This is a genomic window from Acidimicrobiales bacterium (assembly GCA_040219515.1).
Classification (GTDB): Bacteria; Actinomycetota; Acidimicrobiia; order Acidimicrobiales; family Aldehydirespiratoraceae; genus JAJRXC01.
This window is the reverse complement of the sequence record JAVJSI010000016.1, coordinates 169,834-227,504: the sequence shown is the minus strand read 5'-3', so window position 1 is coordinate 227,504 and position 57,671 is coordinate 169,834. Positions and strand designations below refer to the sequence as shown.

At 67.7% G+C, this 57,671-nt stretch carries 50 protein-coding genes and 1 tRNA gene (2 of these 51 only partly in view); 12 read left to right on the top strand and 39 right to left on the bottom strand.

What is annotated here, in order from left to right; genetic code table 11:
- The 3 genes from RIB98_17055 to RIB98_17045 all read left to right on the top strand — a co-directional run.
- A protein-coding gene (locus RIB98_17055) for a PAS domain-containing protein (GenBank protein MEQ8842693.1) crosses the window boundary here: on the top strand, nucleotides 1–1,410 show its 3' portion. The gene continues 873 nt to the left of window position 1, outside the view; the window shows 1,410 of its 2,283 coding nt (coding positions 874–2,283); its start codon lies off the left edge, out of view; its stop codon occupies nucleotides 1,408–1,410.
- A gap of 54 nt (nucleotides 1,411–1,464) precedes the next feature.
- Nucleotides 1,465–2,541, top strand: coding sequence for an ATP-binding protein (locus RIB98_17050; protein ID MEQ8842692.1), 1,077 nt, complete (start codon nucleotides 1,465–1,467; stop codon nucleotides 2,539–2,541).
- A gap of 142 nt (nucleotides 2,542–2,683) precedes the next feature.
- Nucleotides 2,684–4,885 carry a response regulator gene (locus RIB98_17045; protein ID MEQ8842691.1) on the top strand — a complete coding sequence of 734 codons (2,202 nt, stop codon included), beginning with the start codon at nucleotides 2,684–2,686 and terminating at the stop codon, nucleotides 4,883–4,885.
- On the opposite strand, the gene RIB98_17040 is transcribed toward RIB98_17045, so the two are convergent.
- Nucleotides 4,886–5,302: a response regulator transcription factor gene (locus RIB98_17040; protein MEQ8842690.1), complete on the bottom strand. Its 417-nt coding sequence runs from the start codon at nucleotides 5,300–5,302 to the stop codon at nucleotides 4,886–4,888. It abuts the gene before it with no gap.
- Between the two features lie 108 nt (nucleotides 5,303–5,410).
- On the opposite strand from RIB98_17040, the gene RIB98_17035 reads away from it, so the two are divergent.
- Both RIB98_17035 and RIB98_17030 read left to right on the top strand, forming a co-directional pair.
- A complete protein-coding gene (locus RIB98_17035) occupies nucleotides 5,411–6,454 on the top strand; it encodes a PAS domain-containing protein (GenBank protein ID MEQ8842689.1) in 1,044 nt (347 codons plus the stop codon).
- Nucleotides 6,451–7,509, top strand: a complete 1,059-nt coding sequence (locus tag RIB98_17030) for a PAS domain-containing protein (GenBank protein MEQ8842688.1) — start codon at nucleotides 6,451–6,453, stop codon at nucleotides 7,507–7,509. The genes RIB98_17035 and RIB98_17030 overlap by 4 nt, the downstream gene beginning before the upstream one ends.
- 26 nt (nucleotides 7,510–7,535) lie before the next feature.
- On the opposite strand, the gene RIB98_17025 is transcribed toward RIB98_17030, so the two are convergent.
- A complete protein-coding gene (locus RIB98_17025) occupies nucleotides 7,536–8,222 on the bottom strand; it encodes a response regulator transcription factor (GenBank protein ID MEQ8842687.1) in 687 nt (228 codons plus the stop codon).
- 35 nt (nucleotides 8,223–8,257) lie between these two features.
- Here RIB98_17025 and RIB98_17020 point away from each other — a divergent pair, with 35 nt between their 5' ends.
- Nucleotides 8,258–9,415: a GAF domain-containing protein gene (locus RIB98_17020; GenBank protein MEQ8842686.1), complete on the top strand. Its 1,158-nt coding sequence runs from the start codon at nucleotides 8,258–8,260 to the stop codon at nucleotides 9,413–9,415.
- Here the strand turns inward: RIB98_17020 and RIB98_17015 are convergent.
- On the bottom strand, nucleotides 9,412–11,835 hold the full coding sequence (locus RIB98_17015) for an EAL domain-containing protein (protein MEQ8842685.1): 2,424 nt from the start codon (nucleotides 11,833–11,835) through the stop codon (nucleotides 9,412–9,414). The two genes, RIB98_17020 and RIB98_17015, sit on opposite strands and share 4 nt — an antisense overlap.
- 88 nt (nucleotides 11,836–11,923) lie before the next feature.
- Here RIB98_17015 and RIB98_17010 point away from each other — a divergent pair, with 88 nt between their 5' ends.
- Nucleotides 11,924–12,187: a hypothetical protein gene (locus RIB98_17010; GenBank protein MEQ8842684.1), complete on the top strand. Its 264-nt coding sequence runs from the start codon at nucleotides 11,924–11,926 to the stop codon at nucleotides 12,185–12,187.
- 45 nt (nucleotides 12,188–12,232) lie between these two features.
- Here the strand turns inward: RIB98_17010 and RIB98_17005 are convergent, their stop codons facing one another.
- The 3 genes from RIB98_17005 to RIB98_16995 form a co-directional block, all read right to left on the bottom strand.
- Nucleotides 12,233–12,613, bottom strand: a complete 381-nt coding sequence (locus RIB98_17005; protein MEQ8842683.1) for a type II toxin-antitoxin system VapC family toxin — start codon at nucleotides 12,611–12,613, stop codon at nucleotides 12,233–12,235.
- A 247-nt stretch (nucleotides 12,614–12,860) separates the two neighbouring features.
- A complete protein-coding gene (locus tag RIB98_17000; GenBank protein ID MEQ8842682.1) occupies nucleotides 12,861–13,682 on the bottom strand; it encodes a ribonuclease Z in 822 nt (273 codons plus the stop codon).
- A 54-nt stretch (nucleotides 13,683–13,736) separates the two neighbouring features.
- Complete coding sequence (locus RIB98_16995) at nucleotides 13,737–14,729, bottom strand: AraC family transcriptional regulator (GenBank protein ID MEQ8842681.1); 993 nt, start codon at nucleotides 14,727–14,729, stop codon at nucleotides 13,737–13,739.
- 203 nt (nucleotides 14,730–14,932) lie between these two features.
- On the opposite strand from RIB98_16995, the gene RIB98_16990 reads away from it, so the two are divergent.
- From RIB98_16990 to RIB98_16975, 4 genes are all read left to right on the top strand, one after another.
- Nucleotides 14,933–15,973 carry a hypothetical protein gene (locus tag RIB98_16990; protein ID MEQ8842680.1) on the top strand — a complete coding sequence of 347 codons (1,041 nt, stop codon included), beginning with the start codon at nucleotides 14,933–14,935 and terminating at the stop codon, nucleotides 15,971–15,973.
- A 148-nt stretch (nucleotides 15,974–16,121) separates the two neighbouring features.
- Nucleotides 16,122–16,568, top strand: a complete 447-nt coding sequence (locus RIB98_16985; protein ID MEQ8842679.1) for a glycine/sarcosine/betaine reductase selenoprotein B family protein — start codon at nucleotides 16,122–16,124, stop codon at nucleotides 16,566–16,568.
- A 99-nt stretch (nucleotides 16,569–16,667) separates the two neighbouring features.
- Complete coding sequence (locus tag RIB98_16980; protein MEQ8842678.1) at nucleotides 16,668–17,309, top strand: hypothetical protein; 642 nt, start codon at nucleotides 16,668–16,670, stop codon at nucleotides 17,307–17,309.
- 135 nt (nucleotides 17,310–17,444) lie between these two features.
- The gene (locus tag RIB98_16975; protein ID MEQ8842677.1) at nucleotides 17,445–18,014 is read left to right on the top strand and encodes a hypothetical protein; all 570 of its coding nucleotides are present in this window, start codon (nucleotides 17,445–17,447) and stop codon (nucleotides 18,012–18,014) included.
- 137 nt (nucleotides 18,015–18,151) lie between these two features.
- On the opposite strand, the gene RIB98_16970 is transcribed toward RIB98_16975, so the two are convergent.
- From RIB98_16970 to RIB98_16960, 3 genes are all read right to left on the bottom strand, one after another.
- Nucleotides 18,152–18,550: a hypothetical protein gene (locus RIB98_16970; protein MEQ8842676.1), complete on the bottom strand. Its 399-nt coding sequence runs from the start codon at nucleotides 18,548–18,550 to the stop codon at nucleotides 18,152–18,154.
- 45 nt (nucleotides 18,551–18,595) lie between these two features.
- Nucleotides 18,596–18,775, bottom strand: a complete 180-nt coding sequence (locus RIB98_16965; protein ID MEQ8842675.1) for an MBL fold metallo-hydrolase — start codon at nucleotides 18,773–18,775, stop codon at nucleotides 18,596–18,598.
- 180 nt (nucleotides 18,776–18,955) lie between these two features.
- The gene (locus RIB98_16960; GenBank protein MEQ8842674.1) at nucleotides 18,956–19,738 is read right to left on the bottom strand and encodes a PIG-L family deacetylase; all 783 of its coding nucleotides are present in this window, start codon (nucleotides 19,736–19,738) and stop codon (nucleotides 18,956–18,958) included.
- A 105-nt stretch (nucleotides 19,739–19,843) separates the two neighbouring features.
- On the opposite strand from RIB98_16960, the gene RIB98_16955 reads away from it, so the two are divergent.
- Nucleotides 19,844–20,440 (top strand): PadR family transcriptional regulator, encoded by a 597-nt coding sequence (locus RIB98_16955; GenBank protein ID MEQ8842673.1) that lies wholly within the window; start codon nucleotides 19,844–19,846, stop codon nucleotides 20,438–20,440.
- A 37-nt stretch (nucleotides 20,441–20,477) separates the two neighbouring features.
- Here RIB98_16955 and RIB98_16950 read toward each other — a convergent pair.
- The 30 genes from RIB98_16950 to RIB98_16805 form a co-directional block, all read right to left on the bottom strand.
- Nucleotides 20,478–20,561: transfer RNA gene (locus RIB98_16950), tRNA-Leu, on the bottom strand.
- A 68-nt stretch (nucleotides 20,562–20,629) separates the two neighbouring features.
- Nucleotides 20,630–22,096, bottom strand: coding sequence for an ABC transporter substrate-binding protein (locus RIB98_16945; protein MEQ8842672.1), 1,467 nt, complete (start codon nucleotides 22,094–22,096; stop codon nucleotides 20,630–20,632).
- A 151-nt stretch (nucleotides 22,097–22,247) separates the two neighbouring features.
- A complete protein-coding gene (secG, locus tag RIB98_16940) occupies nucleotides 22,248–22,472 on the bottom strand; it encodes a preprotein translocase subunit SecG (GenBank protein MEQ8842671.1) in 225 nt (74 codons plus the stop codon).
- Between the two features lie 35 nt (nucleotides 22,473–22,507).
- Nucleotides 22,508–23,293 (bottom strand): triose-phosphate isomerase, encoded by a 786-nt coding sequence (tpiA, locus tag RIB98_16935; GenBank protein ID MEQ8842670.1) that lies wholly within the window; start codon nucleotides 23,291–23,293, stop codon nucleotides 22,508–22,510.
- Nucleotides 23,286–24,419, bottom strand: coding sequence for a phosphoglycerate kinase (locus RIB98_16930; protein ID MEQ8842669.1), 1,134 nt, complete (start codon nucleotides 24,417–24,419; stop codon nucleotides 23,286–23,288). Before RIB98_16930 ends, tpiA begins: the two co-directional genes overlap by 8 nt.
- Nucleotides 24,420–24,421: 2 nt before the next feature.
- Nucleotides 24,422–25,552 (bottom strand): type I glyceraldehyde-3-phosphate dehydrogenase, encoded by a 1,131-nt coding sequence (gene gap / locus RIB98_16925; GenBank protein ID MEQ8842668.1) that lies wholly within the window; start codon nucleotides 25,550–25,552, stop codon nucleotides 24,422–24,424.
- A 104-nt stretch (nucleotides 25,553–25,656) separates the two neighbouring features.
- Complete coding sequence (locus RIB98_16920; protein ID MEQ8842667.1) at nucleotides 25,657–26,526, bottom strand: YvcK family protein; 870 nt, start codon at nucleotides 26,524–26,526, stop codon at nucleotides 25,657–25,659.
- A complete protein-coding gene (rapZ, locus tag RIB98_16915) occupies nucleotides 26,523–27,380 on the bottom strand; it encodes an RNase adapter RapZ (GenBank protein MEQ8842666.1) in 858 nt (285 codons plus the stop codon). The genes RIB98_16920 and rapZ overlap by 4 nt, the downstream gene beginning before the upstream one ends.
- Nucleotides 27,377–28,135 (bottom strand): class I SAM-dependent methyltransferase, encoded by a 759-nt coding sequence (locus RIB98_16910; GenBank protein ID MEQ8842665.1) that lies wholly within the window; start codon nucleotides 28,133–28,135, stop codon nucleotides 27,377–27,379. Before RIB98_16910 ends, rapZ begins: the two co-directional genes overlap by 4 nt.
- Before the next feature lie 36 nt (nucleotides 28,136–28,171).
- Nucleotides 28,172–29,734 (bottom strand): YncE family protein, encoded by a 1,563-nt coding sequence (locus tag RIB98_16905; GenBank protein ID MEQ8842664.1) that lies wholly within the window; start codon nucleotides 29,732–29,734, stop codon nucleotides 28,172–28,174.
- Between the two features lie 34 nt (nucleotides 29,735–29,768).
- Nucleotides 29,769–31,670 carry an excinuclease ABC subunit UvrC gene (gene uvrC, locus RIB98_16900; GenBank protein MEQ8842663.1) on the bottom strand — a complete coding sequence of 634 codons (1,902 nt, stop codon included), beginning with the start codon at nucleotides 31,668–31,670 and terminating at the stop codon, nucleotides 29,769–29,771.
- Between the two features lie 39 nt (nucleotides 31,671–31,709).
- Complete coding sequence (locus RIB98_16895; protein ID MEQ8842662.1) at nucleotides 31,710–33,347, bottom strand: glycosyltransferase; 1,638 nt, start codon at nucleotides 33,345–33,347, stop codon at nucleotides 31,710–31,712.
- Nucleotides 33,344–34,756 carry a hypothetical protein gene (locus tag RIB98_16890; protein ID MEQ8842661.1) on the bottom strand — a complete coding sequence of 471 codons (1,413 nt, stop codon included), beginning with the start codon at nucleotides 34,754–34,756 and terminating at the stop codon, nucleotides 33,344–33,346. Before RIB98_16890 ends, RIB98_16895 begins: the two co-directional genes overlap by 4 nt.
- Nucleotides 34,753–35,364 carry an acyltransferase gene (locus RIB98_16885; GenBank protein MEQ8842660.1) on the bottom strand — a complete coding sequence of 204 codons (612 nt, stop codon included), beginning with the start codon at nucleotides 35,362–35,364 and terminating at the stop codon, nucleotides 34,753–34,755. The genes RIB98_16890 and RIB98_16885 overlap by 4 nt, the downstream gene beginning before the upstream one ends.
- Entirely contained in the window at nucleotides 35,361–36,461 is a 1,101-nt protein-coding gene (locus tag RIB98_16880) for a DegT/DnrJ/EryC1/StrS family aminotransferase (GenBank protein MEQ8842659.1), read from the bottom strand. The genes RIB98_16885 and RIB98_16880 overlap by 4 nt, the downstream gene beginning before the upstream one ends.
- Nucleotides 36,458–37,483, bottom strand: coding sequence for a Gfo/Idh/MocA family oxidoreductase (locus tag RIB98_16875; protein ID MEQ8842658.1), 1,026 nt, complete (start codon nucleotides 37,481–37,483; stop codon nucleotides 36,458–36,460). Before RIB98_16875 ends, RIB98_16880 begins: the two co-directional genes overlap by 4 nt.
- Nucleotides 37,480–38,526: a glycosyltransferase family 2 protein gene (locus tag RIB98_16870; GenBank protein MEQ8842657.1), complete on the bottom strand. Its 1,047-nt coding sequence runs from the start codon at nucleotides 38,524–38,526 to the stop codon at nucleotides 37,480–37,482. The genes RIB98_16875 and RIB98_16870 overlap by 4 nt, the downstream gene beginning before the upstream one ends.
- Nucleotides 38,526–39,866: a sugar transferase gene (locus tag RIB98_16865; GenBank protein MEQ8842656.1), complete on the bottom strand. Its 1,341-nt coding sequence runs from the start codon at nucleotides 39,864–39,866 to the stop codon at nucleotides 38,526–38,528. Before RIB98_16865 ends, RIB98_16870 begins: the two co-directional genes overlap by 1 nt.
- 107 nt (nucleotides 39,867–39,973) lie before the next feature.
- Nucleotides 39,974–42,820 carry an excinuclease ABC subunit UvrA gene (gene uvrA / locus RIB98_16860; GenBank protein MEQ8842655.1) on the bottom strand — a complete coding sequence of 949 codons (2,847 nt, stop codon included), beginning with the start codon at nucleotides 42,818–42,820 and terminating at the stop codon, nucleotides 39,974–39,976.
- A 58-nt stretch (nucleotides 42,821–42,878) separates the two neighbouring features.
- Nucleotides 42,879–44,591 carry a hypothetical protein gene (locus tag RIB98_16855; GenBank protein ID MEQ8842654.1) on the bottom strand — a complete coding sequence of 571 codons (1,713 nt, stop codon included), beginning with the start codon at nucleotides 44,589–44,591 and terminating at the stop codon, nucleotides 42,879–42,881.
- A 39-nt stretch (nucleotides 44,592–44,630) separates the two neighbouring features.
- On the bottom strand, nucleotides 44,631–46,676 hold the full coding sequence (uvrB, locus tag RIB98_16850) for an excinuclease ABC subunit UvrB (GenBank protein MEQ8842653.1): 2,046 nt from the start codon (nucleotides 46,674–46,676) through the stop codon (nucleotides 44,631–44,633).
- A 123-nt stretch (nucleotides 46,677–46,799) separates the two neighbouring features.
- Nucleotides 46,800–47,435 (bottom strand): dephospho-CoA kinase, encoded by a 636-nt coding sequence (coaE, locus tag RIB98_16845; GenBank protein MEQ8842652.1) that lies wholly within the window; start codon nucleotides 47,433–47,435, stop codon nucleotides 46,800–46,802.
- 131 nt (nucleotides 47,436–47,566) lie between these two features.
- Nucleotides 47,567–47,770 (bottom strand): hypothetical protein, encoded by a 204-nt coding sequence (locus RIB98_16840; GenBank protein MEQ8842651.1) that lies wholly within the window; start codon nucleotides 47,768–47,770, stop codon nucleotides 47,567–47,569.
- A gap of 117 nt (nucleotides 47,771–47,887) precedes the next feature.
- A complete protein-coding gene (locus RIB98_16835; protein MEQ8842650.1) occupies nucleotides 47,888–48,532 on the bottom strand; it encodes a response regulator transcription factor in 645 nt (214 codons plus the stop codon).
- Between the two features lie 160 nt (nucleotides 48,533–48,692).
- Complete coding sequence (locus RIB98_16830) at nucleotides 48,693–50,507, bottom strand: GAF domain-containing sensor histidine kinase (protein ID MEQ8842649.1); 1,815 nt, start codon at nucleotides 50,505–50,507, stop codon at nucleotides 48,693–48,695.
- Nucleotides 50,508–50,573: 66 nt separating this feature from the next.
- Nucleotides 50,574–52,046 (bottom strand): hypothetical protein, encoded by a 1,473-nt coding sequence (locus tag RIB98_16825; protein MEQ8842648.1) that lies wholly within the window; start codon nucleotides 52,044–52,046, stop codon nucleotides 50,574–50,576.
- Between the two features lie 31 nt (nucleotides 52,047–52,077).
- Nucleotides 52,078–53,007, bottom strand: a complete 930-nt coding sequence (locus RIB98_16820; protein ID MEQ8842647.1) for a type II secretion system F family protein — start codon at nucleotides 53,005–53,007, stop codon at nucleotides 52,078–52,080.
- A 7-nt stretch (nucleotides 53,008–53,014) separates the two neighbouring features.
- Nucleotides 53,015–54,982: a type II secretion system F family protein gene (locus RIB98_16815; GenBank protein ID MEQ8842646.1), complete on the bottom strand. Its 1,968-nt coding sequence runs from the start codon at nucleotides 54,980–54,982 to the stop codon at nucleotides 53,015–53,017.
- Nucleotides 54,979–56,418: a CpaF family protein gene (locus RIB98_16810; GenBank protein MEQ8842645.1), complete on the bottom strand. Its 1,440-nt coding sequence runs from the start codon at nucleotides 56,416–56,418 to the stop codon at nucleotides 54,979–54,981. Before RIB98_16810 ends, RIB98_16815 begins: the two co-directional genes overlap by 4 nt.
- Nucleotides 56,419–56,524: 106 nt before the next feature.
- Nucleotides 56,525–57,671: the 3' portion of a P-loop NTPase gene (locus RIB98_16805; protein MEQ8842644.1), read on the bottom strand. 137 nt of this gene lie beyond the right edge of the window; only the last 1,147 of its 1,284 coding nucleotides appear in the window; its start codon lies off the right edge, out of view — the gene reads right to left on this strand; it ends in the stop codon at nucleotides 56,525–56,527.

The following is a 57,671-nucleotide window of genomic DNA, read 5'->3' as shown; positions in this document are numbered from 1 at the left end:
GTGACCTACGTCAACCGCCAGCTGCGGCAGCTCTTCGGTCTCGGGTCGGGCCGGATCGACGGTGCCGTGTTGTGGGACCTCCTCCCCGGCACGCAGGGGACCGAATTCGAGGAGCAGTGCCGTGGCGCCGCACAGAGCGGTCGATCCGCCCTGTTCACGGTCGACATCGAGTCGCTCGGTTGCACGATGGAGGTCCGTGCCGACCCGGTTCCCGACGGAATCGCGCTCTACCTGCGCGATGTCACCGAGCGCCGCCGGATGGACGAGTGGGTCAGTCGCGTTCAGCGGCTCGAGTCGGTCGGGCGGTTGACCGCGGGTGTGGCCCACGACTTCAACAATCTCCTGACCGTCATCACCGGCAACATCGAGCTGCTGGCGGAGGTCATGGACGACACTGCCCTGGTCGAGGCATTCGTCGAGCCGATGCGGGCGGCCGTCGGGCGGGGCGCGAACCTCACGAGGTCGCTCGCCGCCTATGCCCGCCAGCAGCCGCTCGAACCGGAGATCACCGATCTCAACACCTGTGTCGACAATGTGCTCCGGCTGCTCCGCTCCGGTCTGAGAGAAGACGTCAGCGTCGAGGTCCGCACCGATCCCGACCTGTGGCCCGTCGATGTCGACACGAGCCAGTTCGAGGTGGCGCTGATGAACCTTGCGGTCAACGCCCGCGACGCGATGGCCGGCGGAGGTCGTCTCGTGGTCGAGACGGCCATGTGCCGCGTCGACGACGACGACCGGGATATGTTCGAGTCGCTCCCGGCGGGCGAGTACGTCGTCGTGGCGGTGAGCGATGAGGGATCGGGCATGAGCGACGAGGTGCGCCGCCGCGCGTTCGAGCCCTTCTTCACGGACAAGGCGCATGGCGTGGGCACCGGCCTGGGGTTGAGCATGGTCCACGGCTTCACCCATCAGTCGGGCGGTGACGTGCGGATCTACTCCGAGCTCGGACAGGGCACGACCGTCCGGATGTACTTCCCTCGGGCCCGGGTCGACGACACCACGCCAGGCGATGACCTCTCCGAGCCGCCGTCGGTTCCGGCGGGCGGTGATGAACACGTCCTGGTGGTCGAGGACGACGACCTCGTGCGGGCCCACGTGGAACGGGTGCTGGGCAGCTACGGCTACCGCGTGAGCACGGCGGGCGATGGTCACGACGCCCTGGCGATGCTCGAGTCGGACGATCGGGTGGATCTGCTCTTCACCGACGTGGTGATGCCGGGAGGGCTCAACGGGCGGGAGTTGGCCGACGAGGCGACGGCCAGGCACCCGCATCTCCGGGTGTTGTTCACGTCGGGCTATACGGCGAACGCGATCGACCGACAGGGCCGCCTCGACGCGGATGCGGAACTGCTGAGCAAGCCCTATCGCCACGAGGATCTGGCGCGTCGCGTGCGAGGCCTGCTCGACTGATTCGCCCGAGATATGTGGCCGCCCCCCTGTGCTATGTTCGAGCGTCAGGGGCGTATGAAGACCCACGTTGACCTCACCAAAGCGACAATCGTCGGGAACGAATTCGGCAATGCGATCGTCGATCGGCTCCCGGTCGGGATCCTACTCCTGAGCCCCGGTGGCGAGGTCGTCGCCCTCAATCGCAGTGCGAAGCGTCTGATCGGACCCGAGGCAGTCGACGGCTGGCTGCGTGATGTCGGCGCGGCGGACGCCGTCGCCGCCTTGTCGGCCGAACACCCGGCTCCCGTGACGCGCGAGGGGTCGCACGAGAGGGCCGGAGGCCCTTCAGCTCTGTTGCGCGTCGTGGTCTCCGCCGAGCGGCTCGACGACTCCGGTCGCTTCGTCGCCGTGATCGAGGACATCACCGAGGAGAATCGACGACGCGTGATGATGACCAGAGAGGCCGACGAACTCAGGCGGAGCAATCTGGAGCTCGAGTCGTTCGCCGCACTCGCGGCCCACGATCTCCAGGAACCGCTCCGAAAGATCCACGCCTTCGGTGATCTCCTGTCGGCCGATTGCGGCGACCGACTCGACGAACGCGGCCGTCTGCTGCTCGACCGCCTTCTCGGCGCGAGCCGGCGGATGTCGCGTCGCATCGAAGCGTTGCTGGCCTACGCCCGGCTCCACGGCGACGCCGCGCCACCCGTGCGAGTCGATCTCACCACCGTCGCCGAGGCCGCCCGTTCCCGTCTGCGCCAACGGCTCGAAGAGGTCGGCGGCACCGTCGACGTCGGCCAGCTCCCGGTCGTCGCGGGCATTCCCACGAAACTCGAGCAGCTGTTCGACAACCTCTTCTCCAACGCCATCAAGTACCGGTCCGCGCACCGTGCGCTCCACGTCACCGTCCGAGCCGAGGGAACCACGGTGGAGGTCGCCGACAACGGCATCGGCTTCGACCCCGAGTACGCCGAGCGGGTGTTCGCGCCGTTCGCGCGTCTTCACGCCCATTCCGACTACGAGGGGACGGGCATCGGTCTGGCCATCTGCCGGAGGATCGCCGAAGTCCACGGCTGGACACTCACGGCACATCCGACACCCGATGAAGGAACGCAGTTCCGTCTCGAGACCACTCCCCCGGGACACCCTTGAGCACCGCTGGAACCCCCTTGGTCCCGAGCCCGTTCGCCGAGGACGACGGCTCCGAGCGTCCGGGCCTCGTGCTCGTCGATCTCGACATGCTCCGGCAGCTGGGACGGGACCGGCTCCAAATGGCCGGACTCTCACCTGCGCCATGACGACGCCGCGACGAGTTCTCGTCGTCGACGACGACGACGACGTGGTGTTCCTCGTGCGCGATGCGCTCGAACCGCGGAGCGCCGGGTGGATCGTCGAGGGAGCCTCGTCGTTCGAGGACGCCGTCGAGCGGCTGAAGGAATCCTGGAGCGTGGTGGTTCTCGATCATCGACTCGGTCCGCGCGACGGACTCGACCTCCTCGGCGACGCCAGGGTCCGCCATCGATTCCCACCTTTCGTCGTCCTCACCGGCTTCGAGTCCGCCGAACTCGACCGTCGCGCGCTGGAGCTCGGTGCCTACGAGCTACTTTCGAAAGCCCAGATGGATCCGACGAGGATCGAGCGCTCCATCCGCTACGCCGCGGTCCGAGGAGAACTCACCAACCGTCTGGAATCGCGCTCGGCCCGGCTCGACGCCATCGTCGATCGGGTGCCGGTCATGTCATGGGTCGTCGATCCGTACGGGCAATTCGAGTGGGACGACAGCGTCCCCGACGAGATGCGCGCGTCACTGACGACCCGGATGGCCTCGCTTCATCGACGAGCCGGCGCGTCGGGGATCTCCGGGACCGTGGAGTTCTCCCACGGTGATCGATGGTGGGACGTCTACGTCGACCCCGCATCGACCCTGACCGGCCGCCGTCTGGGCAGCTCGGTCGGCACCGCCGTCGAGACCACCCGGCGGGCCGAGCGCGAGCGCGCCCTGCAGGCCGCCCTACAATGGCTCCAGGAGCTGTTGGATCTCACGTCTGTCTTCGGGCTCATCACCGATCCAGACGGCGGTGCCCGCTTCGCCAACAATGCTCTCCTCACGCGGCTCGGGCGGACGGAGGATGCGCTGAAGGATCCATGGTTCCTGCGCGACCACGTCGAGACGTTCGACGACGCCCAGGATGCCCTGGCTGCCACCTACGAGACCGGAGAGATCCTCCCGGGGTGGACGAACCACTTTCGGTCAGTCGACGGCACCGAGTTCGAGGTGCGTTGGTCGAGCGTGTTCCTCCATGACGGGGACGAGCCGATCGCCGTGGCCTCGATCGGCGAGGACGTGAGTCACCAACGCGCGATGGAGAATCGCCTTCGACGGGCGCTGAGGCTCGAGCAGCTCGGACGGGTTGCCGGCGGGGTCACTCACGACTTCAACAACTTCCTCACCGTCATCCGGGGCCACGAAGAGGAACTCAGAAGCCCACACCTCGATCACGAGGGTCGCATCGCCCACCTCGATCTGCTGGCGGAGGCCACCGACCGCGCGGCACGACTGGCCTCCTCACTGCTCTCATTCGGCACCAGGATCGGCGACTCGAGCGAGCTCGTTTCGGTGGGCGCCGCGGTCGAGGACCTCTCTCGACTGCTGGCGATCGTGCTCAGCGGGGAGATCAGTTTGGACGTGGCGGTCGTGACCGACCACGACACGGTCCGCGTCGACCGTGCCTTGCTCGACCAGATACTCATGAACCTCGCGCTCAACGCCCGCGATGCCATCGGCGGCCGCGGTCGGATCGCCATCCGTGTCGACGAAGTCACCGTCTCCGGCAGCCATCCCTTGGTGGCCGAAGTGGAGCCCGGGACCTATGTCACCGTACAGGTGAGCGATGACGGTCCGGGAGTCGACCCGTCCATCGTCGACACGCTGTTCGAGCCCCTCATCTCTTCCAAGCCCGACGGGACGGGACTCGGTCTTGCAACAGCCTCGTCCGCGGCATCCGCGCTGGGAGGCTCGGTCCGACTGGTCCGGAGCGGTCCGGGGGCCTCATTCGAGGTGCTGTTGCCGTCGGCCGATCCCGACGTTGGGCCGGTCGAACCGTCCGCATCGGCGACGGTGCCCGCCGCGACCGTCTTCGTCGTCGAGGACGACGAGAACGTCCGGGAGCTCGTGCGCCGGAGTCTCGAGGCGCTCCACCTTCAGGTGCACGCTTTCGGATCGCCCCAGGAGGCCCTCGCGGCGGTGGCCACCCACCGGCCGGCGCTACTCGTCAGCGATGTGACCATGGCCGAGATGAGCGGTCTGGACCTGGCGGCCGCAGCCCGCGCGATCGATCCGGGGCTGCGCCTGCTGCTCATGTCGGGATTCGACCGCACCATGCCTCCCGAGCGCGTGCTCGGCACGCCCGCGGAGTTTCTCGCCAAGCCCTTCACGATCGAGCGGCTCCGGGCCGCCGTGACCGGCTTGCTCGCCGCGCATCAGGATGCGCCATGATCAGCAGGCGGATCGCGATCGAGCGGCGTCGGTGATGGCGCGACGCAACTCCTCCAGCGGAGCACCCTTCTCGATCAGGCGGAACACCCCCGCCTGCCCCACCTCCGCCGCCACCGCGGGGTTGGCGATGGCGGAATACACCACCACGACCGGGGCGTCAGGGAGCGCCCGGATCCGGGGCAGCAGGTCGAGCCCCCAGGCATCACCGAATCGGAGATCGAGCACCAACACGTCGACCGCGTTCGCCGTCAGCTCGCCGGTCAGCGCCTCCGGGTCTTCCGCAGTGAACGCGATCTCGAACACCGGCGACGTCGAGAGCACCCGGTCGAGGGTGGCGCGCATGGTCGCGTTGTCGTCGGCGATGGCGACCCGGATCGGTGTCACCGGCGACGGGCCGGTCTCGGGAGGCTCGGTCATCACCCTCAACCGAACCACGTCCGGAGCCGGCCCACATGACACACTTGTGTCATTGTGTCGGGGGCAGGGGGGTCGGGGGCAGGCGTGTCGGGGGCAGGAAGGGACGGCATGGGGCTGAATCGGAACTCCGAGCTGATCTACGACGAGTCCGAGATCGAGCGCCATTTGGAGACCGCGGAACGAATCGCAGGAACGGGCAGCTGGACCAACGACCTGGTCGAGGGCCGGCTCACATGGTCGGCGAACGTCTTCGAGATCTTCGGCTGGGATCCCGGCACCAAACCGTCGTTCGAACGCTTCGTGGCCTCGATCCATCCCGACGACCGGGCAATGTTCTTCATCGCCCACGAGGAAGCGTTCCTCGGCCGGCGTCCCTACCTCGTCGACCATCGCGTCCTGCGTCCCGACGGAGTGGTCCGCTTCGTGCACGAACAGGCCGAGATCGAGCGGGATCCCTCGGGTACACCGATCCGGCTCGTGGGCGTGGTCTCCGACCAGACCGAGCAGCTCCGTCAGGAGGAGCGGCGGCAGGCGCTCCAGAACCGGCGCAGTGAGCTCCTCCACCTGTTGATCGACAAGCATGCGAAGGCGCAACGCGATCTCGCCAGCCGGCTCCACGACGGGCCGATCCAGCATCTCACCCTCGCCGCACTCGAACTCGACAGCGTCGAAGACGACGTGGTGCACCCCACGGCCGACGCGCTCCGCGGCATCATCGACGATCTCCGGTCGATGCTCATGGCGCTCGACCCCGCGTCGCTCCGCACGATGAGCACCAGCCGCGCCGTCTCGGCGCTCGTCGCCCACCTGGTGCCCGACGCTTCCGCAGAGATCGTCGTCTCCGGGGAGTTCGTCGACGATGGCCCGGCCGGACCCGTCGTCGAACACGTGGTCGACGCGCTCCGCGTGTGCGCCCGCTTGGAGGCGACGAAAATCAACATCGACTTCTCCTGGTCGCCCTCCGATCTCGCCCTCACCATCGTCGCCTCCGGCTCCGCCCGTATCGAGTCGCAGGCCGATCACGACGCCCGCCCGCTCGAGATGCTGTGGTTCGAGGAGCGGGCGCACTCGGCGGGGGGCTGGGCCACCGTTGTCGCCGCCGAGGGCCAGTTGACGCTCCGATCGGTGCTGCCCCACAACGTCGCGCCATGAGCACCGACGACGTACTCGGCCAGAAGGTCCGCCAACTCGGCCGGGCACAGCTGGTTTCCGGAACGGGGAGCTGGGAAGCTCGCCTCGACGGCAACGGTGGCGTCTACTGGTCAGACCATGTGTACGCCCTGCTGAAATGGTCGCGCCGAGCGCCGCCGACGTTCGACGAGTTGATCGCCATGGTCCACGCCGACGATCGCGATGCGTTTCAGCACCGACGGGCGCAGGCTCTGGCCGGCGAGGTGCCCTACGACATTCGGTTCCGGCTCGTGCGGCCCGCTGACGGTGCAGTGATGCACCTTCGGACCGTCGCACAGATGTTCGAAGCCCCCGACGGTCGACGACTCGTCGGCGTGCTGAAGGACTACACGCCCGAGGTCATCGCTCGACGGCGGGTGGAGCAGCTGGAGAGCGACCGGCAGGAGATGCTCCGCCGCTTGTTCCTCGACGGCGATCTCAGCCATGCCGATGTCGCAGAGACGCTGCACGACGGACCCCTTCACGCCGTGGCCGCGGCCCGGCTCGACCTCGAACGGGCTGCGGCCGACGTTTCACCGACCGGCGTTGCCGCAGTCGAGCGGGCGCTCGGCCATCTCGACCGTGCTCTGCGGTCGATCCGGACGATCGAAGACGTCCGCCCGCCGCCCGGCTCGTCAGCGGAGCTGCGGTTGGCCCTCGAGGAGATGGCCATGGACCTCGCCCCTGAGCTCGAGAGGCGTATCACCGTCCAACTGGCTTGGATGCCCGAGGCGAGCCACGTCCGGGCGGTACTCGAAATCGTCCACGAAGCCTGTGCCAACGCCCGCCGGCATGCCGATGCTGCGCGACTCGATGTCCTCGTGCGTTCTCTGGGATCGGCGGTGGAGGTGACAGTCCGCGACGACGGGCACGGATTCGATCCACGTGACGTAGATCTACGACCCGGTCACCTCGGCATCACGTCGATGCAGGAACGGGCCGGAGCGGTCGACGGCTCACTCACCATCGATTCGGATGCCGCGGGCACCACCGTGCGGGCCCTCCTGCCGAGAACTCCGGCGGCATCGGCGAAGTGAGCGCTGACCCGGGCGCCGCGACGGGGTCACTGGAGCGGGCGTCCCACCTCGACCAACCCCATCGACGCGGCCAGGACCAACGCCTCCAGCTGAGACCGGGCGTCGAGCTTGCCGAGAAGGTTACGGACGTGGTTTCGGACCGTGTGATGGCTGAGTACCAGGAGATCGGCCATCTCGGCGGTGGTCCGGCCCTCGGCGAGCAGCTCGAGGATCTCCTGCTCCCGGTCGGACAACTGCACGGGTGCAGTTGGAGGCGCCTGGTTGAGCCAGGTGACCGCCGCGGCGAGTGTTTGCGCGTCGAACGCCGCCTCTCCGGCACCCACGCGCAGCAACGCCGAACGCAGGGCGGTCACATCGGCGCTCTTGCGGAGGAACCCTCCGCACCCGGCGGCCACCGCTTCCGCCGCCGCCTGTACCCCCTCGCTCGCGGTGAGGACCATGGTCGCCACTTCCGAGCAGTGCTCGTGGATCCAGGTCGCCAGCTCGACCCCGGTGCCATCCGACAGGGCGTAGTCGAGCAACGCCACCGTGGGCCGCTTCTCGTCGACCTCGCGCCGCGCCTCGTGCAGCGATGCGACCGCGCCGACCACCTCGATCCCGTCGGTGTCGGAGAGCGCCATGCGCAGGGATTCGCGGAACATCGTGTGGTCGTCGACGACGACTACCGTCACCGGCGACGTTTCCACGTCGCGCCGAGTGGGCTCCTGCGTCACCGCGTCCACGTTACTCGACAGCGCTGCCGTACCTCATGACACCTGCCGGTCCGGACCTCGTCGGCGGGTTGCTCGAAGCGTGCGCGATCCTCGTCGACACCGACACCCCCGTCGACGAGCGGCTGCAACGGCTCTGCCATGTCGCTCGTGAGTGCTGCGGGTGCGATCGGGCGAGCATGTTCGTCCGGCGTGACGATCGCTTCCATGCACTGGTCAACGCCGGCAACCCCCCGGCCGTCGCCGCCCGGTTCTCCGGCTTCTCGATCGGGATCGACAATCCGATCGTGCGCGAGCTGATCGAGCACCACGACCTGCTGGTGGTCGACGACGCCATCAACCGGAGCGGGCTTCGGTCCGTGGCCCGCGCCGCGGGGATACACAGCATGGCACTCGCCCCGATGACCGACGGATCGCGCCTGACCGGATTTCTGACCATCGAGCAGAACGAGCGCGCGATCGAGATCTCCCCCGCGGCCTCCGAGATCGCGCAGGGAATCGCCAGCGTGGCCTGGGCGCTCCGACGCGCCGTCGAGCTGGAGGCGAGTCGCTACGACGTTCTGCGCCAGGAACTCCTCGCGGAACGAGAGGACCGCCGGGTCATTGCCAATCGACTCCACGACGGCCCCCAACAGACCCTGGTCTCACTTGCGCTGCGCCTCCAACTCGTCCGTGACCTGATCGAGGATGACGCGCTCGAGCAGGAGATCGCCGCGCTGGGTACCCACACGGACCAGACCCGCCAGGAACTGCGCGAGCTGATCCTCGACCTCGACAGCTTCGTCGGTCATCGGCGCCTCGACACGATGCTCCGGACGATGCTCGATTCCCATGCGATGCTGGCAGGCTGGACGCCGAAGTTCCGCGAGGAGGGCGCCCCCCACGAACTTCCGCTCGAGCTGCTGTTGACGGCTGAGCGCATCGTTCAGGAAGCACTCGCCAACGTGCGGGACCACGCTCGCGCCCGTAGCGTCGAGGTCGCAGTTCGCCACCGATCGCGAACGATCGAGATCCGGGTCACCGACGACGGCGTCGGCCTACCGGCCGACTTCGATTCAACGGACCCGGCCCACCGGGGTTTCGCCAGCATGCGGCAGCGATCCGCCACCGTCGACGCCTCCCTCCGGGTCGGGCGCGGCGACCGCAGCGGTACCGTGATCGCCCTGATCCTCCCGGCGACGCGCCCGGTTCGCTAGGTCGCCACCCGCTCACACTCGCCGACGGCAGTCGCCGGCGGGAACCGCTCGGCCAGGAGTCGGTCGATGTCGCTCGGATCGACCGCCGGTGACCACAGGAAGCCTTGTCCGTTGGGGCACCGGAGTTCGTGCAACACGTCACGGTGTTCCTCCGTCTCGACGCCCTCCGCAACCACGTCGAGGTCAAGCGCGTAGGCGAGTTGCAGAATCGTCGAGATGATCGCCGACTCGGTGCCGCAACAGCAGATGTCGGCCACGAATGACCGGTCGATCTTCAGGACATCGATCGGCATGTCCTTGAGGCGCGACAGCGAGCTGTAGCCGGTCCCGAAGTCGTCGATCGCGATCCGGACCCCGACCGCCTTGAGTTCGGTCAGTCGTTGAACCGCGTCGCTCCGGGACATCAGCACGGATTCGGTGAGCTCGAACGTGAGCGACGACGGGTCGAGATCATGGCGTTCGATCGTCATGTCGACCCGGGCGGCGAATCGCTCGTCCGCCAGTTGGGCGGCGGAGAGGTTGACCGCCACCCGAAACGGAGGCTCGGTCCCGGAGCGGAGGCGACTCCAACGAGCGGCCTCGGCGCACGCCTCGTCGAGCACGTACGCGCCGAGTTGGTGGATGGCTCCGGTCTCTTCCGCAATCGGGATGAACTCGTCGGGTCCGACCATTCCCCGGGTCGGGTGTGGCCACCGGATCAGGGCTTCGACGCCCACGACCGCGCCGTCGCCGAGTCGGATCACCGGTTGGTACTTCACCCGCAACTCTCGCCGATCGAGCGCCCTCTGCAGGTCGTGCTGCAGCTCGATCCGGCTGAGCATCGATGAGCGCAGACTCGTCTCGAAGATCGACACGTTGTTGCCGCCGGCCGCCCGGACGGCGGTGGCCACCTCCCGCGCCTCGTCGAGCACGACGGTGGGGTCGGTGTCCGCGTTCTCGATCACCCGCACACCGATGCTGGCCGCCAGCGTCGTTCCTGGCGCGATCTCGACGGCCTCCAGGGAGGCGAGGACATCGCGGCCGAAACCGAGTGGGTCGGATGCGTCGCTCGTCACGATCGCGAACACGTCGCTGTAGAGCCGGCCGACCGCGGCGTCCGGGCTCGTGGCACCCTCGAGCGTCCGTCCGACTCGCCGCAGCACCCGGTCGCCCGCCGCCGCCCCGACCGTCGCGTTGACTTCGTAGAACCGGTCGAGGCTGACCACCGCGACCAGGCTCTCCGGCTCGGCGTTTGCCATGGCCCGGCCGAGCTCCGACAGGAGGCCTTCTCTGTTCAACAGGTTGGTGAGCGGATCGTGGTCGTCGCGGTGCGCCAACGTCGAGCGCAGGCGCTCCTTCTCCGACTCGTCGACCGCGATCAGCACACAGGAGGCCAGGCCCGTCACGGGGTCGGTGGTCCGCCGGATGCTGATCCACATCGGAAACGCACCGATGCTGCCCTCGAACTGGATGGGGAACGTTCCCGACCACTTGCCGCACCCCTTGACAGCCCCGACGACCTCCGGATCGGACCATGGGCCGTTGACGACTGCGAGGCTCTCGAGGGTCCGTCCCTGCATCTCGGCCGACGATCGACCGAACAGCGCGCTCGCGCCGTGGTTCCAGACGACGACGACGCCGGCGTCATCCGTGCCGATCACCGCCGCGGGCAGGTCGGCCAGCACGTCATCGCGCAGATGCTCGGCCAACCGCGCGTGCACGACGGCGGAGACATCGTGGCCGGAGAAGACCACCGCGGCCTCCGGTGCGTGGAGTTGGTTGGTCATCAGGATCGAGAGGTGGGCCCACCCGCCGTCCGTCCGACGGAGTCGGACCAGAATGCGTTCCTCCCCTTCGGGGACGGACACACACCGAAGGAACGCCTCACCGCACCGCGGGAGATCCGACGGGTGCAGGACGCTCCGCAGATGGTCCAGGTCGGCGATGGGACCCGATGGAAGCGATCCGCGGTCCTCGAGCAGTTCCCCTTCGGCATCGAGCAGCAGAAGGACCTCGGCTTGCGCTGAGGCCGAGCCGCCGCCGAGGACCGCCTCCGACCGCCGGATGGTGCTGATGTCGGAATGGGCCACCACCGCCGCGCCACCGGACCCCTGCGCCACGTGGACGAGGAAGCAGCGGCTCGCGCCACCGACCGATGTCGTGAAACTCGTCTCGTACACGGGTATCCGGCCCACCAGCACGCCGCGGATCCCGGCAACGATGCGTTCCGCCGTGGGGCGGTCGGCGCCCAACAGGCGGTGGCAGAGGATGCGATAGTCGCCCAGGGAACCGCTCACATCGAAGTTCCACGCGATGAACGAGGCTCCCGGCTGTGCTCGCACCGCCCCGAGCACCCGTCCGTCGGCGTCGACGTCGACGACGAGGGTCTCGTCGGCGAGGAGCCGTCCAGTCGGTCGTGCCGTGGCATCGAGGAATTCCATGACTCCATGGTGCCGAACACGTCGATGTGACCACAGACCCGTTCGAGTCGACCGGGATGACCGATCTGTGTCATGCCGTTTCCCGCTCATGGAGGAGCTTCGGGATCTGGTTGTGTTCCTCGAGCGGGCGGCGCAGGTGCCGGTCATGGTCGACGAAGTAGCCGTTCGGTCGGAGTTCCCGTTGGCGTCGCAGGTCGCCGTCGCGCTCCAGTTCGTCGACGAGTTCAGCCCCCTTGGCCATCAGCCGTCTGCGGATCTCTCCGAACCGCTCGAGATCGCCGGGGTGGAATCCGATGTGGTCGAGCCGACCGCGCCCGACCATGGGGCGCTGGTGGCGCGAGGCGCCGGTTGACGTGGCTGAGCGGGCCGAACAGGCCCGGACGTGCGCCGTTGCCGTTCAGCTCCGAGCGTCGAATCGCTCTACGTCATAGCCGGCCAGAGCCTGGTCGGCGGTCACGACGACCGCTGTTTCGAGTTGCGCCTGAGCGACCAACATCCGTTCGAATGGGTCCCGATGGTGAGGCGGCAACGCAGACGCCGACTCAGCATGCGCAGCCATGATCGACAGCGAAACGAAACCCGCAGACTCGAGCTCGTCGACCAACCCCCCGGGCATCGTCAACTTCCCACGCGCACGTTTGATCCCCAGCTCCCACGGCGTCACCGACGAGATGAAGGCCTCGTCAGCGTGCGAAATCAGTTCACGACGATGCGGACCCATCGCGGCACTGTCATCGAGCCACCGCAGCGCAACGTGACTATCCAGAAGGATCCTCACAACACGTCAGCGTCAGAGGACTCGTCGAAGATCGCCACGACGTCCGGGTCAGGGCCAACGAGGTCCTCGCCGTACGCAACCCGGCCCGACCACGACCCCGGAACGCGTGCGGAGCTGGCAGCCTTCCACGCGACGATCCTGGCGACAGGACGGCCGATACGCGCCACGATCACCTCCGCCCCTCCCGACGCAGACCGGACGTTGCTCGCGGCGCTCGCAGCAGCACTCTTTGATCTCACCACCGCTCTCAGATCGTCACGGTGGTGAGATCGTCGCCGATGATGATGTCGCCGTCGTAGTGTTCGGCGGCGCGGGCGATCCACTCCGGATACTGCTGTGGCGTGGGCGCAGGGACCATGTGGGTGAGCGCAAGCCTCTTCGCTCCGGCCCGGCTGGCCGTCTGCGCCGCATCGATGACACTCGAGTGGTAGTCGACGATGTCCTGGATCATCTCGTTGGGGATCGCCTCGACGAGATCCCGACGGACGACCGCCTGTACGTAGAGGTCTGCGTCCCGAGCCAGCTCGTCGACGCCGGCGCACGGGATCGTGTCACCGACCAGTGCCGCACTGGCGCCGCCGTGCGCGAGGCGGAAGCCGATGGTCGGCTTGACGGGTGCGTGCTCAGTCGCCGCAGTTGTGATCGACACATCGGCGACGGTGAACGACTCTCCGGGTTCGAGGTCGTCGAGCTCGACCTCCGGAGGACCGGTCAACTCGTCGTGGTGGGCGATGCGATACCCGATGTCGGCCTCGAGCGCGTGGAGCTGACGTTCGACGAACTCGGCGGTGCCGACCGGGCCGCGAATCCGCAGCGGAGCGCTGCCCTGGGTCATGACCCAGTGGGTGGTGATGACGTCGTTGAGGGCGCAGACATGATCGCTGTGGAGATGCGTGATGAGCACCGCGGCAAGGAAGCCGGGCAACGAGCCGGCACCGGCCATGCGCATGACCACTCCCCTTCCGGCGTCGATCAGGATGTGGGTATCGCCTGCCTTGACGAGGGCGGATGGCCCGGCCCGGTTGGCGTCGGGCAGGGGTGAGCCGGTTCCGGTGAGCACGATGTCCATGGCGAGTTGTGGGCCTCTCTCTTGTGGTCGAAGGGTCGAGTGGTGCGCGCGACTTCAGCTGGTGAGCCTGCTGCGCTGGTCGGCGGCGAACCGGCCGACCTGTTCACGGAACTCCGAGGGCGGGCAACCCCGGGCGCGCCGGAATGCGGCCGAGAACGAGTACGGCGTTGCGTAGCCGACCTGTGCTGAGATCGCCTTGACCGGCAACTCGCCGTGCACGAGCAGATGGGCCGCGTGATCCATTCGGATGCGCTCGACGATCGCACCCGGACTGCTCCGGTGATGGCGTGTCACGAGGCGATGCAGCGTCGCCCGAGAGACGCTGAGGTGCGCCGCCGACGACTCGACATTCCAGTTGCGCCCGGGTTCGCGCCGTACGGCCTCCCACAGGCTGGCCAGGTGACGCTCGGCATCGCTGATCGAGGGAGGACCGGTGCGCAGTGCTTCGAGCTGGATCCGCAGGACCAAGGCATAGAGCGAGAACGGCTCGGTGGGAGCAGTCGGCCCCGCGTCGCTCGAAGCCAGGTTCATCCGTGACCCGAATCGGTTGAGGAACTCATCGATCGGATCGCGGCCTCGCGACGCCTCGGAGACGACAGTCATCGCTGGGGGCAGTTCGCCGAGAATCCCCAGCACAGGGGCAGCGAACCGATACGGGTCCTCGGCGTCCAGTACGAACGGACCCATCTCCTGAAGTCGGCGCCATGGCTCGATCTCCGCCAGCCGGATGGTGACGAGTCGCCAGGGCTCGTCCGCCCACTGGTGGCGGGCCGTGTGAGCGGGGCACACGGCGACGGTGCCTGGCCCGAGGTCGTGCTCGCGGTCGCCCAGCAACAGCCGACCCCTACCCTCGACAGTTGCGAGAACGAGGTGCGTGTGCGGATCCGGGCCAGGCCAGTCGAACCCGGCGACCAATGCGCTGAGGGCCACCTGGGTGACGCCGACACTGACCAGAGTCTCCGCTCGATGGTCGAACAGGGGCACCACGTCGTCGCGACACCCATCGGGAATGGTGACAGTCGCTCGCGACGAGCGCTGGGATTCCATCGGCCCACAGTAGGAGCGTCGCACCCGCCCGCGCCAGCTGTTGAGACGAATGCGTATGGAACTGAGGTGATCGCACATGGAGTTCCCCGGCCGCGGCCACCCACACTGGCGCCATGAACAGACTCCGCCACCCCACTGCGACCCATCGAGGACTTAGAGCCGGCGCTGCGCAGAGAACTGTGGGCATGCCGAGGATCGCAATGGTGTCGGTCACAACGGTCGCCGCCCTCGCCCTCGGTGCCTGCGCCGGAAGCAGCGATGACACAAGTGCAGAGACTCCTCCGCCGAGCGAGGCCGAAGCCGAGGCCGAAACCACACCGACGGCTGCGCCGGCCGACGAGCCGTCGACGACTGAGGAATCGACTCCGACATCGGTGGCGATCCCCGCACCGAGCCCGATCGTGCTCACCGCTCCCGCCCTCTACCCCGAGGGCCTCACCTTCGACCCAGTCGGCGATCGATTCATCATCGGGACGTTGCTCGGTGGCGAACTGCTTGCGGTCGACGACGACGGATCGATCAGCACCTTGGCCGAGAGTCCGGGCTCGAACCTCACCGGCGTCGAGGTGGACGTGGAGCGCAATCGGGTGCTCGTCGCCGTGACCCGCGTTCCCTGGGGTGTCGCTCAGCTCTCGGTCCACGACCTGGATTCCGGTGAGCAGCTGCAACTCGTCGACTTCGCCTCCGTTCTGCCTGAGGAGCGGCGGTTTGCGAACGGCATCGCCGTCGACGTCGAGGGGAACATCTACGTGACCGACACCGGTGCCGGCGTGATCTACGCGGTCGATTCCGCCTACACGCCATCCGTGTTCGCTGAGAACGACGCCTTCGAGCCCGACCGATCGGGCATCACCGCGTCCGGGCTCAACGGCCTGGTCTACGTCGGCGATGCCCTCATCGTTGGCCACGCCCCATCTGGCCAGCTGTTCCGGGTCCCTCTGTCCAACCCTGGTGAGGCGACTGCGATACCGACCGGCGTGGATGGCATGAGGATCGACGGTCTGCACATGAGCGACGACGGCGGCACCCTCGCGGTGGTGTCGAACCTGGGATCGGTTCATCTCTTCGAGTCGGCTGACGACTGGTCGACGGTCTCCGAAGTCGGCCGGTTCGACGTGGGTGACTCGTTCCCGACGAGTGTGACCGACAGGGCAGGCACCTTCTTCGTCCTGCAGGCGCACCTGGACGAGGCACCTGATCCCGCAGTCGACACCTTCGAGATCGTGCCCGTGCTCGTGGACTGACGGCGGCGACAACACGCCGGCCATCACGCCCGCCGGCGTGCCCGGCGATGGTGGTGCGGTGAGACGGAGTCGTATCCACATGATGCGCTCGCACATGGACACGAGCTGACGTGTGGGTCACGCTGGACCAATGGTGCGACTCCGGGACTTGAGCGACGCAGAACGCGAGCACATCATGGCGAAGGAGCTCCCGAGGTACGACTCGACGCCATTCGTACTCGGCCCACCAGTCACCGGGCGCCGCGTGGCCCTCGTGACCACGGCGGGTCTCCACCGCACCGATGACGACGCCTTCTCCTTCGTCGACCTCAGCTATCGCGTGATTCGCGGGGACGCTGACCTGGGGTCGCTGACGATGACCCACTCATCGGTCCGCTTCGACCGCAGCGCCTTTCGCGAGGACGTCAACACCGTGTTTCCGCTGGAACGGCTCCGGGAGCTCGCCGCCGACGGTGTCATCGCCTCCGTGGCCGACCGCCACTATTCATTGATGGGAGCGGGCTGGCCCCCTGCGATGATCGGCTCGACGTGCGAGCAGCTGGCCCGCATGCTGAAGGCCGACGGCGTCACCGCCGTCTGTCTCGTTCCCGTTTGACCGAACTGCACCCGCGCGGTCGGCGCGGTCGCCCATCACCTCGAATCCGCCGGCATCGCGACGACCGGCATATCGCTCGTTCGCGAACAGACCGAGGCGATGCGCCTGCCGAGGTTCCTGTGGGTCCCCTTCGAGCTCGGCCGACCCTTCGGCGCCCCGCACGAAGCCGACTTCCAACGGCGCGTGCTCGAGGCGGCGCTCACACTGCTCGAGCGAAACGATGGACCTGTTGTTCTCGAGGACTTCCCCGACGACGCACCGAGGACCGCCGACGACGCCACCGCCTGGTCCTGCCCGGTCTCGTTCGTGGCGAGCGGCCACGATCAGACCGACGCGGTGGAGGCGACGCGACAAGAGCTGGGGCAGCTCGCGCCGTGGGCTGAGCTCTCGCTGCCGCCGACGCCGAACAGCGGCCGGTCACTTGGCGAGATCGTCGATCTGCTCGCCGCCGCCGCCAGGGGCCACGACGTTGCCGTTCAAGACCTACGACTCGCCGCCGACGATGCCCACACGTGGTACCTCCACGCCGCCGCCCAGCAACCGGGCCGGGCCACGAGCCACGACCGCAACACCTGGTTCTGGCGGGACACCGCCCTCGCACGCCTGATCGGGCGGGTCGCGCGCCGCCTGCTCGATCACCCCGACCCGACGGTCCGCACTCTCGGTCATCGCGGACTAGTGCCCCGAGACCACTGGGACCTCCTCGTCCGACCCCTTCCAAACGGAGCCCCCGATGCCTGAACCAGGAACGATCGTTCGAGAGCCGCTCGGTGGGCGAGCCGCTTGGCACGATCCCGACCTCGAACCCTCGGACTACCTGCACCGCCTCGCCGATGAAGTTCTCCCCGCACTCCGATGACAGAAAGCGACACAACCATGACCGACGATCTTCTACTCGACTCCCTCAGGCGACGAATGGCCGCCATGCACACTCTCTGGTACGACGCCGTCGACACCATGGGCCCCGAGCACGTGAACCACTTCGAACGCGAAGGCGTGCTGCCCATCGCCTTCTCGCTCTTCCACTACCCCAACATGCAGGACGTCACCTTCACCGTGCTCACCAGCGAGCCGCCCATCTGGAACAACGAGCGGCAGTCGAAAGTCCAGATGGCCATCAACGACCACGGCAAGGAACGCACCGTCGACGAGATGATCCACCAGCGCGTCGGCGACTACGACGCGTTCAAGGACTACATGCGCGCCGTGTACCAGCGCACCGAAGCGTGGCTCGACGGACTCGAGCGCGCCGAGCTCGACCGACTCGTCGTACCCCGACCGTTCCCGCCGGTGGTCGCCGACACCTTCAGCGCACGCGTTGCGGGTGAGAACGGCGTCACCGTGCTCGACGCCATCGAGTGCTGGTGGTACCAGCACGGCATGCGGCACATGGGTGAGATCGAGCTCGCTCGCGGTCTGGTCGGCCTCGGCGGCATGACCTCCTGACTCCGACGAGCTGTCCCGTGGCCTGACCGGCTTCCATGTCGGCGTGGGCCTCCGCGATCTGGCGGAGGCGGTAGGTCTGGTGGATCGGCACCTGAACCTCATCGGCCGCAACTGCGTCGAGGAACTCCTGCAGCACGTCAGGCGGGAGATCGCTGGCGTCTCCTCCATAGGCGATACCCGCCGTCGAAGGTGCGGCCCAGGCCGCACATCAACGCGGCAACCTGTGCGCCGGATGCGAGGTCGCCGCTGGGACAGTCGACAACAACGCCTGGTGCTTCGATGCCGAGCAAGCGGGGAAAGGTGACACCGTCAGCGAGGCCGAGCCAGGTGTGGCGCTCGGACTGGTTGAGGCCGAATGCTTCGACCTTGATCTGTTGCCGCAGGTCGCGCACGAGTGCCGCAAACGAGGTGAGCCGGGCTGTCAGTTCGTCGCCGAACGATCCCTGCGCCGCGCCGAGCACTCGCCGTCCGGCACGGCTGAGGGTGACAACCGATGATCGGGCGTCGTTGGGTGGGCAGACAACGAATCTCCTCATGGAGTGGACCAACGGGTCCACCGAAGCGTTCGGAACGTTCCCCAATTACGGGCAGGCGTCCATGACCTCGTGGAGGTTGCCGTGGTGGTCGCTGTCGTCATGGGAGATGAACACCCAGCGGACATCTTCGGGATCGACGATACCGAACAAGTCTTCTAGGTACTGGTCTCGGTGGATGGGGGCGCCGGTGTCGACCACGACGGGTTCAGCGCCGGTGATCACCATCGAGTTGAGATGGACCACGAGGGGGGGCTTCGCCTTCGCCGAGAGTGGCCTGGATGACCCAGGTGTCATCGGCGATGCGGAGGGGTTCGTGACGGGGCAGGGCGGGCTGCGCTTGCTTCATGGCTGCTGGGTTCTCCTTGTGCAAGATGGGTTTGGGCAGGCGAGGTGTCACAGCGGGTGTCAACACGACGCATCGGCTGTGGCGAAGATGTCTGTCTCGACCGGACCTCCGTCCCAGTCGGGGTGGACCCGCTGGAGCCGTTCGGCGGTCAGAAACTCGCGGCGCAGGTCGGAAGGCATCACTTCATAGGGCGAGGTCTGAGAGCGGTGCACGGCGATTGCTTGCTCGCGCAGCTCGAGGAAATCGGTGGTGTCAATAACTGTGGTGATCTTGTCTTCGGGGGTGCCGAGGTCTCCCAGACCGAGGTGCTCACTGTCGGGTTGTTCACGAACGAGGGCTTCCACCCACTTCCGCATGAGCTGTTGAGGCAGGCAGTGCAAGTAGACTCCTGATGGACGCCACGAGCTGACCTCCACGGCGCGGAGCGTTGCGTCGCGGATGTGTGCGTGATCGCGGTGACCGTCGCTGGCATCGAGTGTCACCACCACTGTTGGACGCACCTCATCGATCAGCGAGGCGATCGCTGATGCCACATCGGCGACTGGCGCCGCGACAAGGCTTCCAGGAGTCGGTTCACCCTCCATGCCCGAATCGACCCAGTCGAACAACTCGACCCGCTCGACGCCGACCAGTTCGGCCGCTTCACGCAACTCGGACTCCCGTACCTCGGCCATGTCGGCGTCATCAAGACCCCGACCAGGAGTTGGCGAACCTGCCTCGCCCCTCGTCGCGCACGCAACAACCGTTGGGACCCCTGACGCGTGTGCGTGGGCCAGCAGTGACCCGCAACCGAATGTCTCGTCATCGGGGTGGGCAACCACCACCAGCAATCGGTCCGACATCTCACTCATGACAACTCCCCCCTTGATGCGTCGATTACTGCCATTGGCAGTATCGAAGTTGAGAATCAGTAGACACTGCCATTGGCAGTATGTCAAGCTTCTCACATGGCGAAACCGCTCACCACCACAGCCCAAGCCCTCCTCGGCCTGCTCAGCATCCAGCCTTGGAGCACCTACGAGCTCGCCAAACAGGTCGACCGCAGCCTCGGATGGTTCTGGCCCCGCACCGAACGCAAGATCTATGACGAAGCCAAGAAACTCGTCGAAAGCGGCGACGCAACCGCCACTGCCGAAACGACCGGGTCCCGGCCTCGGACCGTCTACACGATCACCGCCAAAGGCCGCCGCACGCTCCAGGGCTGGCTCGACCAGGACTCAGCACCGCCCAAGCTCGAAGCCGAAGCCCTCGTACGGGTCTTCTTTGCCGACGCCGGCACCTTCGACCAGCTCCAAGCCACAATCGACGACCTCGCCACTACCGCCCAAACGAATCTGGACGAACTCCGAGCGCTCATCGCCGCGGCCGACGACCCCGACTACCCGTTCGCCGAACGCCGCCACATCAACGCCATCGCCATCCGGTTCCAGCTCGACTACAACCACATGATCGCCGACTGGGCCCAATGGGCGACCACCCAAACCGACAGCTGGAACGACATCGACGACCCCGACGCCTGGGACTGGCACGCTGCGCTCACATAGCAGAGGTGCCACGGCGTCTCATCGAACACTTGTTCGGTGTCGGAGGGGGGACTTGAACCCCCACGCCCCTAAGGGCACCAGCCCCTCAAGCTGGCGCGTCTGCCAATTCCGCCACTCCGACGTGGCACCCCGGACGAGCCGGAAGCGAAGCGCAATCGTAGCGGGCGTGGCACGGAGCCACACCACCTTTCAGGACGCGGCGGGAGCGACCGCGACGTCCGAAAGGTCCAGGCTGCCGTCGGTGCGATGGCGGAGTCCGTCGAGCCGTGTGCCGATGGCGATGCGCACCTCGAACTGCCCGACCGGCAGTAGCAGACCGTCGTCGATCAGCGAACGTTCGAGCGCTTCGATGAACAGCGCCCGCTGTTCGAGATCCAGTTCAGTGACGACGGCCCGGGCGAGTTCGGCGCGTGCCTCGCTCTCCGGACCGAAGACGTCGTCGCTGGCGCCTGGCACGCTGAGTCGCAGCGAGGCACTGGCCGGCCCGGTACCTCCAGCGATGACGATCGGGAACAGCACCGCCTCGCCGCTTGCGATGCGGGCCGCGAAGTCGGCGCCGTTCGACGTCACCGCGGTGACGCCTACGCCCGCTTCCTCGAGCTGATCCACGACGGCCTCGCCGAACGCTCGGAGCTGGCCGGTGGGCAGATCGATCATCACCTCATCGGGCTGTAGGCCCTCGACGGACGAGGCGGGTGTGGGGCGTGCGGTCAGTCCGTCGACCGACGTCGCCAACAGGAGCGGCTCCAACGCGTTCAGCACCCCGATGCGTTCGGCTTGGTCGGGTGAGCGAGCCACGATGGCCAGCTGGAGATCGAGTGGCTGACGGATCACGTCGGCATCGCGACCGGCGGCCTCGTCATCGCTGGCCAGCACGCCCCAGTCGGCGTCTCCGGCCGCGACTGCAGCAGCCGGACCTGCGTCGTTCGTCACGAGCTCGATCGCGGCCACCGGAGCGTCGGCGTCGATTGCCTCGAAGCGGAACTCGTCATCGGTGGCCCGGAAGGCGCCGGTAGTCCGTAGTGCACTGTCGTCGCTCTCACCGGTGACGCCGAAGGCGGGCGACGCCAGGACCTCGAGCAGCAGCTCGTACGGGGTGTCGAGCCGGATGACCAGCGTGGTGGCGTCGGGAGCGGAGATGCCGGCCACGCCCCCGGTCTCGCCGGCCATGCGATCGCCCCACCCGTTGATGGCGGTCAACGAAGTGGCGGCCTGGTCAGCGATCCCACGTGCGGCGACACGTTCGAGCGAGGCCTTCACGTCCCGCGCCGTGATCGGGCCGCCGGCGCCGTCGACGAGGTCGTCGGGCAGCACGAAGGTCCAGACGAGCCGGTCGTCGCTGACGAACCAACGGTCGGCCAGGCCGGGAGCGGGCACACCACCGTTGTCCAGCACGGTCAGCCCGTCGTAGAGCAGGTCGGCGATCACCCGGTTCGTGATCGAGGCCGGTCCGGCATCGGCCGGGTCGAGCGACCAGACATCGGGCACGGCCATGCGCACGTCGACCTTCGCGGGTTCCGGTTCGCTGGCGTCTACGTCGGCAGCGGCAGCCGACTCGACCTCGCGAGCGGCGCCCTCGTTGACCGCCGTGTCCTCGCCGGAGCACCCGGTCGACAGCAACAGGGCAGCAAGAACTGCAAGGCAGAGGCGGCGCATCTGTCCCCATCGGCAGCACGCACCGAGGTTTCAGCGTTCGCCGTTCAGCCGAATGCAACGGGGGTCTAACACCAAATGCAACGGGGGTCTGACCCCGGCAACGCTGGGCGTTGCTGGAGTTCGGCTGCGCCGAACTCCCCTAGTGCAACGGTCAGAAGATGAGGGCGTAGGCGACGGAGCTGAAGCCGAAGACGACGGCGGCCATCACGGTGATGCGGTCGAGGTTCTTCTCGACGACCGTGGAACCGGCCGCCGCGGCGCCGGCGCCGCCACCGAACATGTCGGACAGGCCGCCGCCCTTCCCGCTGTGCAGCAGCACGAGGAAGATCAGCAGAAGGGCCGAGATGAGCCACAGGGGAGCAACGATCCAGATCACGGCGCGAAGGTTAGCAGCGGCCCACGGCGGAACCGTCAGGCCTGGTAGAGCCGATAGTTGACGATGCGGGCGAAGTCATCGGCGTCGAGCGACGCGCCGCCCACGAGGGCACCGTCGATGTCGGGCTGAGCCATGAGATCAGGGGCGTTGCCCGGCTTCACCGAGCCGCCGTACTGGATGCGCACGGCAGCGGCAGCGTCGGCCCCCCACTGGTCCTTCACGAGTGACCGGATGTGGGCACACATCTGCTGCGCGTCCTCGGTGGACGCCGTCTCGCCGGTGCCGATGGCCCAGATGGGCTCATACGCGATGACCAGCTCCCCCACCACCTCGGCGGTGAGCCGGGCCAGCGACCCGGCGATCTGCGTGGCCACCTTCGACTCGGCCTGCCCGGCCTGGCGCTCTTCCAGCGTCTCGCCGCAGCACACGATCGGCGTCATGTTCTCCTTGAGCACCGCCACCGCTTTGGCGTTGACGACCTCGTCGGTCTCGCCGAACAGCTCACGGCGCTCGGAATGGCCGACGATGACGTAGGTGACGTCGAGCTTGGCGAGCATGCCGGCCGACACCTCGCCGGTGAAGGCTCCATCGGCCTCCTGGTGCACGTTCTGCGCGCCGAGCGCGATGGGCACGTCGTCGGCCTGCAGCACGGTCTGGATCGACCGGATATTGGTGAACGGCGGATGGACCGAGACGTCGACTTCTTCGTAGTCGTCCCTGGTCAGCGCATACGCGAGCTTCTGGATGGTCTGGATCGCCTCGAAGTGGTTGTGGTTCATCTTCCAGTTGCCGGAGATGAGCGGTTTGCGCGCGTTAGCCATGACTGTTGGGAGCTCCTCGTAGGGCCTCCAGACCCGGGAGGTCGCCCTTCTCGATCAGCTCGAGCGAGGCACCCCCTCCGGTGGAGACGTGATCCATGTCCTTCTCTACACCGAATTGCTTGGCCGCCGCTGCGCTGTCGCCGCCACCGACCACGGTGAACGCCTTCGTGTCGGCCATGGCCTGGGCGACGGCGCCCGTGCCACCGCCGAAGCGGGGGTCTTCGAACACGCCCATCGGCCCGTTCCACAACACCGTGCCGGCCTCGTGGATGACGTCGCCGAACTGGGCGGCCGAGCCGGGGCCGATGTCGACGCCCATCCAACCGTCGGGCAGGTTGGCACCCATCTGGCGCACCTCTCCCCCGGCCTCGGGCTCGAACAGCTTGCCGCCCGGGCCCAGTGCGGTGATGTCGTAGGGCAGGTGGATGGGCTTGGGCTGCTCCAACAAGCGGGCGCAGGTGTCGACCATGTCGTCCTCGCACAGCGACGCACCGATCGAGTGACCCTGCGCCTTGAGGAACGTGAAGCACATCCCGCCGCCGACGATGAGCGAATCGACCGAACCGAGCAACGCCTCGATCACCGCCAGCTTGTCGCTCACCTTCGAGCCACCCATGATCGCCACGAACGGCTTGCGGGGGTTGTCCCGCAGGCCGCCGAGCACCTCCACCTCACGGTGCAGGAGTCGCCCGGCCGCCGACGGCAGGAACTGCGGCGGACCGACGATGGAAGCGTGGGCTCGATGCGATGCACCGAACGCGTCGTTGACGTAGGCGTCGTGGCCCTCGATCAGCCGGGCCACGAACGCCGGATCGTTGGCCGTCTCCCCCGGATCGAAGCGCAGGTTGTCGAGCAGCTCGACCCCCGGCACGAGCTCGGCGAGACGGGCCCGCACGGGTTCCACCGAATACGCGGGATCGGGCGCGCCCTTGGGGCGCCCGAGATGGGTGCACGCGGTGACCGACGCGCCCTGATCGAGCAGCCACCGGATGGTGGGCAGCGCGGCGCGGATGCGCAGGTCGTCGGTGATGTCGCCGTCGGCGATCGGCACGTTGAAATCGGCCCGCAAGAGGACCGACTTCCCGTTGAGATCACCCAGGTCTTCGAGCCGGGGAACGTTGCTCACCGCTACGCAGCGGACTTCTTGGCCGGCCTCTTGGCGGTCTTCTTGGTCGACTTCTTGGCGACCTTCTTGGCCGGCTTCTTGGCGATGGGACCCTTGCTCTTCACGGTGCGGGCCTTCTTGACCGGTGCCTTCTTGCTCCCGACGAGCACGGCCAGATCGACGAGACGGTTCGAGTAGCCCATCTCGTTGTCGTACCAACCGAAGACCTTGACGAGGGAGCCCTGGGCCATGGTGAGGCCCGAGTCGAACGTGCAGCTGGCCGGCGAGCCGACGATGTCGGAGGAGACGAGCGGGTCCTCGGAGTAGACGAGCACGTTCTTGAGCGGGCCGGTGGTGGCGGCCTTCTTGAAGGCGGCGTTGATCTGGTCGACGCTGACGTCCTTCTTCAGGATTCCGGTGAAGTCGGTGATCGAGCCATCGGGGATCGGCACCCGCAGCGAGGTGCCGTCGAGCTTGCCCTGCATCTTCTTCATCACGAGGCCGGTGGCCCGGGCGGCACCGGTGGAGGTGGGCACGATGTTGACGGCCGCGGCGCGGGCCCGACGAAGATCGCTGTGGGGACCGTCGACCAGCGCTTGGTCGCCGGTGTAGGCGTGGGTGGTGGTCATGAGACCCTGCTGGACGCCGAACGCGTCGTCGAGCACCTTGATCATCGGCACGAAGCAGTTGGTCGTGCACGAGGCGTTGGAGATGACGTGGTGACGAGCGGGGTTGTAGGTGTCCTCGTTGACGCCCACGACGAACGTGGCATCGCAGTCGCCCGACGGTGCCGAGATGATCACCTTCGGTGCGCCGGCCTTGCGATGTCCGCCCGCGCCTTCCTTCGAGGTGAAGAAACCGGTCGACTCGATGACGACGTCGACACCGAGGTCGCCCCACGGCAGGTCCTCGGGGTTGCGCTCGGACAGTACCTTCAACACGTCGCCGTCGACGTTGATGCCGTCGCGGGTGGCCCGGATCTTGCCGCCGAACTTGCCGTGGACCGAGTCGTTGGCGAGCAGGTGCGCCATCGTTTCGCGTGATCCGAGGTCGTTCACGGCGACGAAGTCGATGTCGGCGCCTGCTGCCTTGGCAGCTCGGAAGAAGTTGCGGCCGATGCGGCCAAAGCCGTTGATGCCGACGCGTACGGTCATGTTGGGGACTCCATTGGTTGAGTACTGGGCGTTTCAGCCACGCCAGATGGAACCACAATTGGCGCCGTCATGCGATGCTCTGCCCCTGGGAACTGCGAACAAGACTAGGCGCGAACGCCACTGAGCAAGTCCGACACCGCCGACGCCACGAGTTCGGGTGCGTGGGTGAGGCTTCCGGCCACGCACAGCGGACGGGTGACGACCACGTCACGGATGTGGGTGTCGACCGCACAGCCCGTGTCGGCGAGGACGACATCGGGTTCGATCCCGTGGGACCGCACCACCTCGACATGATCGGCCAGCGTGTAGCTGTCGGTCTCGCCCGACTCGGGCCCCAGGTTGGCGATGTAGACCACCAACCCATCGGCGGCGTCGATTGCCCGCCGCACACCGGGCACCGCGGCGGCCAGCACCGAGGTGTAGAGCGAACCCGGCCCGACGAGGATCACGTCGGCGCCGGCGATGGCCGCCTCGACCTCGAGCGGCACCGGTGGATCGGCCGGCGAGGTGTAGAGACGACGGATGTCGCCGGAGCGGGACACGGCCACCTGGCCGCGCACGACGCCGCGACCGGTCTCGGCCAGCAGGTCGATCCGTGAGTGGCAGGCCGGCAGGATCCGCCCGCGAGCGCCCACCATCGCGACCGCGGCGTCCATTGCCGCGACCGGGTCTTCCGCGTTCTCGATCAGCGCGGCAAGGAGCAGGTTGCCGGCGGAGTGGCCGGTGAGCGCCCCCGAAGCGAAACGATGGTCGATGGCGTCGCGCACCAGCCCCGGTGGGGTGAGCGCGGCGAGACAACGGCGCATGTCGCCGGGGGCCATGATGCCGAGTTCTCGACGGAGCCGGCCGCTGGAGCCCCCGTCGTCGGCCACCGACACCACCGCCGTGAGGTCCTCGGCTACGTCACGCATGGCCTCGAGCGACATCGCCAGACCGTGCCCGCCACCGATTGCGACGACCTTCGGACCGCTCACTTGCCCACGTCCCGGTGGACGACGGCCGGCGCGTGTCCGAGCTGTTCGAGCACGGTCGCCATCTGTTCGGCGATGGCCACGGAGCGGTGCCGTCCGCCGGTGCAACCGAAGGCGATCGTCAGGTAGGACTTTCCCTCCTGCACGTAGAAGGGCAGGATCAGCGCGAGCAGGCGCTCGAGACGCGACAGGAACGCGCCGGTCACCGACTGTTCGAGCACGTATTCGGACACCGCCTGGTCGAGCCCGGTGAGCGGACGCAGCTCGTCGACCCAGTGCGGGTTGGGCAGGAAGCGGCAGTCGATGACCATGTCGACGTCGAGCGGCAGTCCGTGCTTGTAGCCGAACGACGTGACCGTCGTGTGCATCGTGTGGCCGGCGCCACCGTCACTGAACGCATCGACCATCCGCTCGCGAAGCTGGTGCACGTTCAGATCAGAGGTGTCGAGCACCAGGTCGGCGCCGGCCCGCAGGGGTTCGAGGGCCACACGCTCGGCCTCGATCACCTCGACCAGTGTGCCCGCTCCCGGGCTGCCGAAAGGATGGACCCGTCGACTCGACTCGTAGCGGCGGATCAACACCTCGGTGGATGCGTCGAGAAAGATCAGCTGCACCCGGTTGAACTTCGACCGAAGGAGCGACACGAGTGGCGCCATCTCCTCGTGGTAGCGACCGGAGCCGACCACGAGGGCGAGTCGGTCGCCGGCACTCGACGAACCGTCGGCCAGCTCCGCCACCTTCGGAATCAGCGCCGGCGGCAGGTTGTCCATGACGAACCAGCCGAGGTCCTCGAGATTGTCGGCGGCCACGGTGCGTCCCGCGCCCGACATCCCGGCGATCACCACCAGTTCGCTCACGTCGTCACCGATCGTAGTGTCGCGTCGGCGCGCCGATCGCCCACCAGGCACAGAAGGCGCGGCGTGGTCACCACCACGTCCTCCTCGTACTCGGGCGCCTTGGCCAGGAAGCCCGGTGGCGGCGCGGGCTCGACCATCTCGACGAGATCGATGCCGGCCCGCAGCATGCCGTTGACATAGCGGCTGAGCGGCCGATGGACGAAGCGCACGAACACGCCCTTCTGGACCTCTTCGACGGTGACCGCCTCGCGAAGGTAGGCGCCGATACGCCAGTAGGTCTCCGGCGGCTCGATCATGTGATCGACGATCATCCCGCTGTCGGGAGTCTGGAGAAGCGGGTGGTTGAGGAACAGCACGAAGCGACCTCCGGGACGCAGCACACGGGCGACCTCGGCGAGCGCCTCGTCGAGACCGTCGACGTGTTCGAAGACGAGACACACCACGACCGCGTCGACGCTCGCGTCGCGGATCGGCAAGCCATCGGCACCGGCCAGGGAGTACGCCGGTCCCCCACTGCGGTCGATCGCCATCCGGATCTGCGATGTGGTCGGGTCGAGGCCGACGACCTCGGCGCCGTCCGCCGCGAGGGCGCGGGCGATCTGGCCTTCACCGGTGCCCACGTCGAGCACCCGGCCGAAGCCGGCGAGGTGCTCCCTTGCGAGCGGGATGATCTGTTCCACGTACTCGGGGTCGACCCCGTCAGTGAACTCCCGCTGCCACCAGTCGGCGTGCTCGTCCCACTTCGGTTCGGTCATGCGTCAAGGATGCCGGGGAGCGACGTCGGGGCGACGTCAGGGAAGGCCGACCCGCACGACCGACTGTTCGCCCTGCATCGCGATCCAGAGCGATCCTTCGGTTGCGGCGATACCGGTGGGCCCGCCGCCGGCACTGGCGCCGCCGAGCGGCGTGATGCTCTCGACCGTGCCGTCGACGGCGGCGACCTGGGCGAGCGCGCCGTCGTCGGTGACCGTGATCCACACGGAGCCGTTGGCCACCACGGCATCGGTCGGCCCGTTGCCGACCGGTGTGGTGAGGAGGACCTCACCCGTCGCCGGATCGACCTTGGCCACTGTGCCCTCTTCGTTGTTGGTGACCCAGATCGCCGCGGGCCCGGCGGCCAGCCCGACCGGCCCCTGACCGACGGTGACCCGGGCGACGACCTCGAACGACGTCGGATCGATCTGCACGATCTCGCCGGTGTCGAACAGGGCGACCCACAGGCCGTGATCGGGGTGCGACAGAATGTCGGTGGGCTTCCCGCCCACGTCGACCCGCTGGACGATCGTGCCATCGTTGGGGTCGACTCGGGCAACGAAGCTCTGGTCGAACGACGCGACCACGAGCGAGTCGCCGTCCTTCTCGATGCCGTCGGGGCCGGGGAACGGGTAGAACGCGGCCACCGCGTTCGTGACCGGATCGACGCGGATCAGCAGACTGTCGGCGTAGTCGGTGAGCCAGACCGACGTGGAGGTTCGCAGGACCCGCGTGGCGGTGTTGGCGATGTTGGCATTCGCGACGACGCGGTTCGTCTCGGGATCGATGAGCGAGACGCCGCCGAACGCACCGACGACGGCCACGGACGTGGGCAGCGTGCTGATGTACTTGGCGTCCGAGCCGATGACGATGCGCCGGAGGGACGAGCCGGGCAGCGGCGCCGGCGGTCGGGCCTCGAGCGTCTCCACCGTCGACTGGAGACTGGCGACCTCGGCAGTGGCGGTGGCCAGGTCGGCGGACACCGCGTCGAGATCGGCCTCGGCGGCGTCGAGATCGGCCAACGGCACGGTGTCGGGGTCATCGACGGGCGCAAGGTCGACCGTGGTGTCGGGCGACTCGTCCACTGTGTCGGCAGAGTCGCCATCACTCGTGACATCGTCGGCCGAGACGGTCGCAGGATCGTCGTCGGCGCTCGATTGCCACAGCACGGCCAACACCGCGATGACCGCGAGCAGGGCGCCCAACCCGACGAGGAACACCGTCTTCGGCAGCGTGACGGTCGGCGAGGCCGCTTCGGCCTCGGCAACGGGGACGGCGACCTCGGCGGGCTCGGTCAGGAGCTCATCTGCTTTCGAGTCAGCGGCGGGCGGTTCGGGGTCGGGGCCGGGCGATGACGTGTCGCTGTCGTGGTCGGCGAAGAAGGCGTCGGCCGCGGGCGACTGGTCGGCGGCCAGGAATGCGTCGGCGGCGACCTCGGGCTCGTCGTCGGCATCCACGGGCGGCGCGGGGATCACGGGCGGGGGCGGTACGACGCGGGACGGTTCGACCGGGGGAAGCGGCGCCTGAGCGGGCGGCTCGAACGGACGCAGCACGCTGTCGGGGGTGGCGTCCGACGGGTTCCCGTGAGCTTCGTCGTTCATGGAGGACTCCTCGTCCCGCAACAACTTTCGAGAGCTAGTCGGCGCCCGCTGCGGGTGGTGGACGTCGATTTCTCGTCGTCTCACGGTGGAGACTGCGAAAAACGTTCTCCGCTACCTCGTCGGGCAACCAGGACAGGTTCTTGAGGTCATCCAGCGCAGCGTTCTTGACCGCATTGACCCCACCGAGTTCCTTGGTGAGCCGCTTCTTGCGGGCCGGACCGAGACCCTCGATGCCGTCGAGGGCCGATTTCGTCATGCGCTTGTCACGCAGTTGACGATGAAACGTGATGGCGAAGCGGTGGCTCTCGTCCCGAATGCGCTGGAGGAGGTAGAGCGCCTCGGACTGGCGGGGCAGCCGGATCGAGTCGCTCCGACCCGGGACGAACACCTCCTCGAACTGTTTCGCCAACGACACCACCGGGATCTCGTCGCGGAGCCCGAGGGTGTCCAGCACCCGGGTGGCCACGCTGAGCTGGCCCTTGCCGCCGTCGACCACCAACAACTGCGGCGGGTACGAGAAGCGGCCCTCGCGCTCCTCCACCGGGATCTCACGATCCTTCAGATACGCCGTGAACCGGCGGGTGAGTACTTCCTCCATGGCCGCGAAGTCGTCGTTGCCGTCCACGGTCTGGATCTTGAACCGGCGATAGTCGGACTTCTTCGGGAGCCCATCCTCCATGACCACCATCGAGCCCACATAGTCGGTGCCCTGGATGTGGCTCATGTCGTAGCACTCGATGCGCAGCGGCGCGACCGGCAGGTCCAGGTGGTCCTGCAGCTCGCGCAACGCTCGGGCCCGGCTGTTGTGGTCGTTGGTGCGCTTGAGCCGATGGCGGTTGAACGACTCCTGCGCGTTCTGGGTGACGGTGGCCTGGAGCGCCCGCTTGTCGCCCCTCTGCGGCACCCGGATCTGCACGCGCGACTCACGAGCGGCCGTGAGCCATTCCTCGTAGAGCGCTGGGTCGCTGGGCAGATCCGGCACCAGCACTTCCTTCGGCGAACCGACCGGGTTGTCCTCGAAGTAGAGACGCTCGAGCACCCGGCTCACCAGCTCGGGCCGGTCGAGTTCCTCCGTCTTGTCGACCACGAACCCGCGGCGACCCATCACGCGGCCCTTGCGGACGTAGAAGACCTGCACGGCGGCCTCGAGATCGTCGTCGTGCAGCCCGATCACATCGACGTCCTCGTTGCGGTTGAAGACCATCTGCTGCTTCTCGACCGCCTTGCGCACGGCGGAGAGCCGGTCGCGGAGGTGGGCGGCGAACTCGAACTCGAGCTCGGCCGACGCGGTCTGCATCTGGGCTTCGAGCTTGGCGATGATCTCGTCGGTGTCGCCCTCGAGGAACGAGGCGAGGTCGGCGACCATGCCGTCGTAGTCGTCCTTGGACACCTCGCCGACGCAGGGGCCGGCGCACTTCTCGATGTGGAAGAGCAGACAGGGTTTGCCGAGCTTCTCGTGATGGCGGAACTTGTTGTCGGTGCACGTCCGGATCGGAAAGGTGCGCAACAGCAGGTCGAGCGTGTCGCGGATGGCGTAGGCCTGCCCGTAGGGACCGAAATAGCGGTTGCCCTTCTTGCGCTTGCCCCGCATCACCATCGCCCGGGGCCACTCGTCGACCGTCGTGAGACACAGGAAGGGATACGACTTGTCGTCGATGTAGCGCACGTTGAAGCGCGGCTTGTGACGCTGTATCAACGAGAACTCGAGCATCAGCGCCTCGACCTCGTTGGCCACCTGGATCCACTCGACCGAGTCGGCCGTTTCGACCATCTGGCGGGTGCGGGTGTGGAGGTTCGCCGGGTTCTGGAAGTAGTTCGACAGGCGGGCGCGCAGGTTCTTCGCCTTGCCGACATAGATCACCCGACCGTCGGCGTCCTTGAACTGGTAGGAGCCGGGCGTGTCGGGAATCGAACCCGCCGGCGGACGTTGGACCATTGGTTCGAGACTAGGGCCTCGAACCGATGGCGAATCGCCTCAGTCGGTGGCGAACAGCGCGGACTCGAGGCCGCGGGCGCGGTCCTCCATGGACGCAACGGCGGTCGCCCAGCGGGCCCACTCGGCCCGGTCGCCGGGCTCGGCCGCGGCGTGGCCGATGGCCCGCACATCGTCGCTCGGCGCCGTGCTGAGTACCGCACCGGGCCCGGCAATCTCGGTGAGTGCCGGGACGGTGGTGACGACCGGTCGACAACCGGCCTGCATCGCCTCCACCATCGACACGCCGAATCCTTCGTGCCAACTGAGCTGGGCGTAGACGCCGCTCGACCAGAGCAGGTCGCGCAGCTGCTCGTCGGTGACGAACCCCGTCATGATGAGGTTCGGCGGCGGGTCGGCCAGGCCGGCAGCGAGTACGGGCTCAGCAACCCTTCCGACCAGCACATATCGCCGTGAGGGGTCGCTACGGGCGGCGTCGACGAAGCGGTCGATTCCCTTGCGGGACCACGACACCTCGTCGACGTAGGCGACGGTGATGACGGTCTCGGGATCTCGCTCCACGCCGGCGGGGGCGTCGATGAAACGCGGTTCGAGGCCGATGTAGCTCACCGTCGTGCGTTCGGGGTCGGCCCCGGCCGCGAGCGCCTCGTCGCGGGCTGCATTCGAAAACGCCACGACCTGATCGCTGAGCGCCATGACGGCGCGGGGCACGAGTCGATGGGGAAAGCGTGACGGGAGTCCGTAGCCGTGTTCGGGCACGTTGGCGACGTCGTAGCCGCCGACCGAGACCACGAAGCGACGACGGCGCAGCCGGGCGACCACTGCGGCAACGACGGCTTGCTCGGAGGCGAAGAAGGTGTAGACGACCTGCGACCAGCCCACCGCCCGCCAGGTCTGCAGGAGGAATCGCGGCGAGGGCCATCCGGGGTAGCGCACCACCCTCGTGGCCGCGCCCGTCTCGATCACGGCACGGTCCCCCTCGACGAATCCGCTCCGGGGGCCGCGTTCGATGATGGCGACGCGGCGCGATGCCGCCGCCGTGCGGTCGACCTCGCAGGCCAGCGGAGCATCGGCCGAGAAGAGGATCGACGTGTGCATCAGCCCGGTGCGGTTGAGCACGCCTCGGATCAGATACAACACGAACCCGAGCGCCCGCCCGAGCGGTCCTCCGGGCAGCGAGTAGGTCGGCGTCCCGGTGTCCCGTCCGGCGTAGAAGACCCGGTAGAACCGGTCCGTGAGCCACTTGGTCGTCGCTCGCTTGGCGGGCTTGCGGACGAAGCGAATGTCGGAGTCAGCGCCACCGACACGCCACTGGTGGTACTCCTCGTCGAGGAGATAGTCGGCCAGCGGACTCGGCGTCTCGATGTAGCCGGCCTTCGCCGATCGTGCGAGCTCGGCGCAGAACGCCTCGGGGTCGTCGATGTGCTCGGCGATGTGGCTGGCGATCACGAAGTCGATCGCGCCGTCGCGAAACGGCAGCGCCGTGGCATCACAGATCACGAAGGGCCGGTCGACCTTCGTCGCCCGACCGGTGCGATGGATGTCCTCGTCGAGTGATCGGTCACACGCGATGGTGGCCGCGTCGTTGGGCCAGGCTCCGGCGCCCACGTCGAGCACGATCGCGTCGGCGTCGAGCTGGACCCTGGTTCGGGACCAGCCGAGCACTGCGGTCCTGGTCACGCCCATTGGACTTCTCCCGCCCGGGCGATGTTGCGGTTGGCGCGCAAGCCGATGCCGAGGGCCGCCACCGTTCCGATGGCGACCACCAGTGGGGCGACCAGCGTCGGGGAGGCAGCGGCCACGAGACCGCTGACGAACGAGATGCCGACGGCGAGCGTCAGGGGACGTTCCAACCCGGCGGGCACACCGACGTCGGCCCGCACGAGGAGCACCACTGCGGTGACGAGATCGGTGACCACGAGGGCGGCGGCGGCGCCGGCCGCGCCGTGGTAGGCCACCAGCGGAACCGCGGCTGCGAGGTTGAGCACCAGGCCGGCCAGCGAGACCCGGGCCAGGTCGGATGCCTTCTCGCGGGCCACCATCACGATGCCGGCCAGACCGCGCAGCGGCCAGGTGATGGTCACCAGGGCGACGAGGCTCAGGACGATCGGGGCTCCCGGGTAGCGTCCGGCGCCGTAGAGCAGCTCGATGGCGGCCGTGGGGTCGAGCGTGACCCACAGGACGCCCGGGAGGGCGGCCAACACGACGGCGGCGGCCACACCGCCGATGCGGGCGCCCGGATCGGCGCCGCTCTCGGCGTCGTTGCGCAGGAGCGGAAGCATGGTGGTGCCGAACCCGATCACGGTGAGGGCGAGCTGCTCCACCGGACGGGCGGCCACCGAGTAGTCGGCAACCTCGAGACGCGAGGCGAGCAGGACGAGAACCAGGGCGTTGGCCCGGGGTCCGAGCGCCAGTACGGCGAACGCCACACCGACGCGACGGGTCTCCGCCGACCAGAGGCGTGCCACGTTCTCCGGGCGGACCGGTCGAAGGTCGCGGTGGAGCCGACGGAAGGTCAGCGCGGCGGTGACACCGTTGGTGAAGAGATAGACGAGCAGCACCGCGTTGGCGCCGCGGCCCGAGCTCACGACGACCGCCGCCAGAGCGACGAAGCCCAGTCGTTCGGCCGGAAGGGCCAGCGACTCGAGGCGGATCGCGCCGATGGAGCGCAGCGTCGACATGCCGAGCTCGGCCAGTCCCGAGACGAACGCGATGCCCACACCGATGGCGATGGCGAGGAGAACCCGGCTCTCCACGAGTGGCGCGGCAACTGCGGTGATGGCGGAACCGATGACCGCGATCGCGGTCATACGCACGGCGACGGCCTGCACGTAGACGGGCCACGCCTGTTCGGGGTCGGCGGTCACGATGCGGGCGATCGACCAGGTCGTGCCGAGGTCGGCGACCACGGAGACGGCGGCGAACGCGACCAGACCGGCCGACAGCACACCAAGCTCGCCGGCGTCGAGCACGCGGGCGAGGACCAGGAACCACCCGATGCCGATCACCTGCGCGAGGAGCCGGGCCGAGAGAAGCTGGGAGATCTTTCTCGCGACGCCCTGCGACCAGCCGTTCTCCGGTTGACTCACGCGACGACCTCGAGGCCGCCGTGCGCGGCGAGGACGTGAAGGTCACCGGTTTCGGGGCAGATCAGATCGTCGCCGAGCACGTGGCCGGCCCGGCTTACCCAGCCGACGCGGCGCCCGGGGAGGCCGACGACGAGCGCGTGAGCGGGCACATCGGCCGTGACCACCGCGCCGGCAGCGACGAACGCGTACTCGCCGATGTCGTTGCCGCACACGATGGTGGCGTTGGCTCCGATGGAGGCACCCCGCCCGACGCGGGTGGGGCGGAGTTCGTTCTTGCGTTCGATCTCGGCTCGCGGGTTGATCACGTTGGTGAACACACAGCTGGGGCCGCAGAACACGCCGTCCTCGAGCGTGACGTTCTCGTAGACGCTGACGTTGTTCTGGATCTTGCAGCGGTCGCCGACCACCACTTCAGCGCCGATCATCACGTTCTGGCCGATGTTGCAGTCGTGGCCGATGCGGGCATCCCGGAGGACGTGGGAGAAGTGCCAGATCCGCGTGCCGTCGCCGACAACGGCACCGTCGTCGACGTAGGACGACTCGTGCACGAACGCACGGGCGTCACCCCCGAGCGGCGCGAGTCCGCGCTGGAGCCCGAGGGCGGTCACCACAAGTCGACGACCTGGTCACAAACGAGCTCCACTTCGGTGAGCTTCATCAGGGGGTCCATCGGCAACGACAGGATGTCGGCCGCCGCGGCCTCGGCGTTCGGCGTCGGCGATGCGGCGTACTGCGCCACCGAGGGCTGCTGGCTGAGGGCCACCGGATAGTGGACTCCGACGCCGATCCCCCGCGCGCTCAGCTCGGCCTGGAGCCCGTCGCGGATGGACGCGCCGGGTCGGGTCACGAGCAGGTGGTGGACGGCGCCGGGTTCCCATGGCACCAGGCGATCGCCGAGGCGTTCCCGGTAGCGCTCCGCGAGCACGCGTCGGGTCTCGGTCCACTCCGGCAGATGGCGGAGCTTGACCTCGAGGATCGCGGCCTGCATCCCGTCGAGGCGTGAACACCAGCCGATCTCGTCGTGCAGGTACTTGGACTCGCGGCCGTGGTCGCGCAGCTTGGCGATGCGCTGCGCAGTCGACTCGTCGTTGGTGGCGACCGCTCCCCCGTCGCCCATGGCGCCGAGGTTCTTGCCCGGATAGAAGCTGAAGCAGGCGACATCGCCCACGGTGCCGACGCCTTCGCCACGCCAGGTGGCGAGGTGGGCCTGGGCGGCGTCCTCGATCACTCTCAGGCCGTCGGCCTGCCATTCGCGGATGAGGTCGAAGGGCACCGCGTGGCCGTAGAGATGGACCGGCATGACCGCCGCGGTCCGAGCGGTGCGGGCCGCAGCCACTGCGGCACCGTCGATCAGCAGGGTTGCAGGATCGACGTCGACGATGACCGGGGTCGCCCCGACGTGGACCACCGCCTCGGCGGTCGCCACGAACGTCATGGACGGCACGATCACTTCGTCGCCCGGGCCGATGCCCAGGCCGCGCAGCGCCAGTGCGAGCGCGTCCGTGCCCGAGCCGACGCCGACCGCGTGGTCGACCCCGTGGGCCGCGGCGAAGGCCGACTCGAAGCTCTGGGCCGAGGCGGCGCCCACGAAGGACGACGTGGCCATCACCCCTTGTATGGCCTCGTTGAGTTCGTCGACGATCGATTCGTGGAGTCGGCCGAGGTCCTGGAAGGGGACGACACCGGTGAGGGCGGCGGTGCTCACTGCGGGACCTCCATCGGGCGACCGTTGGCCTGGGCCGAGCGATCGATCGTCTCCAGCACCCGCACGACGTCGAGGCCGTGCCGGCCATCGGTGCGGGGCGGCGTACGGGTGGCGCAGGCCTCGCCGAACGCGGTGAGCTCGTTCTTGAGCGGCTCGGACATCTCGATCCGCGGAATCAGGATGTCGCCCGAGCGGGTTCGCCACTGGAAGTCGCTCATGCTCTCGTATTCGCCGAGGTCACGGTCCTTGGCCACGCCGGAGTCGACGAGCCACAAGGGCTGGTCGACGGACACGTCGTTGTAGATCGCCATCTTCTCGTCGCCGACCACTGTGGTGAGACGCGTCTTGCGAGGGTCGATCCAGCTGACGTGCAGGTTGGCACCGATCCCGCTCTCGAAAGTGAGGCTTGCGAAGCAGACGTCGTCGATGCCGGGCTCGATGAACGAGAAGCCCTTGGCGGTCACCTCGACCACCGGCTCATCGAGCAGGTGCAACATGATCGAGACGTCGTGCGGCGCGAAGTTCCACAGCGCGTTGCAGTCACGGCGGATGCGGCCGAGGCTCAGCCGCTGCGAGTACAGGTACTGGATGGCGCCGAGGTCGCCCTGATCGACCAGCTCCTTGAGCCGCAGGACCGTGGGCGAGTAGAGGAACGTGTGGCCGACCATGAGGATCAGCCCGTTGTCGGCGGCGACGTTGCAGAGCTTCTCGGCATCGGCGCTGGTTTCGGCCAGCGGCTTCTCGACCAGGATGTCGCGGCCCCGTTCGAGGGCGGCGAGGGCAAGGTCGACGTGGGTGCTCGCCGGTGTCGCGAGCACGATGGCCTGCACCCGTTCGTCGTCGAGGGCGTCGTGGATCGAGTCCCAGGAGGTGATGCCCGAATGGTTGACATGCGCGAGATCACGACGATCGCTGCCCGGGTCGACGACACCCACCAGTTCCGTGGTGGGAGCACTCGCGACGTTGCGAGCGAGGTTGACCCCCCAGTAGCCGTAGCCGACGACAGCGATGCCGATGCTCATCTCGTGCTCCCTCCCAGGACCCGTGAAATCACGCTCTTGATGAAGCCGGCGCCCCACGCCATGTGCATGACGGGAAAGGCAGCGGCCAGTGTCGGTAGCGACACGTCCCGTTCCTTTCGGTCGACGGCGGCGACTCCAAAGGCAATCACTGCGCCATATGTGCCCCAGCCGGCGGCGGCGAGCAGTCGCGTGCGTCGATTCAGCAGCAACAACGGCGTGACCGCGGCGCCCGCCGCAGCCGCCGGCGCGACCAGGTGACGTGGTCGCAGTGACGCCGGGTGCTGCTCGGCCACCATCGCCTTCCACTTGCCGTAGTACCAGAACTGGCGGAACAGGCTGTTCAGGTTCGGCCGGGGTCGGTAGACCGAGCCGATCTCCGGGTCGAAGTGCAGACGGTGCCCGGCGGCCCGCATCCGATAGTTGAATTCGTAGTCCGAGTTGCGCAACAGCGCGGTGTCGAACCCACCGACGGCGAGCATGGCGTCGCGCCAGTACATGGGGTGTGAGATCGTGTCGACATCGCGCGCTTCGTCGGCGAAACGGTGCGGCGACGCCATGCCGACACGTGACACCATCGCCTGGCCGATGGCGTTCGACGCCGCATCGAGGCCTTCGTGGCGGTACGAGCCGCCCACACCGGCCGCGCCCGAGCGGTGCAGGGCGGCGACACTGCGCGAGACGTAGCTCGGGTCGGCGACGCCGTGCGAGGAAAAGAGGCACACGACCTCACCGCGGGCCTCGTTCATGCCGAGATTGAAGGCGGCCGAGGCCGTGCCCTCGGGATTGTCGACGATCCGGACCCAGGGGTTGACGTCGGCGTAGGCCTGCACGACGAGTCGGCAGCCGTCGTCGGAGCCCCCGTCGATGACCATCACGTCGAGCAGTTCGAGGGGATAGTCCTGCGCGGCGAAGCTGTCGAGACACGCCATGATGTAGCGGCTCTCGTTCAGCATCGGGAGCGCGATCGTGACGATCGGCTCCGCCGGACGGGACTCGCGGGGCGGCGTGACCTCGGCGCGTCGGACATGGTCGGTGACAGCCATCAGTGGCCTCCCATCGGGACGATCGTCCGCAGTGTGCGAACGAGGATCCGGAGGTCGACGGCCAGCGCCTGTCGCCTCAGGTAGTAGAACTCGTACTGGAGCTTCTCGAGGGCGTCGGCCTCGGAGCGGGCGTAGCGGAACTTCACCTGGGCCCAGCCGGTGAGACCGGGCTGCACGAGGTGACGAAGCTCGTAGTAGGGCAGCTTCGCGGCGAGCTGTTCGACATAGTGCGGCTGCTCGGGGCGGGGGCCGACCAGCGAGAGGTCGCCGCGCAGGATGTTGACGATCTGCGGCAGTTCGTCGAGGTGACTGGCCCGCAGCAGCGCGCCGAAACCGGTGACACGGTCGTCGTCGACGTCGGTCCACTCCGAGGGCACCGCCGGCGCGTCGGACCCGCTCATCGTCCGGAACTTGTGGATCCGAAAGACCGCACCGCTCTTGCCGACTCGGTCCTGGTGGTAGAAGAGCGGGCCCCGGTTGGCGATGAGGTTCCCGGCCATCACGAACGGCACGGCGACGGCAAGGGCCGGCAGCAGCATGACCGCCACGGACAGGTCGAGCAGTCGCTTCAGCCGGCCGTAGCGGAGGCGGTGGATCTCGCCGATGTCGAACATGAGCGACACCCGTTCGAGCTCACCGATCGGCAGCTTGCCGAGCCACTGCTCGTAGAACAGCGAAAGCGTGCGGACCCGAATCCCCCGCTCGTGCAGGAGGGCGACCTGGTCCACGATCGCCTGGCTGGATTGGGCGTCACGATCGAGCACCACCACCGTGGCTTCCAGTGACTCGACGGCGGTGCGCACCGGGAACCGGTCGGCGGCCGACGGCATCGCCTCGTCGGGATGCAGCACCGCGACCACCCGGCCGGGGCGCTCGGAGTATTCGTCCAGTTCGTGCACGAGTGAGGTGCTGTCCTCTTGGGCGCCGATCACGACGGCACGGTCCAGCTGACGGGCCCGCTTATGGCCGCGCGACGCGAGCAGCGCACTCATCGTGAACCAGGGCACCAGGGCGGCCGCCGAGGCGACGATCACGAAGCGCGGCATCAGCGCACTGCCCACGACGAGCTGGGACGCGGAAACCGCGGCGATGGCGAATCCGACCGCCGTCATCGATGCGGCGACGATCTGGCGGAGCTTGCGGGGCACGTCGGGCAGGCCGACCGAGTAGGCCGCGGCGGACAGGAAGCCGACGAACACCACGGCCCACGGAAGCCGAAAGCTACGGCTGAAGTCGTAGGACGGGTCGGCGACCCACGTGGCGTGGGCCTTCGACAGGCCGAGAACCACTGCGGCGATACCGCCGTAGGTGACGAGAAAGGCGAAACGGCGCGTCAGCACAGGGGGCGCCCTGCTGCGGCGGACGACCCACAGGCCGTTCGAAACCGTTCCATAGGGTCCCATCGGCACCCGCGGATGGTTCTCAAGGCCCATAGAGGGCCAATCAGCTACGAATCGAGCAGCGGAGCGAGGAACTTGCCGGTGTAGCTCTCCGGCGTCTCTGCGACCGTTTCCGGCGTGCCGGCGACGAGGATCTGTCCGCCACCGGAGCCACCTTCGGGCCCCAGATCGAGCAGCCAGTCGGCGGTCTTGATCACGTCGAGATTGTGCTCGATGACCAGCACCGTGTTGCCCTGGTCGACGAGGCGACCGAGCACGCCCAGCAGCTTGCGGATGTCCTCGAAATGAAGCCCGGTGGTCGGCTCGTCGAGGATGTAGATCGTGTGGCCGGTGGACCGTTTGGCCAGCTCGCTCGCCAGCTTCACTCGCTGCGCTTCGCCGCCCGAGAGCGTGGGGGCGGGCTGACCGAGGCGGACGTAGCCGAGTCCGACGTCGACGAGGGTCTGCATGTGGCGTGAGATCACCGGCTGGTTGGCGAAGAACTCGAGGGCATCGGCGCAAGGCAACTGGAGAACCTCGGCGATGTTCTTGCCCTTGAAGTCGATCTCGAGGGTGTCGCGGTTGTAACGCTTGCCCTTGCAGACCTCACACGGGACGTAGACATCGGGGAGGAAGTGCATCTCGATCTTGATGGTGCCGTCGCCCTGACACGCCTCGCAGCGGCCGCCTTTCACGTTGAACGAGAAGCGACCGGGCAGGTAGCCGCGGACCTTTGCTTCCTGCGTCTGGGCGAAGAGCTTGCGGACGTGGTCGAACACGCCGGTGTAGGTGGCCGGGTTCGAGCGCGGTGTGCGACCGATCGGCGACTGGTCGATGGCGATCACCTTGTCGAGGTGTTCGATGCCCTCGACCCGGGTGTGGAGCCCGGGCGGCACCTTGGAGGAGTAGATGCTCTGCATCAGGGAGCGGTGGAGGATGTCGTTGACCAGGGTGGACTTGCCCGATCCCGACACGCCACTGACACACACGAACATGCCGAGGGGGAACTCGGCGTCGATGTTCTTCAGGTTGTTCTCCCGGGCACCCTTCACGATCAGCTTGTTGCCGTCGCCGATCCGCCGAACGCCCGGCACCTCGATCTTGCGCTTGCCTGAGAGGTACTGGCCGGTGATCGACTTCTTGTTCTTGAGGAGCTGCTTGTAGGTGCCCGAGTGCACGATGTCGCCACCGTGCTCGCCGGCGCCGGGACCGATGTCGACCACATGGTCGGCCACCTTCATCGTGTCTTCGTCGTGCTCGACCACGAGCACGGTGTTGCCGAGATCACGCATGCGAAGCAGCGTCTCGATCAAACGCTGATTGTCGCGTTGGTGGAGCCCGATCGACGGTTCGTCGAGCACGTACAGCACACCGACCAGCCCCGAGCCGACCTGCGACGCGAGGCGGATGCGTTGGGCTTCGCCGCCGGCGAGCGTGGCCGCCGAGCGCGACATGCTCAGATAGTCGAGGCCGACGTCGAGGAGGAAGCCGAGACGGGCGTTGATCTCCTTGAGCACCTGCTCGGCGATGATGGAATCGCGATCGTTCAGCACCATCTCGCCGAGCGTCTTCGCCGCGTCGGCGATCGACATTGCGCAGAGGTCGTGGATCGTGTGGCCGTCGATCGTGACGGCCATCGAGAGCGGGTTGAGCCGGGAGCCGCCGCACTCGTGGCAGTGCACCTGGCGCATGTAGCCCTCGATGGCGTCGCGGGCGCTGTCGGACTCTGCCTCGTCGTGGCGTCGCATCAGATACGGCAGGACACCCTCGTACTTGGCCTGGTAGGTGCGAGTGCGTCCGTAGCGGTTCTTGTAGCGGACCTCGATGCGGTCCTTCACTCCCTTGCCGTAGAGCAGCAGGTCGCGCTGCTTCGTGGTGAGCTCGTCCCACGGCTTGTCGGCGGGGATGTCGTATTCGTCGCAGATCGCCTCGACCAGTCGCGAGAAGTAGCGACTCCGGCCACCGGCCCACGGGCTGATCGCGCCGCCGGCGACCGTCGCCTCGGGATCGGGCACGACGAGCTGCGGATCGACCTCGAACACCGTGCCGAGACCGTCGCAGTGGGTGCACGCGCCGTAGGGCGAGTTGAACGAGAAGTTGCGGGGGGCGAGCTCCTCGAACGACTTCCCGTCGGAGGGCCGGGAGAGATGCTGGCTGAAGACGATCGTCTCGTCGGGGCCCTTGCCCTCCTTCTTCACGATCTGCATCTCGGCGAGGCCGCCCGTGAGCGTGAGCGCCGTCTCGATCGAGTCGGTCAGGCGACGCTCGATTCCGTCGCGCAGCACCAGCCGGTCGACCACGACCGACACGTCGTGGGTTTCGTAGCGTTCGAGCTCGAGTTCGACCTCTTCGCCCAGCTCGATCAGTTCGCCGTCGACGATGGCGCGGGCATAGCCCTGGGTGGCGAGATCCTGGAGCATCGTGTCGTAGGTGCCCTTGCGGCCCCTCACGACCGGTGCGAGCACCTGGAAACGTGTGCCCTCCTCCATGGCGAGGATCTTGTCGACGATCTGCTGCGGGGTCTGGCGGACGAGTTCCTCGCCCGTCTCCGGATCATGGGGCACACCGATGCGCGCGAACAGCAACCGCAGGTAGTCGTAGACCTCGGTGACGGTGCCGACGGTGGACCGCGGGTTGCGCGAAGCACTCTTCTGGTCGATCGAGATGGCCGGCGACAGACCCTCGATGAAGTCGACGTCGGGCTTGTCCATCTGGCCCAGGAACTGGCGGGCGTAGGCGCTCAGCGACTCGACGTAGCGACGCTGTCCTTCGGCGTAGATCGTGTCGAAGGCGAGTGACGATTTTCCGCTGCCGGACAGACCGGTGAAGACGATGAGCTTGTCGCGCGGCAACTCGAGGTCGACGTTGCGGAGGTTGTGTTCGCGGGCGCCCTGGATGACGAGTCGATCGGCCACCGCGGCACTCTATCGGGACGGTGACGCCGAACACGTGTTCGTTGTCACCCGTCTGCGATCAGGCCGGGACCAGCTCCTCGAGGACGTAGGTTCCCGCCCCCAACCAGGGCACGGCGTGGACCGAACCGGAGGTCCAATCGGCGAGGTCGGCATGGCCGGCGGCGTCGTTCCACCGTCGGCCGCACGGCTCGTCGTCGCACGTGCCCCGATGCAGGAGCCAGACGGTCTCCCCCGGCGCACTCTGCCGGGCGACGGCGAGCGCATCGACCACGTCGTCGGCCCGATCGGCCCGCAGCCAGCGTCGGTCGAGCACATCGGCCGCGACCTCGCGCGGGAAGTGGGCGTTGGCGCTGATCACGATGTCGTCACCGGCGATCTCGAGCACGCCGTCACGGATGTCGGCGATGCCGTTGGTTCGCTCGACGTGCCACACGAGCCCCAGCGCCGCGATCGCCACGGTGCAGGCCAGCGCAGCCACCGCGGCGGGGTGGCGTAGGTCACGCCGTTCGAACTCGGCCGACGCGACCACGGCCATCACGGCAGCGGGGAGCAACAGGTAGCGTCCACCCCATTGGGCCGCCAGCGACCCGGTCCACTGGGTGGCGACGACCGCGACGACGGCCAGTGCGGCGAGGATCACCAGGCGTCGGCCGTCGCGTCGAGCAAGAACCGGCGCGGCGGCGGCGAGCGGGAGCGCGGCGAAGGCGCCGGGGACGAAGCCGGTGCCGACCAGCACGACGCGGATGGCGACACAGGCGGCCGCGAGGACGATGCCGATGCGGGTCAGGGACTCGTCGTCACGACGCCAGCCGAGGGCGGCGAGGGCCAGACCGACGAATACCCCGAGGCTCATCACGATCTCGGCCGGACCGAGCGCCGTGTAGAGGCTGATGGTCGTCAGCACGCCGTCGTGGAGACGTTCACCGAGGTCGCTGCCGGCCGAGCCCGCCTGACTGAGGCTCCGCCCGCCGAGTGACTGGCCGAGCACCTGCTTGTCGAACTGGTAGGTCGCGAACGCGATGCCCAGGCACGCAACCCCGGCGATCGACGCCGCAACGAGGTGGCGAACGAGTTCGCGCCGGTCCCGACGGAGTTCCGGCCGAGCGAGTTCCGACAGCCACACGAGGGCGAGGAGGGCCCCGGTCTCGCGGCGCAGGATGAACGCCAGCCCGAAGAGTGCCCCGGTGATCAGGGCCTGTCGGCCGGTGGGGTGACGCCGGATCAGCACGACCGTCCAGAGCGCAACGGCGAGCGCCGGCGCGTGTTCCCACTGGTCGGTGCCGTAGAAGGTGAGGGGCGACGCCGCACCGATCACCCAGAATGCGAGGCGACCGGTCGGCGCACCGAGCTGGCGGGCCAGCGCCGCAGCAGCCAGCGCGCCGACGGGGACGGCGAGCAGCGACAGCGCCAGCGCACCGAGGTCGCCGCCGACCCGGGATCCGGCGGAGGAGATCGACGGCATGACCGCGCTGGTCGCCTGGATCCAGCCCTGGCTTGTGCGCGTGGTGTTGTAGAACGGGTGATGGTCACCGAGCGGGTCGGCGTCCGACGCCCAGTATCCGAGGTCGACGCCGGACAGGCCCTGGTCAGAGATGTTCTCGACGGTGGCGAGCTTCCCGCCGGCATCGGACCCGGAGTTCGCCGACGGATCGCCGAGAAGGGCAACGGCGAGCACCAGGACCAGCACCGCAACGACCTCGAGCCAGCGGACGGCACCAGACGGCGCTTCCGGTGCCTCGGATGGTGCGGTCGGGCGCGTGTCGGTCAGCACGCTCCCCCATCGGCACGGCGGCCGGGATCTGGAGGACCACTAGCGCATCTCGCGCAACTCGCGCTTGAGGTCCTTGATCTCGTCGCGCAAGCGGGCCGCGTACTCGAAGCGGAGGTCGACGGCGGCGTCGTGCATCTCTCCCTCGAGCGTGCGGATGAGGCGCTCCAGCTCGTCCTCGGGCAGGTCGCTGAGGTCCTCGGTGGCCCGCCGCTTGGCCCCGAGCTCGGACAGCGCTTCGGGCACCGGCGCCCGGTCGGCGGCCGGGCGGATCATCGAGAGGATGTCGGTGATCTCCTTGCGGATCGACGTGGGGTCGATGCCGTGCTCGGCGTTGTAGGCCTCCTGCACGCCACGGCGACGCATGGTCTCCGAGATCGCCCGCTGCATCGAGTCGGTCATCTGGTCGGCGTACATCACCACCTGGCCGGCGACGTTACGCGCCGCACGTCCGATCATCTGGATGAGCGAGGTCTCGCTGCGCAGGAAGCCCTCCTTGTCGGCATCGAGAATGGCGACCAGGGAGACCTCGGGCAGGTCGAGTCCCTCCCGGAGAAGGTTGATGCCCACGAGCACGTCGAACTCGCCGAGCCGCAGATCGCGGAGGATCTCGATGCGCTGGATGGTGTCGACCTCGCTGTGGAGGTAGCGCACCTTCACGCCGAGTTCGAGCAGATAGTCGGTGAGGTCCTCGGCCATCTTCTTGGTGAGTGTCGTGATGAGCACCCGCTCCTGGCGTTCGACCCGCCCTTGGATGAGCTCCTGGATGTCGTCGATCTGGCCCTTGGTGGGCTTGACGATGACCTCGGGATCGATCAGGCCGGTCGGGCGCACGATCTGCTCGACGACCTGGGTCGACCGCTCGAGCTCGTAGGCCCCGGGGGTGGCCGAGAGGAACACCACCTGGTTGAGCCGGTCCATGACCTCTTCGAAGCGCAGGGGCCGGTTGTCGGCGGCCGACGGCAGGCGGAAGCCGTGTTCGATCAGGGTGAGCTTGCGGCTGCGGTCGCCCTCGTACTGGCCGTGGAGCTGGGGCACGGCGACATGGGACTCGTCGATGACCATCAGGAAGTCGTCGGGGAAGTAGTCGATCAGGGTGTAGGGCGGGTCGCCGGGACCGCGGCCGTCGATCGGCCCCGAGTAGTTCTCGATGCCGTTGCAGTAGCCGACCTCCTGCATCATCTCGAGGTCGTACTCGGTGCGCATGCGCAGGCGCTGCGCCTCGAGCAACTTGCCCTCATTCTCGAACTGGGCGAGCTGCTCCCCGAGCTCCTTCTCGATACGGGTGATCGCCGCCTGCATGCGCTGCTCGCTCGTGGCGTAGTGCGTGGCCGGGAACACCACCAGCTCGTCGAGGGTGTCGAGCCGCTCACCGGTGAGCGGGTCGACCACGGTGATCTGCTCGACTTCGTCACCGAAGAGCTCGACGCGCACCGCGGTCTCGTCGTAGGCCGGGTGGATCTCGATCGTGTCGCCCCGCACGCGGAACTTGCCCCGCACGAGGTTCATGTCGTTGCGTTCGTACTGGAGGTCGACCAGGCGGCGCAGGATGGATCGCTGGTCGTGCTCCTCGCCCTTGCGGACCACCAGCAGCTGGGTCTCGTACTCCTCGGGTGAACCGAGGCCGTAGATGCACGACACCGACGCGACCACGATGGTGTCGCGGCGGGTCAGCAGCGACGAGGTGGCAGAGTGCCGCAACCGGTCGATCTCGTCGTTGACCGAGGAGTCCTTTTCGATGTAGGTGTCGCTCGAGGGCATGTAGGCCTCGGGCTGGTAGTAGTCGTAGTAGCTGACGAAGTACTCGACCCGGTTCTCGGGGAAGAACTCCTTGAGTTCGTTGGCCAGCTGGGCGGCCAGGGACTTGTTGGGGGCGAGGACCAGGGTGGGCCGCTGCACCTGCTCGATGGTCCACGCGATGGTGGCGCTCTTGCCCGACCCGGTGATGCCGAGCAGCGTCTGGAAACGATCGCCCCGCTCGATCCCCTCGGACAACAGCTTGATCGCGGCCGGCTGGTCGCCCGCCGGCACGAAGCCGGAGACGACCTTCAGGGGCGTGCGGTCGGAGGGAACGGTCACGGGCGCCATCGCGCCAACCTACCGAGGGCCTGTGACACCCGGCGTCTCCCCTCGCCGCCCAAGCCCACGTCTCCCCCACCACCCAACCCCGAACTTGATGGAGTTGACCACCGCACAGGTGGTCAACTCGCCTCAGTTTCGGGGGGTTTTGGGGTGGGGCAGGGTCGTGATCCAGGACCAGACGAACGAGATCTGGGGTTCGAGCTCCTCGAGGGTGCCCGAGTTGTCGATCACGCGATCGGCGACCGCCCTCCGGGCCGCCCGGGTCGCCTGATTCTTGATCCGGGCCTCGGCGTCCTTCTTCGAGAACCCGCGGAACTTCACGAGGCGCTGCACGGCCAGCGCAGGGTCGATGTCGACCACGATGATGCCGGCGAGGTTCGCGTACTGATCAGCGATGGACTGCCCGTCGGCGCGCACGAGCAGCGGAATGTCGAGCAGCACGACGGCATCGGTGCCCTCGACCTCCTCGCGTCGGCGCACCATCTCCGTGCCCACCGCCGGGTGCACGATCGCGTTCAGGGCCTTCAGCTCGGCCTCGTCGCTGAACGCGATCCTTGCCACCGCGGCGCGATCGAGCGAACCGTCCTCGGCGACGATCTTCTCCCCCCAGCGCTCGACCATCGCCTCGAACACGGGCTCGCCCGGTTCCTGGAGCTCGCGCACGATGCGGTCGGCGTCGATCAGCACCGCCCCTCGGGCCACCAACCCGTCGGCCACGGTCGACTTGCCGCTGCCGATCCCCCCTGTCAGTCCGATCTCGATCACGGGCCGGACGGTAGCCCGCGACCGGTCGAGGAAAGAACCCCAGAACGCAGAAAGCAGGACCACCCGTGAGCAGCCCTGCTTTCCTCACGTCACAGGGCACCCCGCCTCGTGAACGTGCGTCGACGGGAAGATCAACCGTCGAACGTCCCTCCGCCCGCGATCACCACGCGGTCCGCGGACTCGTCGACACGGTCGCCCTCACCGTCACCAGCGGCCGAGACACCGGCCAGGGCGACGAGGAGGACGAGCGAAGCAACGAGGATGTACTCGACGAGCGTTGCACCCCGGTCACCGGTGCCGGTCCGTTGAGTTTCGTCAGAATGCCGACGGTTCATGGGTGGACTCCGGTCGAAGTGTCACTCGTCATATGCGTTTTCGTCAGGCCGAGTCGGACCCTGCATAGACCATTCGGCCCAATTCTCGAGTCAGGTTCGTGCATCGGACCGGCGGGACTACTCGAGCGAGACGATCCCCATACGGACCGCCTGGAGCACGGCTTGCGTGCGATCCCGGGCGTCGAGCTTCTGGTAGATCGAGGCCAGGTGGTTCTTCACCGTCTTCTGGCTGATGTACATCTGTTCGGCGACCTCGGAGGTCGAGCAGCCGTCGGCGATGAGCTGCAGCACTTCCTCTTCGCGCTTCGTGACGATGCGGTCCTCACGAGACGGCGCCATGTCGAGCTTGCGGACTTCGTCGAGCATCGAGGCGGCGAGCTGCGGAGAGAGCGCAGTGTCACCGTTGGAGGCCATGCGCACGGCATCGGCGATCTCCTCGGTCGAGCAGTCCTTGACGAGGTAGCCGCAGGCGCCGGCCCGGATGGCGTTGGCGAGCACGTCCTGATCGGCGTGCATCGTCAACATGACGACCTTGGTGCCGGGCACCGAGGCCCGCACCTGCCGACATGCTTCGACACCGTCCATCTCGGGCATCGACACGTCCATGAGGACCACGTCGGGGGTGAGGGCGTACGCCATGTTCACCGCCTCGAGACCGTCGCGGGCTTCGCCCACGACGTCGAATCCGTGCTCCGACATGGAGCGGCTGAGTCCCTCCCGGAGCATCCGGTGGTCATCGGCGAGCATCAATCGAATGGTCATCGTGCCTGATTTCCTCGATATCGCGACGACCGGAATGATCGTCGTGTGTCCAAGGGCCCTCTCCGGCCCGACTTTCCATCGGTCGAATGACCCGGTTCATTAGGTATCCCGGCCCGACGCGCCCACGCAGCGTGACGAGCGGCGGTCGATTCGGCGCCGGTCATGGTCGACGACCGGCGTTGCGATCGGCGGGCAGGAAGCAGCGCACGACCGTTCCGCGGCCCTCTTCGGAGTGCACTTCGAGCGTGGCGCCGATTGATGACGCCCGCTCGCGCATGCCCATGATCCCGTAGGAGTCGAGGCGCCCGGCCTTGCCGGCCGGGAAGCCCTTGCCGTCGTCGGCGATCTCGAGCGCGCCGGCTTCGCCGTCGCAGCGCCACCGCACGGCCACGCCCCGGGCCTCGGCGTGGCGCTCGACATTGACGAGTGCCTCCTGCGCGATGCGCCACATCTCTCGTTCCTGGAGCAGCGGCAGGCGGTTGCCGCTGCGGTCGGCGTAGACACGGATGTCGAGGTCGGTGCGCTCCATCAGTCGGGCACTGAACTGTTCGAGGACCTCGCCGATCTCGAGCTGATCCGACACATCGGTACGTAGGTCGTAGAGCGTGTCGCGCACCTCGCCGATGACGCCACGAAGATCGCCCCGCAGCTGTTCGAGCGACGCGCCGAGTTCCTCGCCCTTGTTCTCCTTGCTCACCAAACGGTCGAGTTCGAAGGCGAGGTACGCGAGGGACTGGCCGATGTTGTCGTGGAGGTCGCGGGCGATGCGGGTGCGTTCCTCGTCGGCGCCGACCGTGCGAAGCCGGCTGAACCAGCGCGCATTGTCGATGGCGAGGGCGACGGGTTCGACGAATCCGTTCAGCAGTTCGACGTCGCGACGGCCGAAGGCATTGGGCTGACGTGACTCCACCGCAAGAAGGCCGATGATCGAACCGCGTGCCGGCAGGACCGTGTAGATGCCCGACGACGAGGTCGGCGAGATGCCGGGCCCACGCGGCTGCGACAGGTCGGGCTCCTCGATCATGCGATTGCTCGACATCGCGTCCATCAGCGGCCGCGGCAGTTCGGTCGGCCCGAGTCGTGACGGCAACACTGCGCCCTCACGGCGGATCACCTGCCAACTGGCGTCGGTGTCGTCGAACACCAGGATGGCGACGGCGTCGAAGTCGACGAGTCCCCGGAGGCGGGCGACGGTGGTGTCGAGCACATCGGCGAGGTCGAGCGACGCCGGCAGTGTCTGCGCCACCCGGTGCAGGGAGAACAGCAGTGCGTTGGCGTCCGACAGCCGATCCAGTCGGTCGAGCGCGAGCGAGTGTTGGTGGTCGGCCTCACCGCTGATGCGGCGGGCGTAGCCGGCGACCACACCGACGAGGAGCAGCACCGCCGACCACTGCAGGGTGATGCGGAGATCCTGGAGTTCGTACCCGGGCTGCGCGGCGTCGCCCAAGCTGATCGCGAGCGCTGCGCCGATGGCGATGCGCAGACCGAAGCCGAAGCCGCGGGCGAAGCCGGCGACGATGATCGCCGTCATCAGCGAGAAGACGAAGGGCGATTCCCAGTAGTCGGTGGCGGCGACCGCGCCGACGTGGAGCCCGATCTCGAGAATGACCTGGGCGAGCGAGCGGAGGTCGCCGGTGTAGCGAAGGGGGCTGATGGTGCGGATGACCGTGTAGCTGACCAGGGTCGTGCACCAGAGCACGATCTCCCAGTCGGAGTTCACGAACGCCGAAGCCGAGAGCGCCAGCGACACGGCGGTCATGCCCCACCGGATGGCCAGGATGGCGGGCGCGAACGCGGCGACGCGGTCGACGCGGTCGGGGATCGTCGGCCCCGGGGTCGAGGTCTCGTAGCCATCGCTGGCCCGACCGATGCGGGCCAGCGGGCGCAACCAGGAGGACGCCCGATGACTCGACGGCCGGCGCAGACGTGCTGCGTCGGCCGATGACGCCTTCGACGGCGTCGTGAGGTCACTCATGAGATCCACGGGTCACCCATCGGCAGTTGTCGAGAGTTGGCAAGGCATTCGGCCGGCCATCGCCGGTCAGCAGGCCGCATGGTCCGGGGCGCAGAGCACGATCCAATCATCGTCACTCCACACCTCCTTCCAGTCGGCGACCTCGGTCGCGAGCTCGACGAGCACACCGTCGCGGGGCCAGACGATGGCCTCCGCGTCGTAGCGATCGAGTACCTCCTGCCACCGCGGGGCGCCGTCGAGCAGATCGAGGTAGTCCTCGACCAGCGAGGCGTCGTGGAGCTCGAACCGATCGTCGATCCAGGTGGCGCCGGCGTCGCCGTAGCGCAGATCGAGATAGTTGCCCACGAAGTCCTGGTGGATGATCCGGGTCTCCCCCGGCACGAGACCGAGGTCGTCCTCCATGGCAGTGAACGCATCCTCCGGGTAGCGATCGACATCGACCTGCGAGCGCCCGAGGGCCAGGGCCGGGAGCACGATCAGCATGACGGCGGCGGCGACGCACCCGAGGCGGATCGCGTCGCTGGTGCGGTCGGCCCTGAGCGGGCCGAGCGCGGGCAACCCGCGCGCCGCGACGGGCAGCATCACCAGGCTCGCCAACGCGATGTTGCGCTGGCCGGCGAGCGCAGCGGCCAGGAAGATCATCGTCGGGAACGCGTCGCGCCACCGACCACTGCGCACCAGCGCCGCGATCGCAGCGAGACTCAGCAACAGGAACGCCCGGGTCCACAGTGAGTCGAACGACGGTGATTGCCACTCGACGATGTTCGAGAGCACCTCTTGGCGGCCCAACAGGTCGAGCGGGAAGAGCAGCATCGCCGGACCGTAGGGATTGACCACACCACCGACCAGCATTCCGAGGCCCATGGTGACGAAGATCCGAAGTTCGGCCCGCACGTCGTCTCGATCGATCGCCCCGCCGGCCGCTCGCGCGGCCAGATAGACGAGCGCCAACGGCCAACTGCCGTGAACGTTGATCCACAGGGCCCCGATCACGAACATCCACCGGGCCCGGGCGTCGCCCTCGACGGCCAGCATCATCGCCGCGAAGAACACGAACGCGAACAGGAGCGGACGCTCGGTCCAGCTCACATGACCGATCGCGAGGAAGGGCAACATGATCGCGACGCGGGTGAGCAGCGACGACGACGAGCGGGTGAGGTGCCACGCCAGCGCGGCGAGCACTGCACCGAGGAGCGCAGTGAGCAGGCGGAGGCCATGGAAGCCGGCGACCTCGTCGACGAGTCCGTAGACGAGCGATGCCAGCCACGACTGGACCACGACCGACTCGCCGGCCGACGTCCATGTGAAGACGTCCTGACGGACGATGCCGGTGTCGAGCATCTCCCGGCCGGTCGCGAGATGCGTGAGGAAGCTGTTGTCCGAGATCCGGCTCGCGCCGAACCCGAGGCCGATCAGCGCCGAGGCGAGGCCGACGAAGACACCCAGATCGAGACGGGCGCGGGAAGCGCGTCGCGACGTCGACGGGTCATCGTCGACCACTCCGGTGGGCGGCGTGTCGGTCGACTCGGTGATGGTCATGCTCGCCCTCGAGATGTGGGAGCCGACCGGCTCAGAAGTTGTTCATGATCCGGATGGCGGCCGGACCGAGCACCACGGTGAACAGGGCCGGAAAGATGCAGAACACCATCGGGATGAGCATCTTCACCGGGGCCTTGCCGGCCTTCTCCTGCGCGATCTGGCGGCGCTTGATGCGCATCTCCTCGGCCTGCGAGCGGAGCACGCGACCGATGGAGACACCGAACGTGTCGGCCTGGAGGATGGCGAGTACGAAGCTGCGGATCTCGGGCACCTCGATACGGGCGTCCATGGCTCGCATCGACTCCGACCGGGTCGAACCGGCCCGAACCTCGCCGAGCATCCGGTTGAACTCCTCGCTGAGGGCACCCGGCACCGCAGCGATCGTTCGCTGGAGCGCCTGCTCGAAGCCGAGGCCGGCCTCCACCGAGATCACAAGCAGGTCGATGACGTCGGGCAGCCCCTTGAGCACACTCTTCTGACGGTCCTCGACCGCCCGGTTCAGCTTGGCGTCGGGCCCCAGCAGAAGCGCCAGGACGAACAGTCCGCAGCCGCCGAGCTGGGTGATGCCGGACCGGCCGAGCGGGTTCCAGATGTACCAGAACCAGAACGCGGCTGGCACGAGGACCACGGTGACGACGCGGATCGCGAGGAAGCGGTCGATCTGTTGAGCCGAGGGGCGTCCCGACAGCACGAACTTGTGGCGCACGCCGTCGACGTAGCCGACCGGCGTCAACCGCCGACCGACATTTGTGAGCGCTCCGAGAATCGGGAGGAACGCGCGCTGAGCCAGCGGATTCAGGAGTTCCTGGTCGCGGACCGACTCGACCTCGTAGTCGTCGAGGGCCCGCAGGGAGTCGCGCACCACTGACTTCTCGTGGGCTTGCGATGCGACCGCCCAGATGGCGAGCGCGACACCGCCGCCGAGAAGGGCAGATGCAACAAGGGGAGAAAGCTCGATCACGATGTCCTCAGATCTCGATGGCGATGATCTTCTTCATCCATGCGAACCCGACGAGTGCCGCGATGATGGAACCACCCAGCAGCACCTTTCCGAGTCCGTCGGTGAAGAGCGTTTCGATGTATTCGGGGTTGATGGCCCACATGGCGGCGCCGAGGCCCATCGGGAGGAGTCCGAGCACGATGGCGCTCATCTTTCCTTCGGCAGTCAGCGTGGCGACGTCACGGCGGAGGCGCTCACGTTCGGTCATGGTGTCGGCGACCGTCAGCAGGAGCTCGGACAGGTTGCCGCCGACCTCGCGCTGGATCTTCACGGCCATGACGGCCCAGGCGAAGTCCGGCGAGTCCATGCGTTCGGCCGAGGCATCCATGGCGTCCTCGAGAGGCCGACCGAGCTGGGCTTCGGTGACGATGCGCCGGAGCTCGCTGCCCATGGGATCCTCGATCTCCTTCGAGACCGCCTCGACACCCTGGAGGAACGAGTAGCCGGCCTTCAGGGTCGACGACAGGAGATTCAACGTGTCGGGCAGCTGCGACATGAACGCCTTCTGCCGGCGCGACGCCTTGAAGCGCACGAAGAAGCCCGGGAAGAGTCCGCCCATGACGGCGAAGACGAGCATGCCGGGCAGCGAGCCGGTGAAGAAGAAGCCGAAGACGATGAAGGCCGCGAAGATTCCGGCGGCGGCGGTGAGCGCCTCGCCGCCGCGCAGCGGCAGGTCCGCGCGCTCGAGCGTCGACTCGAGCCGGGTCAGGAAACCCTGGCGTTCGGCCAGGCCCTCGGTGAGCTCGTACGCCCGCTTGAGAAGCGTGTTCCCCGACGCGGCCTCGTCCGCTTCCGCGGCCGCCGCGTTGCTGTGGGGATCGTTGTAGGCCTGCAGCACGCTGGTCAGCGTGGACTCGTCCTTCTGCACCAGCTGGACCACTGCGAAGGCGCCGAGGCCGGCGGCGAGCGCCCCGAACAACAAGCCGACCAGTCGTCCGGCATCGCCGTCGAAGAAGCCGAAGCCCGGCACGCCCGTGGCGCCGAGTTCGACGAAAGGCGCCAGCGCCGTGCCGGCACTCGTCGAGCCCGGGGCGTAGGTGGCCCGGATCGTCGTGTCGTCGAGTGTCAACGCGATCTGGTTGTTCTCCGCCAGCGTTTCGGACGTGAAGGGGATCATCCACGTGCTGTTGACGACCTGCGAGACAGAGGCGCCGTAGCCGGCGATCTCCTCCGGCACGTCGGTGGCCGCGAACGCCCCGCCGTAGGTGGACTGGACCAGCGCCTGCATGGCTCCGACCACGGTCTCGGTCGACGCCACGGCGAAGGCGGATGCATCGGCCGCCTGGACGGCACCGCGGGCACCGCTCGCCGTTGCGACCGAACCGCCGTCGATGGCACCGGCGAAGACGATGACGTTGGTCGTGCCGGGTCCGGTGCCCTCGAGCTCGAGCGCAGCCCCACGAATGGAGTCGTAGAGCAGGCTGCCGCCCGCCGCGGTCACGATCGAATCGACGATTCCGCCGGTGCGTTCGTGGTCGTTGTTCAGACCGACACGGAGGCGCGGGGCGCCACCGCTGGTCCAGACCTGGATCTCCTCGTTTTCGCCGGCGTTGGCGATGTAGGCCGAGGCCGCCTCGAGGAAGGACGGCAGGTACTCGTCGCTGGCGCCGCTGTTGTCGATCACGATGGCGGTCTGGATGGGCAGCGTCGTCTGGGCGATCGCCCGGGGCGCGCTCGTTTCGGCATCCTGGCCGCCGATCTTCACGCCGACCTCGGTCGGCGCCTCGCCGGAGCGCACGAGCACGTACGACCCGTCGAGGTCGACGGTGTCGACGAGCAACAGCTCCGGCGGCGTGACCGGTGCGGCTTCGGTGTCGTCCTGGGCGGCGGCGATCGAGACCTGGAGCAAGCCCGCGAGGAGCAGCACCACGGTCAGCAGCGCCGCCACACCGCGGGACCGCTTCCGGCCCGGTGAGGGGTGGAGGAAGTTGCTCACTGTGCGACCATGCCCCCGCCGTTGGGCTGGAAGGTCTCCGGGCCGAGGCGGATGCCTTCGGCGGTGAGCTTCTCAGCGAACTTCGGACGGATCCCGGTGGGCTTGAGAATCCCCCGATAGCGGCCGTTGTCGTCGACACCGGCGCTGAAGTCGAACAGGAAGATGTCCTGAAGGGTGATCACGTCGCCTTCCATGCCCTGTACCTCGGTGATGTGGGTGATGCGACGGGAACCGTCACGCAGCCGAGCGATCTGGACGATCACGTCGATGGCCGACGCCATCTGCTCACGGATGGCTCGCACCGGGAGGTCGAAGCCGGCCATGAGGGTCAGCGTCTCGAGACGGCTGAGCGTGTCTCGCGGCGTGTTGGCGTGGACCGTGGTGAGCGAGCCGTCGTGGCCCGTGTTCATCGCCTGGAGCATGTCGAGCGCCTCGCCGGCACGACACTCACCGACGACGATGCGGTCGGGGCGCATACGCAGCGAGTTCTTGACGAGGTCACGGATGGTGACCGCTCCGCGACCCTCGATGTTCGGCGGACGGGTCTCCATGCAGAGGACGTGGTCCTGGTGGAGCTGGAGTTCCTTCGCATCCTCGACCGTGACGATGCGCTCGGTCTCGGGGATGAAGGACGACATGACGTTGAGCGTCGTGGTCTTACCGGTACCGGTACCACCGGAGACGATGATGTTGAGACGACCGACCACGCAGGCCTGCAGGAAGCGGGCGGCGTTGGCGTCCATCGTGCCGAACCGGATGAGGTCGTCGACCTGCAGCGGATCGGCCTTGAACTTACGAATGGTGAGGAACGGTCCACCGATGGTGAGGGGGTGGATGATGGCGTTCACACGGGAGCCGTCGGGAAGACGGGCGTCGCACATCGGCGTCGACTCGTCGATGCGACGACCGACCTGGCCGACGATCTTGTCGATGATGCGGCGCAGGTGCGCCTCGTCGACGAAGGTCACCGGGTCCTTGGTCAGCTTGCCGTTGCGTTCGACGTAGACCGAGTCGGGACCGTTGACCATGATTTCCGAGACATCGTCGTCTCGCAGCAGTGGGTCGATGGGTCCGTAGCCGAGGATGTCATCGGAGACGTCCTGGATCAGCTGGGCCTTGTCCGACGCCGACAGCGGTGCCCGCTCGAGGGCGAGGGCCTGGTGCAGCTGCTCGTGGACCTTCTTGCGGAGGTCCTCTTCGGAGAGCCGGCTGTCGTAGAGGATCGGACCGAGTTCCTCGATCAGGCTGTGGTGGATCCGCTGCCGGAGCTCGTCGAGCACCGGGTCACGGCGCGCCGCCGCACCGCCGGCCTTCGCTGCGGTCGCAGCGGCCAGACCGCCGGGGGGTCCACCGGCCGAGCCGCCGGCGGCAGGCGCGGCGCCACCGCCGTCGTCGGAACCCTGCTGGACCTCGTGGAGACGCTTGTAGAGACTCATGATTGCTGCATTCCTCCCGAGCAGTGCCGGATGTGGGGTTCGGATTCAGTGCGGTATCAGGTGGCCGGCGCATGACGCCGGGCCGGGTAGTGCGATTTCGTGGGGGCTACTTCTTGCGGCCCTTGCCGCCAGCGACGGGTAGGAACATCGAGGCGAGATCCTCGAGCGACTTGGCGACGCCCGAGCGCGGTGCGCTCTGGACCACCGGCACCCCCCGGTTGACCGATTGGGGTACGACGATGTCGCTCGGGATCAGGATGTCGGCGCTCACCTGGAGCGTGCGCTCGACCTCGGTGACATCGAGCTTCACCTTCGAGTTGGCCCGGTTCAGCACGAGATGGAGCTTCTCCATCGGCGTGTTCAGCAGGCGCAGGGTCTGCAGGCCGATCTTCACGTTCTTGATGTTCGGGATGTCCATACCGGCGACGAGGAGGACCTCGTCACTGATCTCGATCATTCCGAGCACCACGTCGTTGAAGTAGGCGGGGGTGTCGACGATGACGTGCGAGCAGAAGCGACGGAGCACTTCCACGATCTGCATCATTTCCGTGGCACCGATCTGGTCGGCGAATGCCGGCTCGAGCGGTGCGGGAAGGATCAGCAGGCCCGAGGACTCGTGCGTCACCAGGAGGTTCTGCAGGAGGCTCGCGTCGAGGCGGTCGAGTGAGCTGACCGCGTCGACGATGGTGTGCTGCGGCGAGAGCTTGAGCATCACCGCGATGTCGCCGAACTGCAGATCGGCGTCGACCAGGCAGACCGGCTTGTCCGATCGCTGGGCCAGCGTGACCCCGAGGTTCGTGGCGATCATGGACTTGCCGGCGCCACCCTTGGTCGAGAAGACCGTGATGACCTGGCCGAGCTCGCCGTCGTCCTCGAAGAGCTCGTCGCCCGCCACCGGTGCCGAGGGCACCGATGCCAGGTTGGACGTGACTCGGCCGATGGCCTCGGTGAGCTGCTGGCCGTCGGCGGGCGACGCGAGGACGTCCTTGACGCCGGATCGCAGCGCCTGCTGGAGGAGATTGGTCGTGAGTTCCTCGGCGACCAGGATCGCCCCGATCTCACGATGAGCCTGGATGACGCGTTCGACCGTGTTGAGCGTGCCGTCGACGGCACAGCTCGGGCCGAGGACCATCACGATCGGCTCGCCGTTGAGGTAGGGGATCAGATCCTCGACCAGCGGGAAGTGGCTGACATCGCTGCCCAACGCAGCAACGATGCGGTTTCGGGCAACATCATCCGGTTCGATGACCACG

Coding starts and splice junctions, on each gene's coding strand:
- RIB98_16835 (MEQ8842650.1), bottom strand. CDS start 48,532: ATGACCATTCGATTGATGCTCGCCGATGACCACCGGATGCTCCGGGAG.
- RIB98_17000 (MEQ8842682.1), bottom strand. CDS start 13,682: ATGGACATCGTGCTCACCGGAACCGGCTCACCCCTGCCCGACGCCAAC.
- RIB98_16825 (MEQ8842648.1), bottom strand. CDS start 52,046: ATGACCATCACCGAGTCGACCGACACGCCGCCCACCGGAGTGGTCGAC.
- RIB98_16875 (MEQ8842658.1), bottom strand. CDS start 37,483: ATGAGCATCGGCATCGCTGTCGTCGGCTACGGCTACTGGGGGGTCAAC.
- RIB98_17040 (MEQ8842690.1), bottom strand. CDS start 5,302: ATGACCGAGCCTCCCGAGACCGGCCCGTCGCCGGTGACACCGATCCGG.
- RIB98_17045 (MEQ8842691.1), top strand. CDS start 2,684: ATGACGACGCCGCGACGAGTTCTCGTCGTCGACGACGACGACGACGTG.
- RIB98_16905 (MEQ8842664.1), bottom strand. CDS start 29,734: ATGAACGACGAAGCTCACGGGAACCCGTCGGACGCCACCCCCGACAGC.
- RIB98_17015 (MEQ8842685.1), bottom strand. CDS start 11,835: ATGGAATTCCTCGATGCCACGGCACGACCGACTGGACGGCTCCTCGCC.
- RIB98_16840 (MEQ8842651.1), bottom strand. CDS start 47,770: ATGAACCGTCGGCATTCTGACGAAACTCAACGGACCGGCACCGGTGAC.
- RIB98_17010 (MEQ8842684.1), top strand. CDS start 11,924: ATGGAGGAGCTTCGGGATCTGGTTGTGTTCCTCGAGCGGGCGGCGCAG.
- tpiA (MEQ8842670.1), bottom strand. CDS start 23,293: ATGGCTAACGCGCGCAAACCGCTCATCTCCGGCAACTGGAAGATGAAC.
- uvrB (MEQ8842653.1), bottom strand. CDS start 46,676: ATGGCGCCCGTGACCGTTCCCTCCGACCGCACGCCCCTGAAGGTCGTC.
- RIB98_16970 (MEQ8842676.1), bottom strand. CDS start 18,550: ATGAGGAGATTCGTTGTCTGCCCACCCAACGACGCCCGATCATCGGTT.
- RIB98_16910 (MEQ8842665.1), bottom strand. CDS start 28,135: ATGACCGAACCGAAGTGGGACGAGCACGCCGACTGGTGGCAGCGGGAG.
- RIB98_16945 (MEQ8842672.1), bottom strand. CDS start 22,096: ATGCGCCGCCTCTGCCTTGCAGTTCTTGCTGCCCTGTTGCTGTCGACC.
- RIB98_16810 (MEQ8842645.1), bottom strand. CDS start 56,418: ATGAGTCTCTACAAGCGTCTCCACGAGGTCCAGCAGGGTTCCGACGAC.
- RIB98_16960 (MEQ8842674.1), bottom strand. CDS start 19,738: ATGTCGGACCGATTGCTGGTGGTGGTTGCCCACCCCGATGACGAGACA.
- RIB98_16830 (MEQ8842649.1), bottom strand. CDS start 50,507: ATGAGTGACCTCACGACGCCGTCGAAGGCGTCATCGGCCGACGCAGCA.
- gap (MEQ8842668.1), bottom strand. CDS start 25,552: ATGACCGTACGCGTCGGCATCAACGGCTTTGGCCGCATCGGCCGCAAC.
- RIB98_16955 (MEQ8842673.1), top strand. CDS start 19,844: ATGGCGAAACCGCTCACCACCACAGCCCAAGCCCTCCTCGGCCTGCTC.
- RIB98_17020 (MEQ8842686.1), top strand. CDS start 8,258: ATGACACCTGCCGGTCCGGACCTCGTCGGCGGGTTGCTCGAAGCGTGC.
- uvrC (MEQ8842663.1), bottom strand. CDS start 31,670: ATGGTCCAACGTCCGCCGGCGGGTTCGATTCCCGACACGCCCGGCTCC.
- RIB98_17035 (MEQ8842689.1), top strand. CDS start 5,411: ATGGGGCTGAATCGGAACTCCGAGCTGATCTACGACGAGTCCGAGATC.
- RIB98_16965 (MEQ8842675.1), bottom strand. CDS start 18,775: ATGGTGATCACCGGCGCTGAACCCGTCGTGGTCGACACCGGCGCCCCC.
- RIB98_17050 (MEQ8842692.1), top strand. CDS start 1,465: ATGAAGACCCACGTTGACCTCACCAAAGCGACAATCGTCGGGAACGAA.
- RIB98_17030 (MEQ8842688.1), top strand. CDS start 6,451: ATGAGCACCGACGACGTACTCGGCCAGAAGGTCCGCCAACTCGGCCGG.
- RIB98_16975 (MEQ8842677.1), top strand. CDS start 17,445: ATGACCGACGATCTTCTACTCGACTCCCTCAGGCGACGAATGGCCGCC.
- RIB98_16980 (MEQ8842678.1), top strand. CDS start 16,668: ATGCGCCTGCCGAGGTTCCTGTGGGTCCCCTTCGAGCTCGGCCGACCC.
- RIB98_16995 (MEQ8842681.1), bottom strand. CDS start 14,729: ATGGAATCCCAGCGCTCGTCGCGAGCGACTGTCACCATTCCCGATGGG.
- RIB98_16870 (MEQ8842657.1), bottom strand. CDS start 38,526: ATGGCTGTCACCGACCATGTCCGACGCGCCGAGGTCACGCCGCCCCGC.